48 protein-coding genes and 1 tRNA gene (2 of these 49 only partly in view) are annotated in these 57,671 nt (G+C 71.2%); 21 read left to right on the forward strand and 28 right to left on the reverse strand.

Annotated features, from left to right (window positions below):
- On the reverse strand, positions 1-305 hold the 5' portion of the coding sequence (locus DEJ01_RS05570) for a glycosyltransferase family 2 protein (protein WP_071405450.1). 739 nt of this gene lie to the left of the window's left edge; only the first 305 of its 1,044 coding nucleotides appear in the window; the start codon lies at positions 303-305; its stop codon lies beyond the left edge, outside the window.
- 182 nt (positions 306-487) lie between these two features.
- The gene (locus tag DEJ01_RS05575; RefSeq protein WP_258375650.1) at positions 488-2,458 is read right to left on the reverse strand and encodes a S1C family serine protease; all 1,971 of its coding nucleotides are present in this window, start codon (positions 2,456-2,458) and stop codon (positions 488-490) included.
- 191 nt (positions 2,459-2,649) lie between these two features.
- On the opposite strand from DEJ01_RS05575, the gene DEJ01_RS05580 reads away from it, so the two are divergent.
- Positions 2,650-3,858: an aminotransferase class I/II-fold pyridoxal phosphate-dependent enzyme gene (locus DEJ01_RS05580; RefSeq protein ID WP_111092433.1), complete on the forward strand. Its 1,209-nt coding sequence runs from the start codon at positions 2,650-2,652 to the stop codon at positions 3,856-3,858.
- Between the two features lie 32 nt (positions 3,859-3,890).
- Here DEJ01_RS05580 and DEJ01_RS05585 read toward each other — a convergent pair whose 3' ends face one another.
- From DEJ01_RS05585 to DEJ01_RS05600, 4 genes are all read right to left on the reverse strand, one after another.
- On the reverse strand, positions 3,891-4,730 hold the full coding sequence (locus DEJ01_RS05585; protein WP_111092434.1) for a carbon-nitrogen hydrolase family protein: 840 nt from the start codon (positions 4,728-4,730) through the stop codon (positions 3,891-3,893).
- A 175-nt stretch (positions 4,731-4,905) separates the two neighbouring features.
- Positions 4,906-4,982, reverse strand: a tRNA-Met gene (locus DEJ01_RS05590).
- A gap of 63 nt (positions 4,983-5,045) precedes the next feature.
- Complete coding sequence (locus tag DEJ01_RS05595; protein ID WP_181438365.1) at positions 5,046-8,045, reverse strand: UPF0182 family protein; 3,000 nt, start codon at positions 8,043-8,045, stop codon at positions 5,046-5,048.
- 165 nt (positions 8,046-8,210) lie between these two features.
- Entirely contained in the window at positions 8,211-9,320 is a 1,110-nt protein-coding gene (locus tag DEJ01_RS05600) for a PDZ domain-containing protein (protein WP_111092435.1), read from the reverse strand.
- A 152-nt stretch (positions 9,321-9,472) separates the two neighbouring features.
- On the opposite strand from DEJ01_RS05600, the gene DEJ01_RS05605 reads away from it, so the two are divergent.
- The gene (locus tag DEJ01_RS05605; RefSeq protein WP_111092436.1) at positions 9,473-10,891 is read left to right on the forward strand and encodes a zinc-dependent metalloprotease; all 1,419 of its coding nucleotides are present in this window, start codon (positions 9,473-9,475) and stop codon (positions 10,889-10,891) included.
- Positions 10,892-10,951: 60 nt separating this feature from the next.
- Positions 10,952-11,809, forward strand: coding sequence for a TOMM precursor leader peptide-binding protein (locus DEJ01_RS05610; RefSeq protein ID WP_111092437.1), 858 nt, complete (start codon positions 10,952-10,954; stop codon positions 11,807-11,809).
- On the opposite strand, the gene DEJ01_RS05615 is transcribed toward DEJ01_RS05610, so the two are convergent.
- Both DEJ01_RS05615 and nudC read right to left on the reverse strand, forming a co-directional pair.
- Positions 11,700-13,466: an ATP-dependent helicase gene (locus tag DEJ01_RS05615; protein ID WP_181438366.1), complete on the reverse strand. Its 1,767-nt coding sequence runs from the start codon at positions 13,464-13,466 to the stop codon at positions 11,700-11,702. The genes DEJ01_RS05610 and DEJ01_RS05615 overlap by 110 nt on opposite strands.
- Positions 13,463-14,398, reverse strand: a complete 936-nt coding sequence (gene nudC / locus DEJ01_RS05620) for an NAD(+) diphosphatase (protein WP_111092438.1) — start codon at positions 14,396-14,398, stop codon at positions 13,463-13,465. Before nudC ends, DEJ01_RS05615 begins: the two co-directional genes overlap by 4 nt.
- A gap of 116 nt (positions 14,399-14,514) precedes the next feature.
- Between nudC and DEJ01_RS05625 the strand changes: the two genes are divergently transcribed.
- On the forward strand, positions 14,515-15,513 hold the full coding sequence (locus tag DEJ01_RS05625; RefSeq protein ID WP_111092439.1) for a phosphotransferase: 999 nt from the start codon (positions 14,515-14,517) through the stop codon (positions 15,511-15,513).
- 222 nt (positions 15,514-15,735) lie between these two features.
- Here DEJ01_RS05625 and DEJ01_RS05630 read toward each other — a convergent pair whose 3' ends face one another.
- A complete protein-coding gene (locus DEJ01_RS05630; protein WP_258375651.1) occupies positions 15,736-19,017 on the reverse strand; it encodes an ATP-dependent DNA helicase in 3,282 nt (1,093 codons plus the stop codon).
- Positions 19,014-22,169 carry a UrvD/REP family ATP-dependent DNA helicase gene (locus DEJ01_RS05635; RefSeq protein ID WP_181438367.1) on the reverse strand — a complete coding sequence of 1,052 codons (3,156 nt, stop codon included), beginning with the start codon at positions 22,167-22,169 and terminating at the stop codon, positions 19,014-19,016. Before DEJ01_RS05635 ends, DEJ01_RS05630 begins: the two co-directional genes overlap by 4 nt.
- A gap of 127 nt (positions 22,170-22,296) precedes the next feature.
- Between DEJ01_RS05635 and DEJ01_RS05640 the strand changes: the two genes are divergently transcribed.
- Together DEJ01_RS05640 and DEJ01_RS05645 are read left to right on the forward strand one after the other, a co-directional pair.
- Positions 22,297-22,521, forward strand: coding sequence for a DUF3107 domain-containing protein (locus tag DEJ01_RS05640; protein ID WP_031259670.1), 225 nt, complete (start codon positions 22,297-22,299; stop codon positions 22,519-22,521).
- A 4-nt stretch (positions 22,522-22,525) separates the two neighbouring features.
- Complete coding sequence (locus tag DEJ01_RS05645; RefSeq protein ID WP_111033226.1) at positions 22,526-22,822, forward strand: hypothetical protein; 297 nt, start codon at positions 22,526-22,528, stop codon at positions 22,820-22,822.
- 11 nt (positions 22,823-22,833) lie between these two features.
- Here the strand turns inward: DEJ01_RS05645 and DEJ01_RS05650 are convergent, their stop codons facing one another.
- Entirely contained in the window at positions 22,834-23,550 is a 717-nt protein-coding gene (locus DEJ01_RS05650; RefSeq protein WP_258367069.1) for a ferritin-like domain-containing protein, read from the reverse strand.
- Positions 23,551-23,706: 156 nt separating this feature from the next.
- On the opposite strand from DEJ01_RS05650, the gene DEJ01_RS05655 reads away from it, so the two are divergent.
- Entirely contained in the window at positions 23,707-25,218 is a 1,512-nt protein-coding gene (locus tag DEJ01_RS05655; RefSeq protein ID WP_111092441.1) for a DEAD/DEAH box helicase, read from the forward strand.
- A gap of 177 nt (positions 25,219-25,395) precedes the next feature.
- Here the strand turns inward: DEJ01_RS05655 and DEJ01_RS05660 are convergent, their stop codons facing one another.
- Positions 25,396-26,268, reverse strand: a complete 873-nt coding sequence (locus DEJ01_RS05660) for a PHP domain-containing protein (protein ID WP_111088209.1) — start codon at positions 26,266-26,268, stop codon at positions 25,396-25,398.
- Between the two features lie 70 nt (positions 26,269-26,338).
- Between DEJ01_RS05660 and DEJ01_RS05665 the strand changes: the two genes are divergently transcribed.
- Positions 26,339-27,823 (forward strand): aminopeptidase P family protein, encoded by a 1,485-nt coding sequence (locus DEJ01_RS05665; protein ID WP_111029547.1) that lies wholly within the window; start codon positions 26,339-26,341, stop codon positions 27,821-27,823.
- 15 nt (positions 27,824-27,838) lie between these two features.
- Positions 27,839-28,309 (forward strand): GNAT family N-acetyltransferase, encoded by a 471-nt coding sequence (locus DEJ01_RS05670; RefSeq protein WP_071405472.1) that lies wholly within the window; start codon positions 27,839-27,841, stop codon positions 28,307-28,309.
- A gap of 389 nt (positions 28,310-28,698) precedes the next feature.
- Here DEJ01_RS05670 and DEJ01_RS05675 read toward each other — a convergent pair whose 3' ends face one another.
- Entirely contained in the window at positions 28,699-29,586 is an 888-nt protein-coding gene (locus DEJ01_RS05675) for a general stress protein (protein ID WP_111092442.1), read from the reverse strand.
- A 130-nt stretch (positions 29,587-29,716) separates the two neighbouring features.
- Here DEJ01_RS05675 and DEJ01_RS05680 point away from each other — a divergent pair, with 130 nt between their 5' ends.
- Genes DEJ01_RS05680 through DEJ01_RS05695 form a run of 4 tightly spaced genes read left to right on the forward strand, consistent with a single transcriptional unit; the run spans position 29,717 to position 33,598 of the window.
- Positions 29,717-31,036 (forward strand): magnesium transporter MgtE N-terminal domain-containing protein, encoded by a 1,320-nt coding sequence (locus DEJ01_RS05680; RefSeq protein WP_027464574.1) that lies wholly within the window; start codon positions 29,717-29,719, stop codon positions 31,034-31,036.
- 52 nt (positions 31,037-31,088) lie between these two features.
- Positions 31,089-31,586 (forward strand): DUF1003 domain-containing protein, encoded by a 498-nt coding sequence (locus DEJ01_RS05685; RefSeq protein ID WP_111092502.1) that lies wholly within the window; start codon positions 31,089-31,091, stop codon positions 31,584-31,586.
- Complete coding sequence (locus tag DEJ01_RS05690; RefSeq protein ID WP_111092443.1) at positions 31,579-32,739, forward strand: P-loop NTPase; 1,161 nt, start codon at positions 31,579-31,581, stop codon at positions 32,737-32,739. Before DEJ01_RS05685 ends, DEJ01_RS05690 begins: the two co-directional genes overlap by 8 nt.
- 10 nt (positions 32,740-32,749) lie before the next feature.
- Positions 32,750-33,598, forward strand: coding sequence for a bifunctional 2-polyprenyl-6-hydroxyphenol methylase/3-demethylubiquinol 3-O-methyltransferase UbiG (locus DEJ01_RS05695; protein WP_111092444.1), 849 nt, complete (start codon positions 32,750-32,752; stop codon positions 33,596-33,598).
- A gap of 82 nt (positions 33,599-33,680) precedes the next feature.
- Here DEJ01_RS05695 and DEJ01_RS05700 read toward each other — a convergent pair whose 3' ends face one another.
- On the reverse strand, positions 33,681-34,049 hold the full coding sequence (locus tag DEJ01_RS05700; protein WP_110894138.1) for a twin-arginine translocase TatA/TatE family subunit: 369 nt from the start codon (positions 34,047-34,049) through the stop codon (positions 33,681-33,683).
- A 64-nt stretch (positions 34,050-34,113) separates the two neighbouring features.
- Here DEJ01_RS05700 and DEJ01_RS05705 point away from each other — a divergent pair, with 64 nt between their 5' ends.
- Positions 34,114-34,746 (forward strand): O-methyltransferase, encoded by a 633-nt coding sequence (locus tag DEJ01_RS05705; protein WP_017887052.1) that lies wholly within the window; start codon positions 34,114-34,116, stop codon positions 34,744-34,746.
- A gap of 27 nt (positions 34,747-34,773) precedes the next feature.
- Here DEJ01_RS05705 and DEJ01_RS05710 read toward each other — a convergent pair whose 3' ends face one another.
- The 4 genes from DEJ01_RS05710 to dapE form a co-directional block, all read right to left on the reverse strand.
- Positions 34,774-35,502, reverse strand: coding sequence for an AAA family ATPase (locus DEJ01_RS05710; protein WP_071404158.1), 729 nt, complete (start codon positions 35,500-35,502; stop codon positions 34,774-34,776).
- A gap of 114 nt (positions 35,503-35,616) precedes the next feature.
- Positions 35,617-35,787 carry a DUF3117 domain-containing protein gene (locus DEJ01_RS05715; protein WP_017887054.1) on the reverse strand — a complete coding sequence of 57 codons (171 nt, stop codon included), beginning with the start codon at positions 35,785-35,787 and terminating at the stop codon, positions 35,617-35,619.
- A gap of 147 nt (positions 35,788-35,934) precedes the next feature.
- Complete coding sequence (locus DEJ01_RS05720) at positions 35,935-37,179, reverse strand: hypothetical protein (RefSeq protein ID WP_111092445.1); 1,245 nt, start codon at positions 37,177-37,179, stop codon at positions 35,935-35,937.
- Positions 37,164-38,246, reverse strand: coding sequence for a succinyl-diaminopimelate desuccinylase (gene dapE, locus DEJ01_RS05725; protein ID WP_071404160.1), 1,083 nt, complete (start codon positions 38,244-38,246; stop codon positions 37,164-37,166). The genes DEJ01_RS05720 and dapE overlap by 16 nt, the downstream gene beginning before the upstream one ends.
- A 152-nt stretch (positions 38,247-38,398) precedes the next feature.
- Between dapE and dapD the strand changes: the two genes are divergently transcribed.
- A complete protein-coding gene (dapD, locus tag DEJ01_RS05730) occupies positions 38,399-39,364 on the forward strand; it encodes a 2,3,4,5-tetrahydropyridine-2,6-dicarboxylate N-succinyltransferase (RefSeq protein ID WP_111092446.1) in 966 nt (321 codons plus the stop codon).
- Positions 39,365-40,176: 812 nt separating this feature from the next.
- Here the strand turns inward: dapD and DEJ01_RS05735 are convergent.
- The 7 genes from DEJ01_RS05735 to typA form a co-directional block, all read right to left on the reverse strand.
- Complete coding sequence (locus DEJ01_RS05735) at positions 40,177-41,475, reverse strand: citrate synthase (RefSeq protein WP_111092447.1); 1,299 nt, start codon at positions 41,473-41,475, stop codon at positions 40,177-40,179.
- Between the two features lie 164 nt (positions 41,476-41,639).
- On the reverse strand, positions 41,640-42,758 hold the full coding sequence (gene dapC, locus DEJ01_RS05740) for a succinyldiaminopimelate transaminase (protein ID WP_111092448.1): 1,119 nt from the start codon (positions 42,756-42,758) through the stop codon (positions 41,640-41,642).
- 12 nt (positions 42,759-42,770) lie between these two features.
- Positions 42,771-43,088: a ferredoxin gene (gene fdxA, locus DEJ01_RS05745; RefSeq protein WP_017887060.1), complete on the reverse strand. Its 318-nt coding sequence runs from the start codon at positions 43,086-43,088 to the stop codon at positions 42,771-42,773.
- Positions 43,089-43,123: 35 nt separating this feature from the next.
- Positions 43,124-44,308 carry a PIG-L family deacetylase gene (locus tag DEJ01_RS05750; protein WP_111092449.1) on the reverse strand — a complete coding sequence of 395 codons (1,185 nt, stop codon included), beginning with the start codon at positions 44,306-44,308 and terminating at the stop codon, positions 43,124-43,126.
- 19 nt (positions 44,309-44,327) lie between these two features.
- Positions 44,328-44,876 (reverse strand): hypothetical protein, encoded by a 549-nt coding sequence (locus DEJ01_RS05755; protein WP_071404165.1) that lies wholly within the window; start codon positions 44,874-44,876, stop codon positions 44,328-44,330.
- Between the two features lie 117 nt (positions 44,877-44,993).
- Positions 44,994-46,187 (reverse strand): amidohydrolase, encoded by a 1,194-nt coding sequence (locus DEJ01_RS05760; RefSeq protein ID WP_027464563.1) that lies wholly within the window; start codon positions 46,185-46,187, stop codon positions 44,994-44,996.
- Positions 46,188-46,287: 100 nt separating this feature from the next.
- Positions 46,288-48,210: a translational GTPase TypA gene (gene typA, locus DEJ01_RS05765; RefSeq protein ID WP_027464562.1), complete on the reverse strand. Its 1,923-nt coding sequence runs from the start codon at positions 48,208-48,210 to the stop codon at positions 46,288-46,290.
- 121 nt (positions 48,211-48,331) lie between these two features.
- Between typA and DEJ01_RS05770 the strand changes: the two genes are divergently transcribed.
- The 3 genes from DEJ01_RS05770 to DEJ01_RS05780 all read left to right on the forward strand — a co-directional run bounded on the left by DEJ01_RS05770 (position 48,332) and on the right by DEJ01_RS05780 (position 50,418).
- On the forward strand, positions 48,332-49,081 hold the full coding sequence (locus tag DEJ01_RS05770) for a CPBP family intramembrane glutamic endopeptidase (protein ID WP_111092450.1): 750 nt from the start codon (positions 48,332-48,334) through the stop codon (positions 49,079-49,081).
- 112 nt (positions 49,082-49,193) lie between these two features.
- Positions 49,194-49,673 carry a peroxiredoxin gene (locus tag DEJ01_RS05775; RefSeq protein ID WP_111029557.1) on the forward strand — a complete coding sequence of 160 codons (480 nt, stop codon included), beginning with the start codon at positions 49,194-49,196 and terminating at the stop codon, positions 49,671-49,673.
- A gap of 193 nt (positions 49,674-49,866) precedes the next feature.
- Positions 49,867-50,418, forward strand: a complete 552-nt coding sequence (locus tag DEJ01_RS05780; protein ID WP_111022611.1) for a PH domain-containing protein — start codon at positions 49,867-49,869, stop codon at positions 50,416-50,418.
- A gap of 114 nt (positions 50,419-50,532) precedes the next feature.
- Here the strand turns inward: DEJ01_RS05780 and DEJ01_RS05785 are convergent, their stop codons facing one another.
- A complete protein-coding gene (locus DEJ01_RS05785; RefSeq protein WP_111022610.1) occupies positions 50,533-50,997 on the reverse strand; it encodes a hypothetical protein in 465 nt (154 codons plus the stop codon).
- Between the two features lie 195 nt (positions 50,998-51,192).
- Complete coding sequence (locus DEJ01_RS05790) at positions 51,193-52,911, reverse strand: ABC transporter family substrate-binding protein (protein ID WP_111092451.1); 1,719 nt, start codon at positions 52,909-52,911, stop codon at positions 51,193-51,195.
- 255 nt (positions 52,912-53,166) lie between these two features.
- Between DEJ01_RS05790 and DEJ01_RS05795 the strand changes: the two genes are divergently transcribed.
- The 3 genes from DEJ01_RS05795 to DEJ01_RS05805 are packed head-to-tail and all read left to right on the forward strand — an operon-like array spanning position 53,167 to position 57,226.
- Positions 53,167-54,147, forward strand: a complete 981-nt coding sequence (locus tag DEJ01_RS05795) for an ABC transporter permease (protein WP_110864437.1) — start codon at positions 53,167-53,169, stop codon at positions 54,145-54,147.
- Positions 54,148-54,150: 3 nt separating this feature from the next.
- Positions 54,151-55,089: an ABC transporter permease gene (locus DEJ01_RS05800; protein ID WP_071404170.1), complete on the forward strand. Its 939-nt coding sequence runs from the start codon at positions 54,151-54,153 to the stop codon at positions 55,087-55,089.
- Positions 55,082-57,226 (forward strand): dipeptide ABC transporter ATP-binding protein, encoded by a 2,145-nt coding sequence (locus DEJ01_RS05805; RefSeq protein ID WP_111092452.1) that lies wholly within the window; start codon positions 55,082-55,084, stop codon positions 57,224-57,226. Before DEJ01_RS05800 ends, DEJ01_RS05805 begins: the two co-directional genes overlap by 8 nt.
- 104 nt (positions 57,227-57,330) lie before the next feature.
- On the opposite strand, the gene DEJ01_RS05810 is transcribed toward DEJ01_RS05805, so the two are convergent.
- On the reverse strand, positions 57,331-57,671 hold the 3' portion of the coding sequence (locus DEJ01_RS05810; protein ID WP_146247564.1) for a PH domain-containing protein. 163 nt of this gene lie beyond the right edge of the window; the window shows 341 of its 504 coding nt (coding positions 164-504); its start codon lies off the right edge, out of view — the gene reads right to left on this strand; the stop codon is at positions 57,331-57,333.

A 57,671-nucleotide genomic window follows, 5' to 3' on the forward strand; every position in this document is an offset into this window, starting at 1 on the left:
AGGACCGAGTGCGCGTCGACCCGGATGACGACGGGGTGCACGGACGCACGGATCGCGACGTTCAGCCCGGCGGGCGTCGACCCGACCGGGTTGTCGATCGCGCGGATCCGGGGGTCGGCAGCGCTCATCTCGGCGACGAGCTCGTTCGTGCCGTCGATCGACGGCCCGAGCGCGAGGATGACCTCGAACGGACCCGTGTAGTCCTGGTCGAGCAGGCTGCCGACGGCGGCCCGGACCTCGGTGACCTCGTTGAGCACGGGCATCACGTACGAGACGCCCGGCAGGGGCTGTCCGTCTGACTGCATGCGTACCTCGGGGTGCTGGCTGGCGGCACGGGACGCACCGGGGCGGTGCCGCCCCGCAGAGCGACCATGAGCCTATCAAGAGGCCGAACCGCCCACCTGCGTCGACGCGGGACGCGCCCCGTGACGGACTGGAGGCCCGGCGCACGTCGTTCCCCGGGCCTCCTGTCCGTCGTGTGGTGGCGTCAGCCCTTGCTGTCGAACGTCCCCAGCTTCACGTCGGCCTGGCGGGTCTGGCCGTCGCGGACGAAGCTGATCGTCGTCGAGGCGCCACCCGCGAAGAAGCGCACCTGCGCGGTCAGGTCGGTGGCGTCGGAGACCGACGCCGAACCGATCTTCGTGACGACGTCGCCCTTCTGCAGACCGGCCTTCGCCGCGGCACCGCCGTTGGACACCGACTTGATGAGGGCGCCGACCTGGGTGGCGCTGGCGTCCTCGGTGGCGTCGCCGACCGTTGCGCCGAGGAGACCGTGGGTCGCCGAGCCGTTGTCCTTGATCTCGTTCGCGACCCGCTTGACCAGGTTGGCCGGGATCGAGAAGCCGACGCCGATGCTGCCGGCGGCCGACTCCGACGACGACGAGCTGCCGGCCGAGGCGATCGCCACGTTGATGCCGATCAGTCGGCCCTTCGAGTCGAGCAGCGCACCGCCGGAGTTGCCCGGGTTGATCGATGCGTCGGTCTGGATGACCGGGAGCGAGACAGTGGTGTTCGCGGACGAGCTGCTGCCGTTGTCCCCGTTGCCCCAGAAGTCGAAGGGACCCGAGCCGCCGTTGCCGCCCTCGTTCGAGTCGCCGCCCTCACTGGGGGCGCTCGAGGTGACCTGGATGCTGCGGTTCAGCGTCGAGACGATGCCGTCGGTGACGGTGTTCGACAGGCCCAGGGGCGCGCCGATCGCGACCGCCGTGTCACCCACGTTGAGCTTGGACGAGTCCGCGAACTCCATCGGCTTGAGGTCGGTCGCGTCGATCTTGATGACCGCGAGGTCGACCGTCGGGTCGGTGCCGATGAGCTTGCCCGCGTAGATCTTGCCGTTCGAGGTCGTGACGGTGATCCGGCCGTTCGAGCTGTCGCCGTCGAGGGTCACCACGTGGGTGTTCGTGACGATGTAGCCGTCCTTGCTCATCACCACGCCGGAACCGGTGCCGGCCTCGTTGCTCGCGGACACGTTGATCGTGACGACGGACGGGGTCGCCTGTGCCGCGACGGCGGTGACCACGGTGGCGGAGTCGTAGTCGTTGACGGTCAGGTTGCCGCCCTGCGACGAACCGGAGGACACCACGCTGCCACCGTCGTTGGTCGCCGACGAGGCGAGCCATCCGGCGCCGCCACCCACGAGCCCAGCAACGACTACGCCGGCGATGATCGGCAGGAGCAGCTTGTTGCGGCCCGAGCGGTCCTTCGTCGTCGTGGTCGCGGCTGCGCCGGAGGCGTCGTCGCTGAAGTAGTGGCCGTTGCGCTGGTTCGCGCCGTCGACGTCGCCGAATCCGCTCGTGGCCGACTGCGGGGCCTGCGCGGACGCGTTCGCGTACTCGGAGGACGAGCTCGGAGCGGTCGAGGACGTCGGCTGGGCGTACTCGCCGTAGCGGGGGCGTTCGCCGCCCGGCTGGCCGTACTGGGACTGCCGGCCGTACGGGTTCTGGGGCTGCTGGCCGTACTGGGACTGCTGGCCGTACGGGTTCTGGGGCTGCTGGCCGTACTGGCTCTGCTGGCCGTACGGGTTCTGGGGCTGCTGGCCGTACTGGCTCTGCTGGCCGTACGGGTTCTGGGCCTGCGGCGTCTGCTGGCCGTACTGCGAGGGCTGGCCGTACGGGTTCTGGCTCTGCTGGGGCTGCTGGCCGTACGGCGACGTCTGCTGGCCGTAGCCGCCCTGCTGCGCACCCGAGGAGTCGCCGGAGACGGCGGGGTACGGCGCGGTGTAGCGGTCGGTCGGGTGGTCCGTCGACGACGGGATCACGTCCGTGTGGTCCGGGGTCGTCTCGTCGTTCTGGTTCTGGTTCTGGTTCGGGCGAGGGGTCTCGTCCGGCTGGTCGGAGTCGTTCGGCATCGACGTGTTCCCTCTCGTGGCCGCTGCTGCGGCGTCCTCACTGGCGGCAGGCGGAGCCGCATCGTCCGGACGGCGGTCGTCGCCCTGCCCGCTGGGCGTGGTGTCGGTCATGCTGGACGTGCTCCTTTCAAGCTCGTGCAGTCTGTCGCAAGCACCTGAGCGGTCCTTCTGGCGAGGCTGCGAGCCACCCCTGGCGATCTTATGCGTGCGCTGTACACGGTGGCCCGGTCTGCCGCGGGACGGACAGCTAGGTTGGGGTCCGTTCAGCGCGACACGTCGTCGCCCGCACGGGAGGGAACCACATGCGCCAGGCAGGACCGTGGCTGCGAGCCGCCGACGGAGCGATGCTGCTGGGACCGGACGGGGTCCCCGCACCGACGGTGTTCGCCGAGATGAGCGCCCTCGCCGCCAGCACCGGCGCGGTCAACCTGGGGCAGGGCTTCCCCGACGAGGACGGGCCGGCCGAGGTGCTCGAGGCCGCGGTGCAGGCGATCCGCGACGGCGTGAACCAGTACCCGCCGGGCCGGGGCACCCCCGACCTGCGGTCGGCGATCGCCGAGCACCAGCAGCGGTGGTACGGGCTCGAGGTGGACCCCGACCGCGAGGTCCTCGTCACCGCCGGCGCCACCGAGGGGCTGGCCGCCACGATCCTCGCGCTGGTCGAACCCGGTGACGAGGTGATCACATTCGAGCCGTTCTACGACGCCTACGGCGCGCTCATCCGGCTGGCCGGCGGGGTGCACGTCACAGTCCCGCTCACCGCGCCCGACTTCCTGCCCGACGAGCGCACGCTCCGCGCGGCCTTCACCGACCGCACCCGCGCCGTGCTCGTGAACACCCCGCACAACCCGACCGGCCGGGTCCTGCCCACCGAGGTGCTGCAGACGATCGTCGACCTGGCCACCGAGCGCGACGCGGTGATCATCACGGACGAGGTCTACGAACACCTGACGTTCGACGTCCCGCACACGCCCATCGCGACCCTGCCCGGCGCCGCCGAGCGGACGGTGTCGGTGTCGAGCGCGGGCAAGACCTTCAACACGACCGGGTGGAAGGTCGGCTGGCTCACCGCTCCCCCGGCACTCGTCGACGCGATCACGACGGTGAAGCAGTACCTGACCTTCGTGAACGGTGCGCCCTTCCAACCAGCCGTCGCCGTGGGACTCCGCCTGCCCGACGCGGTGTTCACCGGCATCGCCGCCGACCTGCGCGCGAAGCACGAACTGCTCGCCGACGGACTGACGGCGGCGGGCTTCGACGTGATGCGGCCCGACGGCGGGTACTTCGTGCTCGCCGACGCCGCGCCGCTCGGGTACGACGACGCCAGTGCGTTCTGCCTCGAACTGCCCGCGTTGGCCGGTGTCGCGGGCGTGCCGGTCTCGGCGTTCGTCCGCCCGGACCGGGTCTCCGGCTACCGGTCCCTGGTGCGCTTCGCGTTCTGCAAGCGCCGGAGTGTCCTGGAGGACGCCGCCGCACGCCTGGCGACCCTCGGAGCGCGCCCCGGCGCCTGAGACGCGACCGCGTCGGGGACGCGACCGACGCGTCAGGGCTGCCCCGGGCCTCCAGGCAGGGTGCGCAGTGCGACGTCGTAGCGCCGCAGCGACAGCGACGGGTTCACCCGTCGGACGGCGTCGGTGACGGTGGTGTCGATCGTGGCGGTGAGCGTGGTCGGCGAAGCGCCGGCCGAGGCGACCGCCACGCCCGACGGGTCGAGGACGACCGAGCCGCCGATCCCGATCGGCGGCGTCTGCCCGACCCCGACGACCCAGACGGTGTTCTCGATCGCGCGGGCGGTAAGGAGCGTGCGCCAGTGGTGCTCCTTGCCGGGGCCGCGCACCCACTCGGCGGGGAGGACGACGACGTCGGCCGCTCCGGCCTCGGGAGCGGCGAGTCGTCGCGTGACCTCGGGGAATCGCAGGTCGTAACAGGTCTCGAGCCCGACACGGACTCCGCCGAGGTCGAAGACCGGCAGCTGCTCCGGGTCGCCGGACTCGATGCGGTCCGACTCCCGCGAGCCGAAGGCGTCGTAGAGGTGGACCTTCCGGTACGTCGCCGCCAGGTCGCCCGACGGGAGCACCGCGACCAGGGTGTTCCGGAAGCGCTCCGGCGTGCCTGCCGACTCGGCGACCCCGACGATCAGGGCGATGCCCGTTTCGCGGGCGATGTCACGGAGGCCGGAGACGAACGGACCGTCCAGGGGCTGCGCGGCCGCCACGAACCGATCGTCGATGTCGGCGGTGAAGTACGAGGTGTACTCCGGCGTGATCAGGAGATCGGCGCCACGGGCCGCCGCGTCAACGGCGGCGGTGCGCACGGTGTCGAGGTTGGCGACGGGGTCGTCCACGGGGGCGAACTGCGCCGCCGCGATCGTGAGGGTGGCCATGGGGCGAGCGTACCCGGGGGTCTGCGGCGGGCGGGCCTGCGGCTGGGCGTCCTGCGCCGGGCGTCTCGCGTCTCGCGTCTCGCGTCTCGCGTCGGGGCGTCTCGCGTCTCGCGTCTCGCGGCGGGGACACGATGAAGGCCCCGGTCCTGTTGGACCGGGGCCTTCATGTGACGCTTGGTTGCGGGGGCAGGATTTGAACCTACGACCTCTGGGTTATGAGCCCAGCGAGCTACCGAACTGCTCCACCCCGCGGCACGTTTAGAAGCCTACACGGGGCCGTGGCGGGACACAAATCGAGTGCCCCGCCACGGTGTGTCAGTTGCCGTTCTCGGCTGCCGTGGCGGCCTCGATCGCGTCCTGGAGGCGCTGGTCGGCTTCCGCCGCAGCGACCAGGTCGTTGTCGGCGTAGGCCTCCTGGCGGTCCTGCAGGGCTGCCTTGGCGTCGGCCAGGGCCTCCTGCAGAGCGTCGTTGTCGGTCGAGCCGGAACCCGTCGAGCCGGTCGAGCCGGTCGATCCGGTCGATCCGGAGCCCGAGGAACCCGTGTCGGAACCGGACCCCGTGTCGGAGCCGGACCCGCTGTCGGAACCGGAACCGGAACCGGAACCGCTGCCGCTCGCGCCGGAGTCGCCGGCCGCCGCACCGGAGTCGCCGCCGAACAGCGAGTTCAGGGCTTCGTCGAGGGTGTCCTCGAACGCGATCTTGTCGCCGAAGGCCACGAGGACCTTCTGCAGCAACGGGTACGAACCACTCGAGGTCGACTGGACGTAGACGGGCTGCACGTAGAGGAACCCACCGCCGACCGGGAGCGTGAGCAGGTTGCCCTGCTTCACGGTCGAGTTGCCCCGCTTCAGGATGTTGAGCTCCTGCGACACGGTCGAGTCACCGTTGAAGAGGCTCTGCACCTGTCCGGGGCCCGGGATGTTGTCGGTCTTCGGCATCGTCAACAGCGTGAGTTTGCCGTAACCCGACGCCTTCTCGCCCTTGCCGGCACCACCCGCGTCGGAGTTCACCGCCAGGTAGCCGGTCAGCACGTTGCGGTTGTTCGCCCCGGCCGACTGCTGCGGGATGTAGGTCGTGTACAGCGAGTACGCCGTCCCCTGCCCCGGCACCTTCATCGTCAGGTAGTACGGGTCCTGCAGGTTCGCCCTGTTGGCGGTCGTCGTCGTCTGCGCGCCGAGTGCGTTCGTCGATGTCGCCGCCGTGTCGGCGTCACTGTCCGACGTCGCCGTGCTGGTCGGTTCCTGCGGGGTGTTCCACGCATCGTCGCCCGAGTAGAACGAGTTGGCGTTGGTGACGTGGTACGTCCCGAGGATCGAGCGCTGCACCTTGAACAGGTCCGTCGGGTACCGCACGTGGTCGAGGAGCTCGGCGCTCATGCTCGACACCGGCTTCATCGACGTCGGGAAGATCTTCTGCCACGTCTTCAGGACCGGGTCCTTCGTGTCCCACGTGTACAGCGTCACCTTGCCCGTGTAGGCGTCGACGGTGGCCTTCACCGAGTTCCGGATGTAGTTCACCTGGTCGGTGCGGTACGTCGAGGACTCGGCGCCGGCGATGCTGTCCGACAGGCTCTGGCTCTGCGAGTACGGGTACGCGTCGCTCGTGGTGTAGCCGTCCACCACCCACTGGATGCGGTGGTCGACGATCGCCGGGTAGGCGTCGCTGTCGACGGTCAGGTACGGCGCCGCCTTCTGCACGCGGGTGATCGGGTCGCGGTCGTAGAGGATCTGCGAGTCCTTGTTCACCGCATTCGAGAGCAGGATCTGCTCCGACTGGAACTTCGCGGCGTAGACGAGCCGGTTGAAGAAGTTGCCGAGGCTCGGACCGCCGTCGCCGGCGTAGGTGGTGGTCGCGTTGCCGCCGTTGTCGTCGTCGGAACCGGACGGGTAGTCGAGCTCCACGTCCTTCGTGCCCTTCGGCGCACCGACGATCGAGTAGGGCGGCGAGGTCTCACCGAAGTACACGCGCTGCTGGAAGTCACCCAGTGCACCGTTCGACGGGATGCCGGACTCGAGGAACACCGGCTTGCCGTCGCTCGCGCGCTGGTTGCCGTAGGCCGCGGTGACGCCGTAGCCGTGGGTGTAGACGAACGCCCGGTTGTACTGCGTGTTCGCGGCCGAGCTGAGCCCGGCGAGGTCGATGTCGCGGACCGCGATGACGGTGTCCTCGGTCTCGCCCTTGACGTCATAGCGGTCGACGTCCAGCTCCTTCGGGAACTGGTAGTACTGCCGGTACTGCTGCAGCTGGCTGAACGTGTCGGAGACGATCTTCGGGTCGATGAGACGGATGTTGGCCGTGGTCTGCGCGTCCTTCGCGAGCGCACCCGAGCTCGTCTCGGTCGTGGCGTCGTAGTTCTGTTCCTCGACGCCGGCGACACCGTAGGCGTCTCGCGTGGCCTTGATGTTCCGCTCGATGTAGGCGGACTCGAAGGTGCGCTCCGAGGGCTTCACCTGCAGACGCTGGACGACCCACGGGTAGATGCCGCCGACGACGATCGCGGCGACGAGCAGCAGGCCCGTGCCGACGATCGAGATGCGCCAGCGGCCGATGACCGCCGTGACGATGAAGAGCAGCGCGACGATCGCCGCGATGCCCGCCATGATCTCGCGGCCGGGGATGACCGCGTTGACGTCGGTGTACTGGGCACCGGTGATGAGCGAGTTCGACTTCGTCAGCGCCGCGTACTGGTCGAGCCAGAGGCTGACGGCCTGCAGCGCGATGTAGAGCGCCGCCGTGACCGCCAGCTGGATGCGCGCGGCACGGGAGATCCGGACCTCGCGACCACCGAAGCGGAGCGCACCGTAGAGGTAGCTCGCAGCGAGCGCGGCGAGGCCGGCGATGAGGACGACGGCCGACGAGTAGGCCACGATCGAGCGCCAGAACGGCAGCTCGAACACGTAGAACCCGATGTCCAGTCCGAACTGCGGGTCGGTCTTGCCGAACGGCGTGCGGTTGAAGTACTCGAGGACCATGCTCCAGCGGCCCGCGGTCGAGAGCCCGGCGAAGATGCCGAGGACCACGGGGATGCCGATCATCACGGCGCGCCGCAGCGGCTCGATGACCTGCTGGTAGCGGTCGAGCTGCGAGTTGAGCTTCGCGTAGACCGGCCGGAACCGGAACGCGAGCGCGATGCTCACGAAGACCGGGACCGCCATGCCGAGGAAGCCCGCCAGGAACATCAGGGTCCCGGCGATCCACCGGGTGGTGAGGACCTGCTGGAACCCGAGCTGCGCGAACCACGCGTAGTCGGTGTACAGGCTGGCGAAGATGAAGAAGGCGATCACCAGTGCGGCCAGCACGATGATCGTGACCACGATGGGGACCCGCGGCGAACGCCGCCCCGAGGTGGACGAGGTTGTCGTCACTTGATGTGCTCCAGACGTGTCGGACCGGCGGGCCCGGCTCGCGGCGGGCCGTCAGTGACACTGATCCTATGGGACCGGACCGAGCGTGAACCTGTACGGGGGCTCAGGACCGGGTCAGGACCCGCAGCGAGCGAGCTTCGCGGTGCTCCCGCCGTCGGCGATCGTCTGCAGGTCGGTGACGGCCTGGTCGAGCGTGGAGACGCTGTAGACGTCGAGCCCGTCCGGCACGTGCCCGACGACCTCGTCGCAGTTGGCCGCGGGGGCGAGGAACACCGTGGCGCCCGCGTCCGCGGCACCGTAGAGCTTCTGCCGGATCCCGCCGATGGGGCCGACCTCGCCGGCCGCCGTGATCGTGCCGGTGCCCGCGACGTGCTTGCCGCCGTTCAGCTTGCCCGGCGTGATCTCGTCGATGATCCCGAGCGCGAACATCATGCCGGCGGACGGACCGCCGACGTCCTGCAGGCGGATCGACACCTTGAAGGGGAACTCGTAGCGCACGGTGACGCCGACCCCGAGCAGCGCCGTGCCCTGCTCACTGCGGGGCGTCACCCGGACGTCCTTCGTCGCGCCGTCCCGTTCGACGGTGACGGTCGCGGGGCTCGAGGTGCCGTGCTGCGCGACGGCTTCGCGCAGGCTCACCGCGTCGGCGTTGGTCGTGAGCGACTTGCCGTCGAACGCTGTGATGACGTCGCCCTTCTCGATCGTGCCGTCGGCCGCTGAGCCCTCCTGCACGGCACTGACCTCGAGTTCCGTGGGCAGGTCGTTCCCCTGCTGGATGAGCGCGGCGGCGACGGCTGACTGCTGCGACGCCTGCATGTCGGCGGAGTCCTGCTCGTTCACCTGCTCGGTCGTGGTGCCGCTCGGGTAGATCGCCTCGACCGGGATCACCGCCTGCGACCTGGTGAAGATCGCGCGGATCACGCTGGTCCACGACGGGCGGTTCGTGGCGTCGCCCTGGATGCCGACGGTGAGCATGTCGAGGGCGCCGGCCGTCGGGTACGTCTCGTGGCCGGACACCTGGATGAGCTTGACGTCCTTCGCGTCCTTGCCCGTCCCCTGCTCCTGGGTGCCGATCGTGTTGTAGACCGGCCCGGGGACCTCGATGAGGTACGGACTGGGCAGCAGGCTCGCCAGCAGTCCCAGCACGACCGCGCCGACCAGGAACGCCCACCCGACCGTCCGGGCACGCGAGCGACGACGGGGCGCGGGGGCGAAGAGGGTCACGCGGGGTCCTTCCGAGGTGGGCACCCGCGCCTGGCGGCAGGGTGGTCGCCCACGTCTCGCGACAGGGCTGTTCGCCCTGGGCGCAGCGCTTCGGGCGTTCCCACGGGGGCATCCCAGGTGCGGCCCCGTGAGCAGCGATTAGCGTAGTCGGCATGCCTGATGAACCACAGCCGGGGCCGGACGACGACTTCCAGGAGATGCTGCGCAAGCTGCTCTCGGGCGAGGGGCAGATCGACCCGTCGCAGCTCGCCGGTGCCGCCGGTCTGCCGAACGATCCGGCCTCCGTGGCGAACCTGATGAGCCAGCTCCAGCGTGCCGCGCAGTCCGGCGGTGACGGCATCGACTTCTCGGCCACCGCCGAACGCGCCACCGCGATCGCTCGGGACGGCGGCCACCCCGTCGACCCGGCCACCTCGCAGGCGGCCGACCAGGCCTTCCAGGTCGCTGCACTGTGGCTCGACGAGGTCACGACCGTCGCCGAGCTGACCGCGACCCCGAGCCTCTACACGCGTGAGCAGTGGGCCAAGGCGACCGTCCCGGTGTGGACGCAGATCGCCGAGCCGGTGGCCTTCAGCATCGCCGATGCCCTGACCGAGGCGATCGACCAGCGTGCTCCCGAGCAGCTCAAGGCGATGCTCGGCGACGTCTCGAAGGCGATGCGCGGCATCGGCGGGGCACTGTTCGCGATCCAGCTCGGCCAGGTCGTCGGGCAGCTGTCGAAGGAGGTCGTCTCCGGCGGTGACGTCGGCGTGCCGCTCCTCGACGAGCAGGTCGCAGCGCTCCTGCCCCAGAACGTCGCCGAGTTCGCCGAGGGCCTCGACGTCTCCGAGGACGAGGTCCGCATCTACCTCGCGGTCCGCGAACTCGCCCACGCCCGGCTCTTCCGGTCGGCACGGTGGCTCCGCCTGCACATCATCTCGTCCATCACGGACTACGCGCGGGGCATCCACATCCCCTTCGACCGCGTCGAGGAACTCGCGGCCGACATCGACCCGACCAACCAGGAGCAGCTGCGCGACGCACTCGCCTCGGGTGCCCTCATCCCGCCGCGGACCGCCGAGCAGGACGCCGCGCTCGCCCGGCTCGAGACGATGCTCGCCCTGGTCGAGGGCTGGGTGGACACGGTCACCGCCGCGGCCACGGTCCGTCTCCCCAAGGCCGGAGCGATCGCCGAGATGGTGCGCCGTCGCCGTGCGGCCGGCGGCCCGGCCGAGTCGGCGTTCGCGACACTCGTCGGCCTCGAGCTGCGTCCGCGTCGTCTGCGTGAAGCCGCCGCGATGTGGCAGCGGGTGACCGACGAGCTCGGCGCCGAACAGCGTGACGCCCTCTGGTCGCACTTCGACCTGGTGCCGACCTCGGACGACGTCGACGCACCCGATGCCCTCGTCGCACGGCTGCGGAACCCGTCCCAGACCGACGAGGACGACGCGTTCGACAAGGCCCTCGAGGACCTGCTGAACGACTCGACCGGTGCGCGTCCGCACGAGGACGAGTCCGGCCGCGTGGCCGACGACACCGAGGGTGGAGCGGGCGACGAGCCCGGAAACGACACGGGCGACCAGCCCCGCTGAGTTCTCCACAGATCCCTCTTGTGACCCCACGCGAGCCGCACACTCCGGCACCGTGGGGTCATGGGCATCCGCATCGATCCGACGCTCGAGTTCGTCTGGCGTGACCCCGCCACGGTCCAGCTCGGGGTCGATCCTCCACGCGCCGTCGTCGCGGTGCCCACCACGGGGGAAGAACGGTTCCTCAACGGTCTGCGACGCGAGACCGGGCACGACGTGCTTTCCGGGCTCGCGGCCGCGTCGGGGTGTTCCCCGGAACGTGCTGCCGGGGTGCTCGGTGCCGCGTCGCCCGCGGTGGTCGAGGTCCTGCCCGAGCCGCTCGAACGCATCGAGGTGCACGGCGCCGGTGTCCTCGCCGACGCCGTGGCGACGTTCCTGTCCGGCGAGGGCGTGACGGTCAGCCGCACCACCGCGCCCGCCGGAGGCCCGATCGTGCTGCCCGAGCCCGAACCACGCCTGGCCGTGGTGGTGGCCGACCACGTCGTCGACCCGGCGCTCCGCGCCGCGTGGACCCGCCGGGGTGTGCCGCACCTGGCGGTCGTCGTCGGCGACGGACGCGTCCGTCTCGGTCCGTTCGTCGTGCCGGGAGCCGGGCCGTGCCTCCAGTGCGCTGAGTACGCGCGCGTCGACGACGACCCGGCCTGGCCGGCCATCGCCGCCCAGGTGTGGGGGCGGCACCCGACACCACTGTCACCGTGGCGGTCGGCGGCGGTGGCCGCCGCCACGACGCGGATGCTGCTGGAACGGCTCCCGCTCCGGACGCAACGAGCCGACCCCGACCAGCTCGTCTTCGAGCGCGACGACCTGTCGGTCAGCCGTTCGCCGGTCCGGCCCCATCCGCGGTGCGCGTGCCGAGCGCTGCCAGGAACCGACTCGGAGCCCGGGCTCCCCCACGCGTGGAGCCCTGTTGCGACCACGTGATCGTGACGGAACGGCGGGCTCGGGTCAGCCCGACGTAGAACAGGCGTCGTTCCTCGTCCACCTCGGTGTCGGTCGACGCGTGCGAGATCGGCAGGAGCCCCTCGGCGGCGCCGGCGATGACCACGTGCGGCCACTCCAGACCCTTCGACGAGTGCAGCGTCGCGAGCGTGACGGCGTCAACCTCGGGCTCGTGGTGCGTCGCCGCACGGTCGACCAGGTCCTGCGTGAACTGCTGCATCGTCGTGCCGGCGGGGGCGTCCTCGGCCAGGCCCATGATCGCCTGCAGCGCTTCCCACTGCTCGCGGACTGCGCCGGTGCCCTCCGGCGGCGTCTCCGTCCAGCCGCTCACCTGCAGCACCAGCCGGACCCGTCGGGTCAGCTCGTCGTCGGTCTGCCGGATCGCCTCGCCGCGCATGTGGTGGACGGCGAGCTTGACCTCCGGGCGGTTGAAGAACCGGGTGCCGCCCTGCACGCGGTAGGGGATGCCGTTCCGGCCGAGGGCGGACTCGAGCGCAGCGGACTGCGCCCCGACGCGGAAGAGCACGGCGCAGTCCCCGTAGGACGCTCCGGCCCCGACGAGCTCGGCGATGCGCCGGGCGATGGTCTGTGCCTCGTCGCCGTCGTGGACGCAGGCCAGCACGACCGGTTCCGGGCCCGGTTCCTGGCTCTGGGCCATCAGGTCGAGCGCGCCGGGCTGGCCGCGCATCAGCGTGTTGGCAGCGGACACGACCTCGCGGGTGGAGCGGTAGTTCCGCTCGAGGCGCAGGACCGACCCGCGCGGGAACTCCGAGCCGAACCCGAGCAGGTAGTCGCTCGAGGCGCCGGCGAACGAGTAGATGGTCTGACTGGCGTCGCCGACGACGCACAGGTCGTCACGGCCGCCCAGCCAGGCCCGCAGCAGGTCGTGCTGCACGGGCGAGACGTCCTGGTACTCGTCGACGACGAAGAACCGGTACTGCTGCCGTACGTACGACGCCACGCGGGGCTCGGACTCGACCATGCCGAGGGTCGCCAGCAGGACGTCCTCGAAGTCCAACTGCCGCCGGTCGTCCTTCAGTCGCTCGTACGCCTTCATCAGGTCGATGACCCGGCGCGGCGTGGTGTCGCGCGGCATCACCCGGTCGGCGGCGGCGGCCTCGTACTCGTCGAGCGAGAGCATCTGCACCTTGCGCCACTCGACCTCGGCGGCCAGGTCGCGGAGCACCGGGGTGTCGACGTTCATGCCGACCGTGTCCGCGGCGTGGGCGATCATCCGCCCCTTGGACTCGACGATCTTGGGGGCGTGCCCGCCGACGGTGTCCGGCCAGAAGTAGCTGAGCTGCGCCATCGCCGCGGCGTGGAAGGTGCGCGCCTGGACCGTCCCGGCCCCGAGCGCGCGCAGGCGCGACCGCAGTTCGCCTGCGGCACGGGTCGTGAAGGTCAGCGCGAGGACGTGGTTCGGCGCGTAGGTCCCGGTGGCGACGCCGTAGGCGATCCGGTGCGTGATCGCGCGGGTCTTGCCCGTCCCGGCGCCGGCGAGCACGGCGACCGGACCGAGCAGGGTGCGGGCGACCGTCCGCTGCTCGGCGTCGAGCGCGGCGAGCAGTTCGTCGGGCGACGGCGGCCGGGGCTCGACTGCCCCGGCACCCGTTGCACCGCGCGGACCGGTGACGCTCACGGCAGGTCCAGCGGCCCGCCGTACCACTCCTCGATGATGGCGCGGGCGATCGAGGTGCGTCCCGGCAGCAGCAGGGTGTCGCCGGCGCGCTCGCGGATCTCGTCGCGCGAGAACCACCGGACGTCCAGGATCTCCACGCCGTCGGGGCGGGCGGTCGTCGGGTCGCCGCCGGCTGCGCGGGCACGGAAGCCCACCATCAGCGACGCCGGGAACGGCCACGGCTGCGAGCCGAGGTACTCGGGCTCCTCGACACGGACGCCGGACTCCTCCCAGACCTCGCGGCGGACGGCGTCCTCGAGCGACTCCCCCGGCTCGACGAACCCGGCCAGCAGCGAGTACCGGTCGGCGTCCCACGCGGCGTTGGAACCGAGCAGGATCCGGTCGTCGGCGTCGACGACCCCGACGATGATCGCCGCGTCCGTGCGCGGGAAGAGGTCGTGCCCCTCGGGGTCGCGGCGGACCCATCCGCCGCTCACGACGGCGGTGGGCGACCCGGTGCGCGGCGAGAAGCCGTGCACGGCGTGCCAGTTGGCCATCGCGACGGCTTCGACCGCCAGGCCCTGGTCGCGCGGCGAGAGCTCGGTGCCGAACATCCGGAGGCTCTGCCAGGCGTCGTCGTCGGGTTCGATGGCGGTGGCCGTCGAGCTGTCGATCAGGGCGGCGACGAAGCGGGTACCCGCCGGGGCATCGGCGGCGTCCGACACCGCACGGCCGAGGTACAGGGTCACGGTGTCGACCGGGATCTCCGTCGCGGTCACGAAGCGCAGGGTGCCGTCGGCGTTCCGGAGCATCTCGGCACCACGCACCGGCAGGTACCGGGTGTGCTCGTCCTCGCGCAGGACCCGCTCGACGTCGTCGGTCGTGCGGAACTCGGCGTCGCGGTCGAGTTCGTTGCGGGAGAGCGGGAGCCGGGCGGCGAACTCGACGGTCACGGCGGGAGAGCTCCTCGGATCGGGTGCGGACGTGCAGGAGACGTGCGGTGGGCGTGCGGGCCGCCGAACAGCGTGGCGTGCAGCCGTGCACGCGTCACGCGCCTACCCTGAGGGGCATGGCGGGATCCCAGTTCACTCTAGCCGCGTTGGCGACGACGGCCGTTCCAGGTCTCCTCGTCACGGGCACGCGCACGCTCGGCTCAGCCGCGGCCGGCGACTACGAGTCGGCGCTCCTCCGCGACGCCGACGGCACCGAGATCGTCATCCGCCGCCCCCGGAACCAGCGCGCCGAGGCGCGGCAGTCGGCCGACCTCGTCGCCATCCGCGCGCTGAGCGCCGGCATCCGCACGCGCCTGCCGTTCGGCGTCGCCGAGTACCGCGGCCAGGCGCCGATCGGGTCGACGCGCGCCATCGTCACGACGCGGCTGGCCGGAGCTCACCCGACCCTCGCGTCGCTCGTCGAGCGCCCCGACCTCGCCACCAGCGTCGGCCGTGCCCTCGCCGCGATCCACCAGCTGCCGACGAGCTTCGTCTCCGACGCCGGCCTGCCGTCGCTCACGCCGTTCGAGGTGCTCCGGTCCGCCGTCTCGGTGATGGACCGCGCCGTGGCGACCAAGCTCGTCCCCGCCGCGCTCGTCGAACGCTGGGAGGGTGCCGCCCGCGACCAGCAGCTCTGGCAGTTCACGCCGACCGTCGTGCACGGTTCGCTCGGCACCGGCGCCCTGCTCGTCGACGGCGACGCGGTGACCGGGATCCTCGACTGGGGCGAGCTGCGGCTCGGCGACCCGGCGAAGGACCTCGCCTGGGTGCTCGCCGGCCGCCGCGACGCCTTTGACACCGTCCTCAGCGCCTACGAGGCGAACGGCGGCGGACGCGACCGCCAGCTCGCACAGCGTGCACGCGTGCACCACGAACTCGAGACGGCGCACTGGCTGCTGCACGGCGTCCAGGCGAAGAGCACCGAGGTCGTCGACGACGCCGTCGCGATGATGCACCGCCTGGTCGACGCGGTGCACGCCCCGAGTGCGGAACCACTGCAGTCCGTGTCACCCGAGACGATGGAGATCGGCGAGGTGGAGCAGCTGTTGTCCTCCACCGAACGCCGCCACGGCTGACGCTTCGTGAGCAGGAATGGTCGGGTCGCTGCGGCGCACCCGACCATTTCTGCTCACCAAGGTGCGGTAGGAGTCGTGGACGCGACCGCCTGGAGGCCCGGCGCGGGTCCGGCGGACCGGCACCGGGCCTCCAGGTCGGAGCGCGACACGGGCGGAGCGCGACACGGGCGCAGCGCGACACGGGCGCAGCGCGCGCGACGGGCGCAGCGCGCCCGCAGGACGTCAGCCGATGGCCTCGGACCACGCACGCTCGAGTCCGGCGCGGTCGAGCAGCTCGGTCGGACGGACCTCCAAGTCGTCGGCGACGAAGTAGAACACCGCGTCGACCTGGTCGAGCGGTCGCCCGGTGAACTCGGCGTAGGCGACGCGGTACAACGCGAGCTGCAGGGTGCGGCGGGCCAGGTCGTCCGCCCCCGACGGCGCCTTGCCCGTCTTCCAGTCGACCACCTCGGCGCGCCCGTCGATCTCGTACACAGCGTCGAGCTTGCAGACCACGCTGTGGCCGAGGAACGGGATGTGGATCTCGCGCTCGACCTCGATCGGCGTCAGCCCCGCCCACCGTGAGCCGGCGAACGTCGCCTGGAAGTCCGCGAGTCGACGGGCGTCGTCGTCGGTGACCACGGCGTCCGGCGACGAATCGGCGAGGTCGTCGGCATCGAGGTCGAGCTCGCCGTCCCACACGTCGAGCGTCTCGAGCGCGCCGCCGCTCCGTGCCCGCTGTTCCACCCACTGGTGGAACAGCGTGCCGAGCCGAGTGGCGCGGTACGGGCGCTCCGGCATCGGCCGGCGGAGCCGCTCGGCCACGGAGTCGGGTTCGGTCAGGTAGTCCTTGAAGCCCGACGCCGGGACCCGGTGCGGGACGGCGACCGCGTGCTTCGCGTTCCGGGTGGCGTGCCGTTCGGCGAGCAGCAGGTCGATGTCGGCGGCGAAGCGCCCCGCAGCACCGGGGTTCGCGTTCCGCACCCGCTCGGCGGCAGCCAGGACCCGCGGCGCACGCTGCCCGAACGGCACGTGCGGCCAGGTCTGGGTCGCGCCGCTCTCCCCCATCGGGTTCTCGTCGTGCACCGTCGTCTCCGGGATCGCCGCGCCGTCGATGACGCCGGCGTCCACCAGGTCGCGCAGGTATCGGCTCGGCTCGGTGGGTCGGACTCCGCCCGCCCAGAACGAGCCGGACACCAGCAGGTCGTGCTTGGCACGGGTCAGGGCGACGTAGGTCAGCCGGCGTTCCTCGTCCTCGTTGCGGGCCTTCACCTGTTCCTTGAAGGCGTCGATCGCCGTGGTGACGTCCTTCTGGGTCTCCTGCCCGCGCCATGCGAGTCGCGGCAGCTCGGCGGCGTCCCCACGGAACTCGTACGGCAGTCGGCCGAACCCGAGCCAGCCGGACGAGCCCTCCTGCGGACGCGCCGGCAGGCCGCCCTCGACCATCCGGGGCACTGCGACGGCGTCCCACTCGAGCCCCTTGGACCCGTGGATCGTCAGGATCTGCACGGTGCCGGCCTCGGGCTCCTCGGACCGCGGGCCCATGTCGTCCCGTCGGGCTGCGGCGTCGATCCACCCGAGGAACGAACCGAGGTCGGCGCGGTCGTCGGTCGACACGAAACCGGCGAGCTCGTCGATGAAGGCGTCGAGGTACGCGCCGCTGCCCTGTTCGTGCGCGGCGACCTCGATGTCGAGTCGCATCTCCTGCACGACGAGCGTCACGAAGTCGACCAGGTCGCTCCCCGCGCGTGAGCGGAGCATCGCGAGCTGCCCGCCGAGCGCACGCATCCGGCTGCGACCCGCGGGGGTGATGCCCTCGAGCGCGCCGTGCTCGTCGGGTGCGGTCGCGACGAAGTCGAGCGCGTCGACGATCGACCCGTGCTCCCCGGCAGCCACCGAGGCACGGAAGGCCGCGGTCAGGTCGTCGTCGAGGCGCTGCTGGGTGTGGTCGCGCTGGAACAGCCACCGGGCGAGCTGGTGCAGGGCGACGATGTCCGCCGCCCCGACCCGCCACCGTGCACCCGCGAGCAGCCGGATCAGGTCGTTGCCGGCCGCCGGGTCGTGCAGGACGCGCAGGCACGCCACCAGGTCGACGATCTCCGGACGCTGGAGCAGTCCGCCGGTGCCGAGCACGTGGTACGGCACCCCACGGGCACCGAGCGCCGCCGTGAACGCCGCGAGGTCCTTCCGAGCCCGCAGCAGCAGCGCCATCGAGCCCGCCGGGTTCTGCCTGCGGTGGTCCTGGAACCACGCCGCGACCTCGTCGGCCTCTTCCGGCAGGGTCTCGGGGAACACCACCCGCACGGTGCCGGCGTCCGCACCCGGCCGGGGCGAGAGCCGTTCGACGTCGACCTCGGACGCCTCGGACAGCGGTGACACGATCGCGTTCGCCCCCGCGAGAACGTCCACCGGGTTCCGCCAGCTGGTCGACAGCGCGAAGGTGACGGGTTCGGCCACGCCGGGTTCGTCGCCGCCGAAGTCGTGCGGGAACCGGGCGAGGTTCGCGGCACTCGCACCGCGGAACCCGTAGATCGACTGGTGCGGGTCGCCGACCGCCATCACCGAGTGCCCGCGGAACAGCCGGGCGAGGAACCGGGTCTGCACGACCGAGGTGTCCTGGTACTCGTCGAGGAGCACCACCCCGTACCGGCTCCGCAGGTCCGTGACGACGCGTGGGGCCGACTGGGCCGCGGCGAGCGCGAGGGCGATCTGGTCGGAGAACTCCACGAACCCGCGGTCGACCTTCTGTCGTCGGAACTCGGCGACCAGGTCGGCCAGGGGTTCGAGGGCGCCGATCGCGGCGACCGCGTCGGTGATCGCCTTGTACGGCTTGCCGCGGTTGCCGGGGAGTTCGAGCAGCTCCGAGAACTCGATCGCGAACCGGCGCAGGTCCTCCGGCTCGACGAGGTGCTCCGAGGTGGCACCGGCGAGCGCGACCACGGCTGCGGTCAGGGTGTCGACGTCGCGGTCGAGTCCGGCGAGCCGGTCGTCGCGGGCGGCCACCACCACCCGACGGGCGAGCTGCCAGGCCGACGGTTCGGTCAGTACCTGGGACTCGCCGTCACGCCCGACGAGCAGGGCGTTCTCGCGGAAGACCGCGTTGGCGAAGGCGTTGTACGTCGAGACCGTGGGTGCCTCGAAGGCGTCCCCGGGGGTGATCAAGCCCACGTCCTCGAGCGCACGGATGCGGTCGTTGATGCGGACGGAGAGCTCGCCGGCGGCCTTGCGGGTGAAGGTCAGTCCGAGGACCTCGTCGGGGCGGACGAGTCCGTTGGCCAGCAGCCAGACGACGCGCGAGGCCATCGTCTCGGTCTTCCCGCTGCCGGCACCGGCGACGACCAGCGCCGGCACGAGCGGTGACTCGATGACGGCGCGCTGCTGGGCGGTGGGACGGGGGCGGCCGAGGGCGTCGGCGATGGCGTCGGCGCCGTGCTGGATGACGGGCGGAGCAACAGCAGTCGTGTCGGCAGCAGTAGCCGTGCCGGTCGTGTCCGCCGTGTCGGTCGTGTCCGCCGTGTCGCTCACCAGGTCACCTCCGCCACCACGTGGATCCGGCACTCGACACCGGTCCGGGCCTTCTCGCAGTGGTCGTCCACGTTCGCCACGAACGTGCGTCCGGCCATGCCCCGCGCCACCCCGTGCAACCGCTCGCGGTAGGCCTCGCGCGCCTCGGCGTCGAACGCGTGCTGGGTCCGCTCGGAGTACGCCTGTCCGCCCCGGGGGTTCTGGACGAAGACCAGCCGGGCGTCGGTCATCGGCGACCCCGCCGGCACACCCTCGACCGCGCCGTCCTCGACCGCGAGTTGGTAGGCGCCGAGCTGCGGGTGTTCCGGCATGTCGTTCTTCTCGCTGGGCATCGAACGGCCGGTCTTCAGGTCGACGACGCTCACCCGCCCCTCGGGGTCGACCTCGATGCGGTCGATGCTCCCCCGGATCCGGGCGGGCCCGGTCACGAGCGCGAACGAGGTCTCGGCGCCGAGCAGTCGGCGGCCGGCGCTGGCGAAGGTGCGGAGGTAGTCGCTCAGCCCCTCGATCATCCGCCGGGTCCGGGCACGTTCGCGGTCGGCGACCCAGGGCGACTCGAACGTGAGCTCGTCCCACCGCGCCTCGACCCGCTCCCACAGCGACTCGACGTCGATCTCGGTGGCGTGCTCCATCGCTTCGTGCACGATCGTGCCGATGCCCATCGCCGGGCTCGGGGCACCGCCGCCGAAGGTCTGCGCGAACCAGTGCACCGGGCACTCCTCGAAGGTGCCGATCCGCGACGGCGACACGGATACTGCCGGGGCGACGGGCTCGCCGCCCTCGACCTCGGGCGCGGGCTCGGCGTCGAGGTCCACCAGGGGGTCGTCCGTGGTCGGCTCGGCGAGCCCGTACCACTCGTCCGGGTCCGCCCCGGGGACCTCGGCCTCGGCCAGGCGGGCCAGCGCGGACGCGGCCTCGTGGTCGCCGGAGCCCACCACGCGGCGGCGCAGCGACCCGGCGAGCCCACGCAGGGACAGCGGGTGGACGGTCGGCTGACGGTCCGGCGGCACCGGGACGAGCCGGACGAAGGGTGACGGCGACTCGTCGTCGTTCGCGACCGTGCCGATGACGACCTGGGTGGTGGCGCGCGAGACGGCCCGGGCGAACAGCCGGAGTTCGTCGGCGACCACGGCGGCACGGTCGTCGATGGGCGAACGCTCGACCCCGGCGGCAGCGCGGACCAGTCCGTCCGGGTCGAGCAGACTGCCGCGCACCCGGGTGTTGGGCCAGACGCCGTCCTGCAGACCGAGCACCACGACCACGTCGCACTCGAGCCCGATCGTCGCCGACGGCGTCAGAACCCGCACCCGGCCGGCGGTCCGGTCGGGTCCGATCGAGTCCTCCGGTAGGTCGGCGCCGAGTAGGTCGTCGACGAAGACCCGCGCGGGGGCGTCCGGCGTACGCTCGACGAAGCGCTTGGCGGCGGTGAAGAGGCCGACGACGGCGTCCAGGTGCCGATCGGCTTCCCCGGCGCCGACCCCACCGGCGGCGGACTGGGCGCCCCATGACTTCGCGAGACCGCTGCGTTCCCAGAGGCCCCAGAGGATCTCCTCGATGCTCGATCCCGCCTGGGCGTCGGCACGCGCCTGCACCAGGCTCCGGGCCAGCCGGGTCGCTCGTCGTGCGAACCCGGCGTCCACCGTCGCCAGGCGCTCCGGTGCGCCCAGGGCATCGACCAGCAGTTCGTCGGCGGTGCGGCTGCCGTCGCCCGCGAGTTCCTCGCGCCGCAGGGCGAGCCGGAGCCGACGCATCGCCAGGGTGTCGAGGCCGCCGAGGGGCCCCGTGGCGAACGCGGTGGCCAGGGCGGCGTCGAGCGGCAGGACGTCGAGCGCCACCGCGGCCGCGTCGAGCAGCGCCCGCGCCGCCGAGTCGTCGCGCGGACGGACGGGCGCGGCACCGGCGGTCGCCGGGACCTCGGCCACGGAGAGTGCCCGGACGAGTTCGGGGATGGCAGCACCGCTCCGGGTGACCACGGCCATCCGGTGCCACGGCACACCGTCGAGCAGGCGGTGTTCGCGCAGTCGACGGGCGATCGCCACGACGAGCGCGGAACGGCTGGCGGCTTCGAGGTGCACGACGGCGTCGGACCGCGCATCCTGGTCGCCCGCCGACGCGCTGCGCTGCCGACCGGCCGCCGCGGTGCCGATGCGACCCGTGACGCCGGTGATCAGGGCACGGATCGGGGCGGGGTGCCGGTGCACGGCGCCGAGGAACAGCTCGTCGACGCGGTCCACCCCGAGGCGCACGGCCAGTCGACCGAGCACGTCCGGTTCGGCGCCGCGGAACGCCGAGGCGGCGATGTCCGGATCCCCGAAGGCGACGACCTGCACGCCGGAGCGCGCGAGTGCCCCGAGCAGCGCGATCTCACCCTCCACCAGTTCCTGCGTGTCGTCGACCACGACCAGGCGCAGGGCGGCGATGCTCGCGGGGAGCTCGTGCCGCAGCACCGCGGCGGTGGCGTACGCCACGAGTTCGCCGGAGTCGAGTCCGGTCGGTCGGAACGCGGTGACCGATGCCCGGTAGTCGTCCACGAAGTCCCCGACGGCCCGCCACTCGGGCCGTCCGAGCTCGTCGCCGAGTTCCCGCATGTCGTCGGGCTCGACGCCGGCGGCCACCGCACGCATCATGACGTCGCGCAGGGCGGTACGGAACCCCGCTCGCTCCCGGACGACGGCGGTGATCGGGTCGGGCCAGGTCGGTCCGGCTCCGTCGAGTTCGTGGCCGGCGAGCAGGTCGGCGATGATCCGGTCCTGCTCCCCGCCGGTCAGCAGCGTCGGGGGTTCCTGTCCCTGCACCGACGCCGCGTGGGTGACGATCTGGAACGCCAGCGAGTTCACGGTGCGGGCGAGTGCACCCGGCACGACCCGGTCGACCGCCCGAGCGAGCCGGTCGCGCAGCGCCGTCGCGGCCGTCCGCGCCGAGGTCAGGGCGAGCACCGTCGCGTGGCCGTCGGGGGTGATCGCGTCGGGTCGGGTCAGCCGGTCGGCGACGAGCCGCGCGAGCGTGGTCGTCTTGCCGCTGCCCGGCGCACCGATCACCGCGGCGTGAAGACCGTCCGGCAACGCGAGCACCGCGGCCTGCGAGGGGTCGTCGACCAGTGCGCGCGCGAACCCGGTGTCCTCGGGAGCGGGCATCAGCGTGGTCTGCGGCACGCTCGTACGGTACCCAGGACCGCCGACAGCACCGCTGCTGACGCGCGGGGCACCGGTCGTCACGCCGTCGAGTGCGCCCGCGGCGAACGCCCGATGCCGCACGGGACCGCTCGGATACGCTGTGCTCGTGGACATCAAGATCGGCATCATCAACAGCCCCCGCGAGATCGCCTTCGAGACCGCCCAGACCGCGGACGAGGTCGAGAAGGCCGTGTCCGAGGCGCTCACCGCCAAGTCGACGCACCTGTCGCTGCAGGACGACAAGGGCCGTCGCTTCATCGTCCCCGTCTCGGCCCTGGCGTACGTCGAGGTCGGCGCGGAAGAGGCACGGCGCATCGGCTTCGTCGCCTGACGACGTGGAACTGCTCTTCGCCGTCCTCGGCGGCATCATCATCGGTGCGGTCGCGCACGTGATCCTGCCGTGGCGGTCGAACCGTGGCGTGCTCGTCGGCCCAGCGGTCGGCGGCATCGCCGCAGCAGTGCTCTGGGAAGCGCTGACCTGGGCCGGGTGGCGGTACGACGGCACCTGGATCTGGGTCGTGGCCCTCGTGGGGTCCGGCGTGGTCGTCCTCGTCGTCGAGTGGCTCCTCGGCACGCAGCGCGACAAGCGCGACGCCGAGTACTACGAGCAGCTCAAGACGCGCGGCGCCTGACGCTCGACCGCTCAGGCCGTCAGCCCGAGCGCATCCATCCGTCGGGTGTGCGCGGCGATGAGTTCGGTCCAGACCGGCTCGAGCCGCTCCTGGTCCTCTCGGGCGTGCGACGCCAGCGCCGACCGGGCGACGAGCAGGGTGTCGCCCACCAGACGGCGTCCCCACATCGCCAGACGCGAACCGATCTGCGGGTCGTCCTCGATGTGAGCCGTCAGCTCCTCGACGACCGCCGCTTCCTCGCGCGCGTCGAACACCGACCGCAGTCGCTGCCGCACGTCGAGCGGCAGCGAGCGAAGCAGGTTGCCGAACAGGTCGTTCAGGATGCCGGCCGTCACATAGCCGGTCAGCATCGACTCGTACCAGTCGGCGCCGCTCGTCCGTTCGAGGAACAGGTCGATCGCCTCGCGGTGCGGGGCCATCAGCGCCGCCGGGTCTCCGCCGCTGCGCTCGATCTCGGCCACGATCGTGCGGTGCCGCTCGAGCGCCGTGGTCGCGAGGACCCCGGTGACCAGACGGCCGGAGAGCGTCGGGGCCGAAGCACCGGCTCGTCCCATCGTCTCGTAGACGGAGAGCTGCAGGTACGCGGCCTGCCCGAGGTAGACGTCGAGCTCCGGGGTGACGTCGTCGAGCGCGAGCCGCTTGACCTGCGCGGCTCCGCGCGGGTTCCGCGACGCGAGCCATGCTGCAGCGAGCTGCGCCGCGCGCTTCCGGTTCCACCACGAGACCACCCGACCAGCATAGAGGGCGCGCCCCGTGGGACCCGCCGGTCGCCCCGCTCGGCGCCCGGACCGGACCGCCCGACTCCCCGAAGCACCCCGCCGCGCCCCGGACTACGCGCCCGTCGGTAGACTGGCCCGGACTTCCACCAGAACTAAGGTGATTCTTTGACTTTCTCAGACCTCAACATCGACCAGGACATCGTCGATGCACTGGCCGGCAAGGGCATCATCGAGCCCTTCCCGATCCAGGAACAGACCATCCCGCTCGGCCTGACCGGCCAGGACATCATCGGCCAGGCCAAGACGGGTACCGGCAAGACGCTCGGTTTCGGCCTGCCGCTGATCCAGCGACTCGGTGCCGACCCGGCGCACGGCGTGAAGGCGCTCGTCGTCGTCCCGACCCGTGAACTCGCGGTCCAGGTCACCGAGGACCTCGAGCTCGCGGCCTCGAACCGTCCGACCACGGTCGTCTCGATCTACGGCGGCAAGGCCTACGAGGGCCAGGTGGAGCAGCTCAAGGCCGGTGCCCAGATCGTCGTCGGCACGCCCGGGCGACTCATCGACCTGCAGCGGCAGCGGCTGCTCGACCTCTCCCACGTGCAGGAGGTCGTGCTCGACGAGGCCGACCGCATGCTCGACCTCGGGTTCCTGTCGGACATCGAGCGCATCTTCCAGGCCGTCCCCGAGGTGCGGCACACGATGCTGTTCTCGGCGACGATGCCCGCGCCGATCGTCGCCCTCGCCCGCCGGTTCATGAGCCGTCCGGTGCACATCCGGGCGACCGACCCGGACGAGGGCCTCATGCAGGCCAACATCAAGCACCTCATCTACCGTGCGCACTCCCTGGACAAGGACGAGGTCATCGCCCGCATCCTCCAGGCCGAGGGCCGCGGCAAGACCGTGATCTTCACCCGCACCAAGCGTGCCGCGGCGAAGCTCGTCGAGGAGCTGAAGGACCGCGGGTTCAACGCCGCAGCGGTGCACGGCGACCTCAACCAGGAGCAGCGCGAGCGCGCGATGGCGGCGTTCAAGGCCGGCAAGCGCGACGTGCTCATCGCCACCGACGTCGCCGCCCGCGGCATCGACGTGGACGACGTCACGCACGTGATCAACCACACGATCCCGGACGACCCGGACACGTACCTGCACCGCGCCGGCCGCACCGGCCGTGCGGGCAAGACCGGCATCGCGGTCACGTTCGTCGACTGGGACGACCTGCACAAGTGGACGCTGATCGACAAGGCGCTCGAGTTCGGCATCCCCGAGCCCGTCGAGACCTACTCGTCGTCGCCCCACCTGTTCGAGGAACTCGACATCCCCAAGGGCACCAAGGGCCGTCTGCCCGGCTCGTCGTCGCACGCCGCCTCGGCTGGCGCCCCCGTCGAGAAGCGCAGCAGCGACCGCCCGGCCTCGGGTTCGGGTTCGCGTGACGCGTCGCGTTCGCGGTCGCGCAGCCGCACCCGGTCAGGAGGCTCGGAGCAGTCCGCCCCGCAGGCTCCGGCCACCGAGTCGGTCGCCCCCACCACCGCGGCGGGCACCGAGGACGGCTCGGCCGTCGAAGGTGGTTCCACCGACGGCGCCGCGAAGCGTCGTCGCCGTCGCCGCCGTCGCGGAGCCGGCACCGGCGATGCCTCGGCGACCGCCTCGGCACCGCAGGGCACGTCGGACGGCGAGTAGCGCCTCCAGACCGAAGGGTCCGTCGCTGACGCGACGGGCCCTTCGTCGTCCCCGCCCGCCGGCTGCCCCGCGAGGGCGACAGATCGCCGCCAACTGTCAGCGGGGATCTGTCGCTTTCGCGGATGGGTCAAGCCGCGCCGACCGAGATCTGTCACTTCGGTGGGACGACGAGACGCGTCAGGACAGGCGCGAGCCGGGTCCGACCACGGGAGCGCTGCCCGTCGCCTCGGACACGATCGCGTCGAAGGAGACGCGTGCGGTGCGGTGCTCCCCCAGCCGGTTCGGCTTGCCGGTGCCGTGGTAGTCGCTCGAACCGGTGACGAACAGGCCGTAGCGCGTCGCCCAGTCGAGCAGGGTGCGCTTGCCGTGTGCCAGGTTCTCGCGGTGGTCGACCTCGAGCCCGCCGAGCCCGGCGTCGACCAGGTCGCGGAGCATCGGCTCGTCGATGACGATCCCGCGCGAGGACGCCGCCGGGTGCGCGATGACGGGCACGCCGCCGGCCTGCCGGATGAGTTCGACGCCGCGCAGGGGCGAGGGTGCCTCGTGGGGTTCGTAGTAGCCGGACGCCGGGTGCAGGATGCCGCGGAACGCCGCGGACCGGTCGGACTCGAGCCCGCGGGCGACCAGGGCGTCGGCGATGTGCGGACGGCCGATCGTGGCACCGGGGCTGGACTGGGCCAGGACGTCCGCCCAGGTGATCGGGTGGTCCTCGGCGATGCGGTCGACCATGCGGTGCGCGCGGGAGAGCCGGCCGTCGCGGATCCGGGTCGTCTCCTCGACCAGTCCGGGGTGCTCGGGGTCCACAAGGTAGCCGAGCACGTGCACGCTGCGGTAGCCGATCCGGGTGCTCAACTCGAGGCCCGGCAGCAGGGTCAGGGGCAGCTCACGCGCCGCGGCCGTGGCGTCCGCCCACCCCGCGGTCGTGTCGTGGTCGGTCAGCGCGACGGCGTCGAGTCCGGCGGCCGCGGCCGCTCGGACGAGCTCCGCGGGACGCTCGGTGCCGTCGGAGACACTGGAGTGCGCGTGCAGGTCGATGAACGGGTCTGGCACGTGGCCAATGCTATCCACAGGTGAGCGGCCGCACAGGCCGGGTGTCCCCGGGCGATGCGATGATGGACGCATGGCCGACACGACTCCCCGCGCGACGAGCAACCGATCCACGACCCCCGGGTCCTCGACCTTCAAGGACTTCATCGGGTCGCAGTGGGCAGAGCGCTCGGAAGCGCAGCCCGAGCCCCGCGAGCAGGCCGCGTTCGCCGCCGAGCGTCGCGCGCGCATCTCCGAGCTGCACCCGGGCCGCACGATCGTGGTGCCGGCCGGGCAGGCCAAGGTCCGCTCGAACGACTGCGACTACCCGTTCCGCCCGCACTCCACCTTCGCGCACCTGACCGGTTGGGGCACCGACACCGTGGTCGGCTCCGTGCTCGTGATGACGCCGAACGGCTCCGGCCACGACGCCACGCTGTACTTCCGTGCCACCGCGGGCCGCGACTCGGAAGAGTTCTACGCCAACCCCGAGATCGGGGAGTTCTGGGTCGGTCCGCGCCCCTCGCTCGACGCCGTCGCCGCCGACCTCGGGCTGGCCACGGCCGACCTCGGGGCGTTCACGGCCGTCGCCGACGCACTCGACGCGTCGGCGCTGCTCGTGCGTGAAGCCGACGACGACCTGACCCGTTCGCTCGACGCCCGCATCGGCGCGGCCATCGGTGGCGCGGACGAGACCGAGGGGTCGCCGGCCACCGACGACCTGCTCGCCCGCGACCTGTCCGAGCTGCGACTGGTCAAGGACGCGTACGAGGTCCGTGAGCTCCGCAAGGCCGTCGACGCCACGAAGCACGGGTTCGACGACGTCATCGGCGACTTCGACGCCGTGCTCGCGCACCCGCGCGGTGAGCGCATCGTCGAGGGCACGTTCAACCGCCGGGCGCGCGCCGACGGCAACACCGTGGGCTACGACACCATCGCCGCCTCGGGCCACCACGCCTGCATCCTGCACTGGACCCGCAACGACGGCGCCGTGCAGCCGGGGGACCTCATCCTCATCGACGCCGGGGTCGAGGTCGACTCGTTCTACACCGCCGACATCACCCGCACGCTGCCGGTGAGCGGCACGTTCTCCCCCGTGCAGCGGATGGTCTACGAAGCCGTGCTCGAGGCCGCCGACGCCGCGTTCGCGATCGTCAAGCCGGGCATCACGTTCCGCCAGGTGCACGCCACCGCGATGGAGGTCATCGCGCGCAAGACCGCCGAGTGGGGCTTCCTGCCGGTCTCGGCCGCCGAGTCGCTCGAGCCGGACAACCAGTTCCACCGCCGCTACATGGTGCACGGCACGAGCCACCACCTCGGGCTCGACGTGCACGACTGCGCGAAGGCCCGTCGTGAGATGTACCTCGACGGCACCGTGCAGGCCGGCATGGTCTTCACGATCGAGCCTGGGCTGTACTTCCAGCAGGACGACCTGACCGTGCCGGAGGAGTTCCGCGGCATCGGTGTCCGCATCGAGGACGACATCCTGGTGACCGAGGACGGCGCCGAGAACCTGTCCGTCGGCATCCCCCGGACCCCCTCGGAAGTGGAGGGGTGGATCGCCCGCTCGGGCCGCTAGCCTGATCGGGTGACCATGCCCGAGGCCTCCCCGAACACCATCTCGATCGAGGTCGAGCACTTCGACTCCCCCGACGCCCAGCGACTCCGTGCCGCCCAGCGCCTGGAGATCGACCGGGCGCACGGCGGCGACACCGAACCGGGTGAGAAGCCGACCGCCGAGTCGATCGCGGTGTTCTTCGTCGCACGGGACGAGTCCGGGACTCCCCTGGGGTGCGGGGGCCTGCGCATCGTCGACGACGGCATCGCCGAGATCAAGCGGATGTACGTCCGGCCGGAGTCCCGCGGGTCCGGCGCCGCGGCTGCGTTGCTGCGCCGGCTGGAAGAAGCGGCGCTCGACCTCGGGTCCCCGGCGCTCGTCCTCGAGACGGGCACGGAGCAGCAGCGCGCCGTCGGGTTCTACCAGCGCGAGGGGTTCCGGCGGATCGCGAACTTCGGGCCCTACGTCGGGGCGCCCCTGTCGGTCTGCTTCTCGAAGGTCCTCTAGCCGGCCCGAGCCTGCCCGGACCGCGCCGCGCGCAAGCCCGGCTCGCGCGCGCCCGAGCCCGCTCGGCTCTCGGTCACGACGTGCCGTCGGCCCGAGGCCGAGCGGTCACGAACCGTCGTCCGGGCCGGCGCCGAACGACGATCTCCGACCGCTCGACGCCGTGCGCGCGGGGTGTTGCGACCGCCCGGACCGCCCGACCGTCCGGACTCAGCCAGCGAGGTCGCACGAAGTGCCGCCCGCGGAGCTCGGGGACGACAGTTTGTGCGACCTCGGCGAACGCGAACGGCGTGTCGAGCGATCTCGCACGACCCGACCTCGCCCGACCCGACCTCGATCCGACCTCGCGCGACCGCAGGACGAAGGCCGGTCGCGCCGCGGCCGGAGCTCGGCTAGCGGCGGTCGCTGTCCCTGTCGCCCTCGCGCGACGCATCCGGCGAGGACGAGGACGAGGGCTCCGGCGGCGTGGCACCGGCGACCCGCTCGCCGTAGCGCGGCGGCTCCTCGGGTCGACGCTCCGGCACCGGCGGGGCCGCAGGGGCGGCAGCCGTCTCGGGGGTCTCCCCGTACCGGGGTCCGTCGTTCGTGCCGTAGCGCGGCGGGCCCGAAGGCGCACCCGTCTGCGTGCCGGGGGCCGACGTGCCGGGGTGTTGCGGGCCTCCCGGCTGCTGGTGCGGCGTAGCGTGCCCGCCGTACGGCGACTGCTGCTGCGGCGGGACCCCACCGGGGCCCGGACGCCACGGCTGCTGCTGCTGCTGCTGCTGGGGAGCGTCGTTCCAGTGCGTGGACGGGGTCGCCCCGTGCTCGCCGAGGATCCGCTGCGCCTGCCCGGTCAGCTGCGGGTTGACGACGATCTGGTAGTTCGTGGCGAGCACCTGGTGCACGCTCGTGAAGTCGCGCTGCCGCTTCGTGATCGCGAACGAGACGATGCCGTAGAGCATGCCGAACGCGGCACCGATGATCGCGGCGGCCAGGATCAGGCCGCCGGCGCTCGGTGAGAAGAGCGTGAGCACGATGCCGAAGAAGATGCCGAGCCACAGGCCGGACAGCGCGCCGGCGATGGCGGCACGGCCGTAGGTCATCTTGCCGGTGACCCGTTCGACCGTCTTCAGGTCGTTGCCGACGATCGAGAGCTGGTTGACGGGGAAGTCGGCCTCGGCCAGCTTCGCCACCACGCGCTGCGCGTCGGGGTAGCTGTCGTACGTTCCCAGGACGTCGCCCTTGGGCAGCGTCGGGAACGCCTGGGCGGTCCTGCCGGCGAAGGGGCTCTGATTGCTCACACAGCCATCATTCACCGCACACCTTGCAATCGCACGTGCACTCTCAGGGAAGCAGCCGATCGCAAGCCGTCGACCGGTGCCGTCGGCGGCGCGGGCGAACGCGCACACCCGAGCGACTACGCTTGGTCGGGTGAGCGCCACGAAGGTCTTCGTCGCCCGCCTCGCCGGGTGCTCCGTCTTCGACCCCGCGGGCGACCGCGTCGGCAGGGTCCGGGACGTCCTGGTCGTCTACCGCCGGGCCGATCCCCCGCACGTCGTCGGGCTCATCGTCGAGGTGCCCGGCAAGCGCCGCATCTTCGTGAGCATCGGCCGCATCACCTCCATCGGCGCCGGGCAGGTCATCACGACCGGTCTGGTCAACATGCGCCGCTTCGAGCAGCGCGGCGGCGAGGTCCGCGTCATCGCCGAGATGCTCGGCCGCAAGGTGCTCATCAAGAACCAGCGGATCCGCGCCACCATCGAGGACGTCGCGATCGAGGACCGCGGGCAGGGCGACTGGGAGGTCGCGCAGCTCTTCCTCCGCAAGCCGAAGACCACGCCGTCGCCGTTCGGCAAGGGTCCGACGACGTTTGCGACGTGGAACGAGGTCACCGAGGACGAGCTCCCCGGCGAGGCCCAGTCCGCCGAGCACGTCATCGCCGCCTACTCCGACCTGCTGCCCGCCGACCTCGCGTCGACGCTGCTCGACCTGCCCGCCGAGCGCCGGTTCGAGGTCGCCGAGGAACTCCCCGACGACCGCCTCGCCGACGTGCTCGAGGAGATGCCCGACCAGGAGCGCATCGAGATCCTCACCCGGCTGGTGGACGCCCGCGCCGCCGACGTCCTCGACCAGATGCAGCCGGACGACGCGGCCGACGTCCTCGCCCAGTTCTCCGACGAGCGGAGTGAGGCCCTCCTGCAGCTCATGGAGCCGGAGGAGGCGCAGGACGTCCGCATGCTCCTGGAGTACGAGCCGGACACCGCCGGTGGTCTGATGACCACCGAACCGGTGATCGTCTCGGCCGACGCCACCGTGGCCGAGGGCCTCGCGCTCGTCCGCCGCCACGAGCTCGCACCGGTGCTCGGCGCCGCCGTCTGCGTCACCCTGCCGCCGTACGAGCCGCCGACCGGTCGGTTCCTCGGACTCGTGCACTTCCAGCGGATGCTCCGCTACCCGCCGAACGAGCGGCTCGGCACGCTCATCGACCAGCAGACCGAACCGGTCCGGGTCGACGCGAGCGCAGCCGAGGTCACCCGCATCATGGCGACCTACAACCTGCTGTCCGTCCCCGTGGTCGACGACGCCCACCGTCTCGTCGGGGTGGTGACGATCGACGATGTCCTCGACCACGTCCTGCCGGACGACTGGCGAAGTCAGGGCGAGGGGGAACCCTCACCGCTTCCACGCCAACGCCCGCGCAGGACACCCGTGACGACGGGAAGGAGGACCACCCGTGGCCCGAACGGATGACAACCGTCGCGACCGTGACCGCCAAGAGGTCCGGCTCGACTCCCCCAAGGGCATGCGCACGCGTGTGCTCCCCAGCCGCCGCCGTGGTCGCGGGGACACCTTCGGTCGTGCGACCGAGGGCATCGCCCGCGGGATGGGCACGCCGTGGTTCCTCATCGGCCTCACGCTGTTCTGCGTGGTCTGGATGGGCTACAACACCCTGGCGCCGAAGCCGTGGCAGTTCGACTCGGCGGCCATCGGCTTCACGGCTCTGACGCTCGTGCTCTCGCTGCAGGCCTCGTACGCCGCCCCGCTGATCCTGCTCGCGCAGAACCGGCAGGACGACCGCGACCGCGTGCAGTTCGAGCAGGACCGCCAGCGTGCCGAACGCAACCTGGCCGACACCGAGTACCTGGCCCGCGAGGTCGTGGCCCTGCGCCTGGCGATGCGGGACATGGCGTCGAAGGACTTCATCCGCGCCGAGCTCCGCTCCCTGCTCGAGGAGCTCGACCGCCGCGACGCCGACGAGGCCGGGTACGCGGACGAACACGACAACTCCACCCGTGGCTGACGCCGGCCACACCGACGAACAGCTCGGCACGGCGGTCCTCGCCGCGCTCGACCGCGTCATCGACCCCGAGATCCGCCGCCCCGTCACGGAGCTCGACATGATCCGTGGTGTCGACGTGCAGCCAGGAGGCGCGGTGCGCGTCGACCTGCAGCTCACGATCGTGGGGTGCCCCGCCGCCGACACCATCGAGCGCGACGTCCGCGTCGCCGCCGGGTCCGTCCCGGGGGTCGTCGCAGTCGACGTCGACGTGTCCGTGATGGACCCGGCCACTCGTGCCGCGCTGACCCAGCGGCTGCGAGCCGGCCGCCCCAAGGGCATCCAGTTCACCGCGGACTCGCTCACGCGCGTCATCGCCGTCACGAGCGGCAAGGGTGGCGTCGGCAAGTCCACCGTCACCGTGAACCTCGCCGTCGCGCTCGCCCGCCGGGGCCTGCGGGTCGGGGTCGTCGACGTCGACGTGCACGGCTTCAGCGTCCCCGGCCTGATGGGTCTGACCGACGAGCACGGGGTCGCACCCCGTCCGACCCGGGTGGACAGCATGATCCTGCCGCCGGTGGCGCACGACGTGAAGGTCGTCTCGATCGGCATGTTCGTCGACGACGTCTCGACCGCGGTGTCGTGGCGTGGCCCGATGCTGCACCGCACCGTGAACCAGTTCCTGACGGACGTGTTCTTCGGCGACCTCGACGTCCTGCTGCTCGACCTGCCGCCGGGCACCGGCGACGTCGCGATCTCGGTGGGGCAGCTGCTGCCGCACGCAGAGGTCCTGGTCGTCACGACCCCGCAGGCCGCCGCGGCCGACGTCGCCGAGCGCAGCGGGATCGTCGCCCGGCAGACCGGGCAGCGGGTCATCGGGGTGGTCGAGAACATGGCGGGGCTCGTGCAGCCCGACGGCTCGGTGCTGCACCTGTTCGGCGAGGGTGGTGGCGCCGAGACCGCCGCACGGCTGTCCCGCGGGCAGGACGCCCCCGTCCCGGTGCTCGGCAGCGTGCCGCTGTCCGTGCCGCTGCGCGAGGGCGGCGACGCAGGCGTCCCCGTGGTGCTCGGCGCCCCGGAGGACCCGTCCGCCGTGGCCCTGACGGCGATCGCCGACCGGATCACCACGATGGGACGCGGACTCGCCGGCCGGAAGCTCGGGTTGTCGCTGTCCTAGGCTCGAGGTCATGAGCACCGATCACGTCGATGTCGACTGGAACCACGCACGCGCCACCAACCGCGCGAACTGGGACGACCGGGTGCCGATCCACGAGGGTGCCTACGCGATCGACGCCCTCGCCGACCCCGGCCATCGCTCGGACGTCGTCCGTGAGGACCTGCCGGCCCTGACGCCCTGGTTGCCGAACGGCTCGCTCGCGGGCCTCGACGTCTGTCATCTGCAGTGCCACATCGGCACCGACACGGTGTCGCTCGCCCGCGAGGGTGCCCGACTGACCGGTGTCGACTTCTCCCCCGCCGCCCTCGCCTCGGCCGCCGGACTCGCATCGCGCCTCGGGCTCGACGTCACCTGGGTCGAGACCGACGTCCTCGATGCCCGGGCCGCCGTCACCGGCGACTTCGACGTCGTGTACACGAGCATCGGCACGATCTGCTGGCTCCCCGACCTCGACCGCTGGGCTGCGCAGGTCGCCGGCCTGCTGCGCCCCGGCGGGGTGTTCTTCATCCGCGACGGACACCCGGCGCTGTACGCCCTCGACGAGGACGCCGACGAGCTCGTCACCCGGTACCGGTACTTCCCGGACGGCACCGCGCAGCAGTGGGACGACGCCGGCACCTACGCCGGCGACGGCACGGTGGCGAACGCCCGCACCTTCGAGTGGCCGCACCCGCTGTCCGAGATCGTGAACGCCCTGCTCGGTGCCGGGCTGCGGCTCCGACGGCTCGACGAGGGCCGGACCCTGCCGTGGCGCTTCAGCTCCCGCATGGTCGAGACCGACACCGGCTCGTGGGCCTGGCCGGAACACGACCGCGACCGGATGCCGACGACCTACACGATCGTCGCCACCCGCGACTGACGACGCGACCCCCAGACGGACTGGAGGCCCGGTGCCAGCTGGCACCGGGCCTCCAGTCCGTCAGGTGGGGACGTGACGGGCGTCAGGTCGCCTCGGCGTCGAAGGGTGCCGGTTCACCGGCGGCCAGGGGCACGACGGGAGCCGTCGCGCGAACCTTGGAGGCCGTCACCTGCGCGGTCTGCACGGCGGCCGCACTGGAACCGGAGTCGAGCAGGGCGTCTCGGATGATGCGGCGCGGGTCGTACTGGCGCGGGTCGAGTTTCTGCCACTCGATGTCGTCGAACTCGGGGCCCATCTCGTCGCGCATCCGCTCCTTCGCGGTGTCGGCGAACCGACGGACGGCCTTGACGAACTCGGCCAGCTTCTGGGCGTACATCGGCAGGCGCTGCGGCCCGAGCAAGAGGACGCCGATGACCCCGATGATCAGGATCTTGTCGAGCGGGATGTCCACGCGAGCGAGCCTAACGCGTGCTGCTGCGTTGCACCTCTAGAGTTGTCTCCCGAACGGAGTGTGCGTGTCAGAGAAAGAGTCGAACTGGAAGTTCGCCGAGGACATCGTCTCGGAGACCGAGGCGATCGCCCGTGCTCGTGAGCACTCCCTGGAACTCGGGGTCGAAGCGATCTCGCCCGCGATCGGTGCGCAGATCGGGGTCATCGCGGCAGCCTCGCGAGCCACGAGCATCATCGAGATCGGCACCGGCCTCGGGGTCTCCGGCCTGTACCTGCTCGCCGGCGCCCCGAACGCGACCCTGACGACGATCGACGTCGAGGTCGACCACCAGCAGTTCGCCCGCGACGCCTACATCAGCGCCGGCACCGCCCCCGCACGGATCCGGCTCATCCCCGGCCGGGCGAACCAGGTGCTCCCCCGCATGAACGAGGCCTCGTACGACGTCGTGCTCGTCGACGCCGACCCCGAGCACGTCATCGAGTACGTCGAGCACGGTCTGCGGCTCGCCCGCCTGGGTGGCACCGTCCTGGTGCCGCACGCCCTCTGGCGCGGACGCGTGGCCGACCCGGTGAAGCGCGACCGCGCCACCACGGACTTCCGCCTGCTCCTGACCGAGGTGTCGACCTCGGGTGCGGTGCGCAGCGCGCTGTCGCCCGCCGGTGACGGGCTGCTGCAGTTGACGAAGGTCACCAACTAGCGCTCGACCCGCCGGCGCTCGCGCAGGTCAGTCCAGGTGCCGCAGGTACCGCTCGGGCGACTCGAGGAACGCACGCTCGTTCCGCACCAGGTCGAGGTCGCGCCACTCGGTGCGCCGCAGGCCCCACTCGCCGACCTCGTGGATCGTCGCGCCCGGGAACGCGGCGAGCACGGGCGAGTGGGTCGAGAGCACGACCTGGCCGACGCCGCTCTCGACGATCGAGCGCAACAGTGCGATCAGGGTGAGGCAGCCCGAGAACGACAGGGCGGACTCCGGCTCGTCGAGGATCCAGAGGCCGGGCCAACGCGCCCGGTCGATGACGAAGTCCAGGAATGCCTCGCCGTGGCTGCGCTCGTGGAACACCGGCTCGGGGCGACTGCGGTTCGGGTGCTCCTCGAGGTAGGTGAAGAAGCCGTGCATCGTCTCAGCACGCAGGAAGAAACCACCGCGGGGCGCACCGAAGTCACGTCGCAGGGCGATGTGCTGCCACAGGTCCGACTCGGACGGACGGGTCGAGTGGTGTGCCCCGGTCGAGCCGCCTTCCGGGGACATCCCGAACGCGAGCGCGATGGCCTCGATCAGGGTCGACTTGCCGACACCGTTGTCCCCGACGAACACCGTCACCGGGTCCAGGTCGAGGCCCTCGTCGAGCAGCTGCCGGATCGGCGGGAGCGTGGCCGGCCACTCGTCGCGCGGCATCGGGTCCGGGTCGCGGTACTCCTCGACGCGTCGGATGGGCAGGTGGGTCCTCGGCACGGCCCCATCCTGCCGGAGCCGACCGACACCGCGTGTGGACGCCCGCTACCGGCGGGCAGACGGAAAGCCCGGAGCGTACACGCTCCGGGCCTTCCGTTCTGGTGCTTCGACGTACTAGGCCGAGACGACCTCAGCGAGTGCGTCGTGGAGTTCCTTGGCCTCGGCATCGTTGACCGAGACGACCAGGCGGCCTCCACCTTCGAGCGGAACCCGCACGATGATGAGTCGACCCTCCTTAACAGCCTCCATCGGCCCGTCACCGGTCCTCGGCTTCATGGCTGCCATCAGATGTCCCCTTTCGTGCAGTAAATGCAGCCCCATTATCCCGTATGGAGGGGGCAACTGCGAAACCGCCCAGGTTGGGGGTGTCGGATGTGCCATCCGGATGCTCCGCAGAGCGCGGATCCACGGGCCTCCGGCGCCCCCCATCGATCACGGCGGGGTCCAGTCGTAGCCGTCGATCCACCACGTGTAGTACAGCCAGACCCACTGGAGCCCGACGAACGCGACGACGACGGCCACGCGGTACACCCGCGACCGCGGCAGCGCCACGATCCCGAGCAGCGGTGCGATCGGCACGAGGATGCGCCAGGTGCTCGACTGCGGGAAGAACACCGCGAGCAGGTACACGAGGTACGCCACGCCCCAGAGTCGGAGCTCGATGCCGATCCGGCGTGCGGCGGGCATGCACACGAACGCCGCGAACCCGACGAGCACGACGACGAGCAGCACCGTGCCGGCCGGCTGCCCGAACCACCACCCGAACCCCTGCACCCACGGCGCGAACGGCACGAGTTCCTTCCACCCGATGTACGACGACCGCCAGGCGAGCTCGGTGTCCGTGTAGGCCTTCGGCACGCCGGTGACCGCCCACGCGATGGCCGGCCAGGCAAGACCGACCAGACCCGACACCGTGGCGACCACCGCGGGTGGGACGAGCCGGCGGAGTGTCAGCGGTTCCGACGAGCGCACCCACGCCGGACGGATCGCCCACGCGGCCACGAAGAGCACCACCAGGAACGCGAAGGCGAGCCCCGTCGGTCGGGTCATGCCGAGCAGGAGCACGACGGGCAGCATCGCCCACCACCGTCGATCCACCATGAGCAGCAGCGCGACGAGCAGCAGGAACAGGCCCATCGACTCCGCGTAGGCCACCTGGAACATCGCCGACACCGGTGCGACACAGAACAGCACCGTGGCGAACGTCGCCCGTGCGGGGTCGAGGAACCGGCCCATGAGTCGGCGGAACACCAGCGCGGCCCCGAGTCCGGCGAGCAACGACACCGAGACCGCGACGAACTCGAACGACGCTCCGGTGAGCAGCGTGAGCGCGCGCACCAGGAACGGGTAGGCGGGCATGAACGCCCACGCGTTCTCGGTCACGTGCCCGGCGGCGTCGACGGGCAGCGTCGACGGGTACCCGCCCGTGGCGATCACGCGGTACCAGGCGCCGTCCCAGATCGACGCGAACGACAGGTAGCCCGGGCTCTGCACGGTGAACGAGTTCGCCGCCTGCACGCGGGCGAAGGCGAGCATCATCGCGCCCGTGACGAGCCGCGCCAGCACGTAGACGACCGAGATGCGCACCCACCACGGGACGACCCGGTACCGGGCCCGCCAGCGGTTCCGAGCAGGGGTCCTCCGGGTGACCCCCGCCGTCGTCAGGCCGTCAGCCACCGACGCAGCCCGGCCTCGACCGCGGTGATCTGCGCGACCGGGACCTGCTCGTCGTCGTGGTGGGCGAAGACCGGCTCGCCGGGGCCGTAGTTGACCGCGGGGACCCCGAGCGCCGAGAAGCGCGCGACGTCGGTCCAGCCGTACTTCGGACGGGGCTCCGGTCCACCGACGGCCGCGACGAAGTCCTGCGCGAGCGGGGCGTCGAGTCCGGGGCGGGCACCGGCGGCGAGGTCGACGATCGTGACCTCGTACCCGTCGAACAGCTCGCGGATGTGGGCCACGGCTTCGTCGGCCGAGCGCGAGGGTGCGAACCGGTAGTTCACGTGCACCATCGCCTCGTCGGGGATGATGTTGCCCGCGATGCCGCCGCTGATGCCGACCGCGTTCAGGCCTTCGCGGTACTCGAGCCCGTCGACCGTGACGGTACGGGGCTCGTACGCGGCCAGGGTGGCCAGGATCGGGGCCGTCTTGTGGATCGCGTTGTCGCCGATCCAGCTCCGTGCGCTGTGCGATCGCTTGCCGAACGTGCGGATCTCGGCGCGGAGGTTGCCGTTGCAGCCACCCTCGATCTGCGCCCCGGACGGCTCGCCCAGGATCGCGAAGTCGGCGGTGAGGAGTTCGGGTCGCGTCCGGGCCAGGCGGCCGAGGCCGTTCAGGGCGTCGCTGACCTCCTCGTGGTCGTACCAGACCCACGTGACGTCGACCGAGGGGTCGACCAGGTCGTACGCCAGCTTGAGCTGCACCGCGCAGCCGGCCTTCATGTCGACGGTGCCGCGGCCCCAGAGGATCTCGGTGCCGTCCTCGGTGGTCCGGAACTCGGTCGGCAGGTTGTCGTTGAGCGGCACCGTGTCGATGTGACCGGCGATGACGACCCGGCGGTCGCGGCCCAGGTTCGTCCGCGCCACGATCGCGTCGCCGTCGCGGATCACCTCGAGGTGCGGCAGCGGTGCGAGCACGGCCTCGATCGCGTCGGCGAGGGCCTGCTCGTTGCCGGACACCGACTCGATGTCGCAGATGGCACGGGTGATGTCGATGGACGAGGCGGTGAGGTCGAGGTGCTCCGGCATGCGGGCAGCCTACCGGCCGCCCCTCGCACCGCCCCGGCAGTCCGGACGGTCGGGAACCCGACCGCCCCGGCAGTCGGGACGGACGGCGACCCCGCCGCCCAGGCCGTCCGGCCGGACGGTGCCCGCCGACGGTCGCTCGGTACCCTGGAGCCGTGACCGACACGACTGCCTTCGACCGCCCGACCCACGCCTGGGGCCACGGCCTCGCGACGATCGCCGCCGACGGCACGACGCTCGACACCTGGTACCCGGAGACGCACCTCGGCGCGCTGCCCGCCGACGCCGTGTTCCCCGCCGAGCTGCAGGCGCACGTCGGTGACGACCCCCGCCGCGAGGTCCGGATCGAGGCCGTCACCACCGAGATCACGATCGACGCCGCTCCGACGGACACCCCGGACGCGTACCTCCGCCTGCACCTGCTGAGCCACCTGCACGTCCGCCCGAACGAGGTCTCCCTCGACGGCGTCTTCGGCCACCTGCCGATCGTCGCGTGGACGAACGCCGGCCCGGTGCACCCCGATTCCCTGACGCGCCTGCGCCCGTCCCTGCAGCGCGCCGGCATCGCCGTGCACGCCATCGACAAGTTCCCGCGCCTGCTCGACTACGTCGTGCCGGACCGCGTCCGCATCGGTGACGCCAACCGCGTCCGCCTCGGCGCACACCTGGCGCCGGGCACCACAGTCATGCACGAGGGCTTCGTCAACTTCAACGCCGGCACCCTCGGTGACGCCATGATCGAGGGCCGCGTCTCGCAGGGCGTCGTCGTCGGCAACGGCACCGACATCGGCGGCGGCGCCTCGATCATGGGCACGCTGTCCGGCGGCGGCACGCACCGTGTCTCGCTCGGCGAACGCGCGCTGCTCGGCGCGAACGCGGGCCTCGGCATCTCGCTCGGCGACGACTCCGTCATCGAGGCCGGTCTCTACGTCACGGCCGGCACGAAGGTGGTGCTGGTCGGCGCGGCACCGAACCCCGACGGCACTCCGAAGACCGTCAAGGCCGCGGAGCTCTCCGGCACCCCGAACATCCTGTTCCGCCGCAACAGCATCAGCGGCGCCGTCGAGGCACTGCAGCGCAAGGGCGAGGGCATCCAGCTGAACACCGCGCTGCACGCGTAGCGCTCGGCCAGCGGTCACGACGCGCCGCCTGCGCGCGCCGAGGGCGCACGAACTGTCGCTCCGGCACCCGCCGGACGACAGTTCGCGATCACTCGGCGGAGGTGAGCGGCGCGTCCCACGATCGCGCACCCACCGACGCACCCGCCTGGAGGCCCGGTGCCGGTCCACGAGACCGGCACCGGGCCTCCAGGCGGTCGCGTCCAGAGCCGCAACCCGCCCCGCGAGTGGTCACAACACACCGTCCGCGTACGCCGAGGGCGCACGAACCGTCGTTTCGACACCCGCCGGACGACAGTTCTCGACCACTCGGCAATGGTGAGCGGCGCGCCCCGCCGCCCCGCGCCCGACACGCCCGCACGGGAGGCCCGGTGCCGGTCCACGAGACCGCCACCGGGCCTCCAGGCCGTCGCGTCCAGAGCCCCGCGAGTGGTCACAACACACCGTCCGCGGGCGCCGAGGGCGCACGAACTGTCGCTCCGGCACCCGCCGGACGACCGTTCGCGACCACTCGACGGGAGGTGAGCGGCGCGCCCCGCCGCCCCGCGCCCGACACGCCCGCACGGGAGGCCCGGTGCCGGTCCACGAGACCGCCACCGGGCCTCCAGGCGGTCGTGTCCAGAGCCCCGCGAGTGGTCACAACACACCGTCCGCGGGCGCCGAGGGCGCACGAACCGTCGTTTCGACACCCGCCGGACGACCGTTCGCGACCACTCGACGGAGGTGAGCGGCACGTCCCGCCGGACGGCGCCACGCGGCGCACACGCACGAGCGCCCCGCGCCACGGAACCGTGGGGCGGGGCGCTCGGAGTCGATCAGCGCTCGGGGACGTCGCGCTCGGGCGCGCCCACGTAGAGCTGCTGGGGGCGACCGATCTTGTTGAGCGGGTCGTTGTTCAGCTCGCGCCACTGGGCGATCCAGCCCGGCAGGCGACCGATGGCGAACAGGACGGTGAACATCCGCGGCGGGAAGCCCATCGCCTTGTAGATGATGCCGGTGTAGAAGTCGACGTTCGGGTAGAGCTTGCGGCTGACGAAGTACTCGTCCTCGAGTGCGATCTGCTCGAGTTCCATCGCGATGTCGAGCAGGTCGTCCTGCACGCCGAGGGACTCGAGGACCTCGTGCGCGGACTCCTTGACGAGCTTCGCGCGCGGGTCGTAGTTCTTGTAGACGCGGTGCCCGAAGCCCATGAGCTTGACGCCCTGCTCCTTGTTCTTCACCCGCTCCACGAAGCGCGTCACGGGCTCGCCCGAGTCCTTGATCTGCTGGAGCATCTCGAGGACAGCCTCGTTCGCACCGCCGTGCAGCGGGCCGTACAGGGCGTTGATGCCGGCCGAGATCGAGGCGAACATGTTCGCCTTCGTCGAGCCGACCATGCGCACCGTCGAGGTCGAGGCGTTCTGCTCGTGGTCCTCGTGCAGGATGAGGAGCCGCTCGAGCGCCTTCGAGAGCACCGGGTTCGGCTTGTAGGTCTCGGCCATGGTGCCGAAGTTCAGCCGCAGGAAGTTGTCGACGAACGACAGCGAGTTGTCCGGGTACAGGAACGCCTGCCCGATGGCCTTCTTGTGGGCGTAGGCCGCGATCACCGGGAGCTTCGCGAGGAGCCGGACGGTCTGCAGCTCGACCTTCTCGGGGTCGTCCACGTCCATGTCGTCCTCGTAGTACGTGGACAGGGCGCTCACGGCGCTCGAGAGCACGGACATCGGGTGCGCCGAGTGCGGCAGGGCGTCGAACAGGCGGCGGAGGTCCTCGTGCAGCAGGGTGTGCCGACGGATGCGGGCGTCGAACTGCTCGAGCTCGGTGGGGGTCGGCATCTCGCCGTAGATCAGGAGCCAAGCGACCTCGAGGAAGGTGCAGTTGCCGGCGATCTGGTCGATCGGGTACCCGCGGTAGCGCAGGATGCCCTGGTCGCCGTCGATGTAGGTGATCGCGCTCTTCGTCGCACCGGTGTTCACGAACCCGTAGTCGAGCGTGTTCATCCCGGTCTGCTTCTTGAAGGTCGAGATGTCGATCGCGGACGCGCCGTCGACGCTCTGCAGGATCGGGAACTCCGCCGTGCCACCCGGGAACGTCAGCGTCGCGGTCGCGCCCTGCTGTTCGGCGGCGGGACTCACGGGGACGGGCGTGGTGGGCGGTGTGGCCGTCTTCTGAGCGTCATTGGCAGTGTCAGTCACGAGGACAGCCTAATCGCGGCACCTGTCGGTCGTGCACACATCCCAGGTGACGATTTGGTGGTTCCCAGGGATTGCGGGCACCACCGGAACGACTCGTGTCCGTGCTACGCGGTGCCGAGGCGACGGCTGCTCGCCAGTCGCTGCGACGCTGCGGCGATGCGTTCGTCGGTCGCCGTCAGGGCCACGCGGACGTGCTCTCCCCCTGCTGCGCCGTAGAACGTGCCCGGTGCGACGAGGATCCCGCGGTCGGCGAGCCAGGCCACGGTGTCGAGTGCGGGTTCGCCGCGGGTGGCCCAGAGGTAGAGCCCTGCCTCGCTGTGGTCGATTCGGAACCCGGCATCCTCGAGTGCTCGCCGGAGCATGTTCCGTCGCGCTCGGTAGCGGCCCTTCTGCTGCTGCACGTGGGTCTCGTCCTGGAGCGCGACGACCATGGCCTGCTGCACGGGCAGCGGCGGCATGAGCCCCGCGTGCTTCCGGACGGCCAGGACGTCGGCCAGGATCGCGGCGTCACCGGCGACGAAGGCCGCACGGTAGCCGGCGAGGTTCGACTGCTTCGACAGCGAGTACACGCTGAGCACGCCGTCGAGCGAGTCACCGACCACACGGGGGTCCAGGATCGTGGGCGTCGGGGTGGTGGCGTACTCCGGGTCCCACCCGAGCTCGGCGTAGCACTCGTCGCCGACGATGACGGCTCCGAGCTCGCGGGCGCGCACCACGGCGGCGCGGAGCTCGTCGATCGTCAGCACGCGGCCGTCGGGGTTGCCCGGGGAGTTCAGCCACACGAGCTTCGTGCTGGACGGCCACTCCGCCGGGTCGTCCGACGCGAGGGCCTCGGCGCGGACCAGTGCGGCGCCGAGCTCGTACGTCGGGTACGCGGCGGCCGGGAACACCACCGTGTCACCGGGGCCGATGCCGAGCCAGAGCGCGAGGCCCGCGATGAACTCCTTCGAGCCGATCGTCGGCAGCGCGTTCGCCTCGGTCAGGGCGACGCCGTGCCGACGGCCGTACCAGTCCGCGATGGCCTGCCGCAGCGCCGGGGTGCCAGCGACCTGCGGGTAGGCGTGCGCATCGGTCGCGGTGGCCAGGGCGGTGCGGACGACCTCGGGCGTGGGGTCGACGGGCGATCCGACGCTGAGGTCGACGATGCCGCCCTCGTACGCCGCGGCGCGCTGCTTGAACGGGACGAGCTGGTCCCAGGGGAAGTCGGGGAGGTCGAGCGCCACGAGGGGGTCCGGTCAGCCGCGGACGGGCTCGGCCGCGACGACGGGGTGGTCCTTGTGGATCACGCCGACCTTCGCAGCGCCGCCGGGCGACCCGACCTCGTCGAAGAACTCGACGTTGGCCTTGTAGTAGTCGGCCCACTGGTCGGGCAGGTCGTCCTCGTAGTAGATGGCCTCGACGGGGCAGACCGGCTCACACGCACCGCAGTCGACGCACTCGTCGGGGTGGATGTAGAGCGAGCGGTCACCCTCGTAGATGCAGTCGACCGGGCATTCGTCGATGCAGGCACGGTCCTTGACGTCGACACAGGGCTGGGCGATCACGTAGGTCACGGTTCGGGTGCTCCCTTCGACGAGCGGGTTCGAGTCTACTCGCGGCCCGGGGCCGTCCGGGACCGCAGCCCCGACAGGTCCGGCCACGCGAGGACCAGGGCGGCGATGACCGCGGGGGCGAAGGTCCAGACGTACCCGGCCGCGTTGGCGAGGACGAGCGGCGAGCTCTCCCCGCCGACCGACACGAGCACCTGCGTCGCGACGAGGATCCCGATGCCGATCGCGGCGACCATCGCCCGCGAGCGGTAGACGAGCCGCACGCCCACGGTCAGGCCGAGCACGATGAGGGTGGTGACGACGAGTCCGACCGGGAACGCGCCGAGCGTCTGCTGGTGCGTGACCGTCCCGAGCCCGCCCGCGAGCAGCCCGAACAGCAGCGAGACGACGACCGCCGCGGCCTTGCCCTGGCCGGACATCTCGGCGTAGGTCTGCGGGGCCGCCGTCTGCGGGGCCGCGTCGTGCCGGAACGCCTCGACCGCCGGGGCGTGCTGCCGGACGCCGTGCGGCATCACCCACGACAGAGCGCTCGGGTCGGCGGGGTCCACGGGGTCGACGGCGACCTGGGAGCGGTACTGCTCGACGGCCGCCCGCACCTTGGCCCGGACCGGCAGGACGTCGACCGTGACGTCGGCCTGACCGCTGGCGGGGTCGACGATCATCGAGAACGGGACTTCTTCGGCACGGGCCGCGTACTGCGCCGCGTGGTGCATCCGTACGTGGTCGGGGTGCCCGTAGCCGCCGTCGTCGGCGTAGCTGATCACGGCGTCGGCACCGGTGGAGCGGATCGCGGCGCGGACGTCGTCGACGACCTCGCCCAGGTCTTCCGCCGTCAGCGAGTCGGCCGGGGCGTCGTCCGCGGCGGTGGCCCGCCCGTCCGGGCCCCACTGCATGCCGGAGTCGACGTAGCGGCGCTCCGGCAGGTCGGTCGGCCGGGCACCGCGCCCGCCGAGCCACAGGTGCTGCGGACCGCCAAGGGCGGCGAGGGCCGCAGCGATCTCGGTCTCCCGGTGCCGTGCCACCCGAGCGGGGTCCCCGGCCAGCGGGGCCAACTGCTCCGTGAGCATCTCACCGCGCTCGCCCCGGGTCGCGGTGAGCACGGTCACCTCGGCGCCGCGCTCGAGCAGGGTCGCGATGGTCCCGCCCGACGAGAGCGTCTCGTCGTCGGGGTGGGCGTGCACGATCAGGACGCGCTCGGGGCGCGTGGCGGGGGCCTTCGACATCGTCCCCAAGGGTACGGGACTAGCGGGGCGTGACGATGTAGGTCGCCGTGACGCCGCCGCTGTCCTTGGTCTCCGAGAAGGTCAGGACGACGCGGTAGGCGTCGCTCCGGAACATGCCGAACGCGCTCGACGAGTCCGCACGCTTGGCCGACTCGGTGTACCCGGCGTCGGTGAGCTGCTGCACGGCGGCCTGGAAGTCGTCGACGGAGGCCGCCCGGACCTGCGCGACCCACCCCGAGCCGTTCGGTCCGGCTCCCCCACCGAGCACGGTGCCGTCGACGAGCGGGACGTCGGCCGACGGGAACCCGTCCGGCACCTTTCCGTCGGAGGTCACATCGGCACCCTTGAGCGCCGTGTCGAGCGCGCCGTCGATGCCACCGGCGACCGAGGACATGCCGTCCTGGATCGCCTTGCCGTCGATGCCCGCGACCCCGTCGGCGACGTTCGACGCGACGGAGGACCCGAGGTCGGTGGCCTGCTGCACGGCCTGGGTCGAGCAGCCGGTGAGTCCGGCCAGGGCGATGCCGGCAGCGACGGCGGCGATCAGCGGGGTACGGAGGGAACGCATGGCGCGACCGTAACGGACGAGCCGGGAGGCCCGGCGCGAGTTGGCTGTGAACGTGCCGTCCCCGGGGCGGTCACGTGCGCGGCGGGGCCGCCCCGGGCCTCCTTCCCGAAGAACGTGTCAGGCGACGTAGGCGCGCGTCGCCGCGACCAGGGCATCGACACCGACCGGGATCGCGGTCTCGGCCTGCGGCGCGTAGAACGGCGAGTGGTTGCTCGGGATCTCCTCGCCGCGGCGGAAGCGCTCCGGGTCGGTGATGCCCGTGAACCAGTACACGAGCGGCGCTCCGGCGGCGGTGGCGAGCTGGCCGACGTCCTCCGACGCCATGGCGAGCCCGATCTCCAGGTCGCGGGCTCCCGGCACCTCGGCGCGGATGGCCTCGAGCACGGTGGCGGCGGCCTCGGCGTCGTTCACGGTGACCTCGGCGCCCGGTGCGCGCACGATCGTCGGCTCGGACAGGCCACCGGCCGTGCTCTCGGCCCGGACGATGCGCTCGATCGAGGCGATGATGCGCTGGCGGGTCTCCTCGTTGCGGGCCCGTGTCGAGATCTCGATGACGGCCTCGTCGGGGATGATGTTCGCCCGCGTGCCGGCGTGGAAGCTGCCGACGGTGACGACCCCCGCGTCGCTCGGCGAGACCTCGCGGGCGACGACGGTCTGCAGCCGCACGACGGCCGAGGCCGCGGTGACGACCGGGTCGAGCGAGGCCTGCGGTGCCGAACCGTGCGCCCCACGACCGTTGAAGGTCACCGTCAGCCGGTCGCTCGACGCCATCACGGGGCCGGTGCCCACCGCGACGATGCCGACCGGTGCGGGTGCGGAGTGCTGCCCGAGCACGACGTCCGGCTTCGGGAACCGCTCGACCAGGCCGTCCTCGACCATCGCGCGGGCGCCGGAGATGACCTCTTCAGCGGGCTGGAAGACGGCGACGACCGTGCCGCGCCAGTCCCCCGTGGTGGCGACCAGGCGCTCCAGTGTGCCGAGCAGCCACGTGACGTGGATGTCGTGGCCGCAGGCGTGCATGGTGGGGACCTCGCGGCCCTCGTCGTCGGTGCCGACGTGCTCGCTGGCGTAGGACAGGCCGGTGCGTTCCTGCACGGGCAGGCCGTCCATGTCGGCGCGGAGCCAGACCACGGGTCCCTCGCCGTTCGACACGACACCGACGACGCCGGTGCCGCCGACGCCCGTCGTCACCTCGATCCCACCGATCTCGGCGAGCTTCGCAGTGATGACACCGGCGGTGCGGTGCTCCTGGAAGCCGAGCTCCGGGTGGGCGTGCAGGTCCTGGTAGATCGAGAGCAGGTCGAGAGTCACGCTGACCACGGTACAACCGCGAACGGCCCGGCCACCTGTTGCAGGTGACCGGGCCGTCGGACGGAGGACGGGCCTCCGCGCGTGTTGCTCGTGCTGGTGCTTACGCGTCCTGGCGCTTGAGACGCGCGTAGGAGCGCTGGCGAGCCGACGCGTCCAGCTCGACCTTGCGGATGCGCACGGCGGCGGGGGTGACCTCGACGCACTCGTCCTCACGGGCGAACTCGAGGCACTCCTCCAACGAGAGCTGACGCGACGGCGTCATCGACTCGAACGTGTCGGCGTTGGCCGACCGCATGTTGGTGAGCTTCTTCTCCTTGGTGATGTTCACGTCCATGTCGTCGGCGCGCGAGTTCTCGCCGATGACCATGCCCTCGTAGACCTCTTCGGTCGGGTTGACGAAGAACGACATCCGCTCCTGGAGGTTCGTGATGGCGAACGGCGTCACCACACCGGAGCGGTCGGAGACGATCGAGCCGTTGATGCGGGTCTGGATCGCGCCGGCCCACTCGTCGTAGCCGTGGAAGATCGCGTTGGCGATGCCGGTGCCGCGGGTCTCCGTGAGGAACGACGTGCGGAAGCCGATCAGGCCGCGCGACGGGACGATGAACTCCATGCGCACCCAGCCGGTGCCGTGGTTCGTCATGTTCTCCATGCGGCCCTTGCGAGCGGCCATGAGCTGCGTGATCGCGCCGAGGTACTCCTCCGGCGTGTCGATCGTCATGTGCTCGTACGGCTCCTGCAGCTTGCCGTTCTCGTCACGCTTCGTGACCACCTGCGGCTTGCCGACGGTGAGCTCGAAGCCCTCGCGACGCATCTGCTCGACCAGGATGGCGAGTGCGAGCTCACCACGGCCCTGGACCTCCCACGCGTCGGGGCGGCCGATGTCGAGGACCTTGAGCGAGACGTTGCCGACGAGCTCGCGGTCGAGGCGCTCCTTGACCATGCGGGCAGTCAGCTTGTGGCCCTTGACCTTGCCGACGAGCGGGCTGGTGTTCGTGCCGATCGTCATCGAGATCGCCGGGTCGTCGACCGTGATGGTCGGCAGCGGGCGGACGTCCTCGGGGTCGGTCAGGGTCTCGCCGATGGTGATCGTGTCGAAGCCGGCGACGGCGACGATGTCACCGGGGCCCGCCGACTCGGCCGGGTAGCGGTCGAGCGCCTTCGTGATGAGGAGCTCGGTGATGCGGGCGTTGACGACGGTGCCGTCGTGCTTGACCCACGCGACCGTCTGGCCCTTCTTCATGGTGCCGTGGAAGATGCGCAGGAGCGCGAGGCGACCGAGGAACGGGGAGGCGTCGAGGTTCGTGACGTGCGCCTGCAGCGGGTGCTCGTCGTCGTACTTCGGGGCCGGGACGTGCTGGAGGATCGCTTCGAACAGCGGCTCGAGGTCGTCGTTGTCGGGCAGCTCGCCGTCGTTCGGCTTGTTGCGCGACGCGGCGCCGTTGCGACCCGAGGCGTAGACCACAGGGACGTCGAGGATCGCGTCGAGGTCGAGGTCGTCGACCTCGTCCGACAGGTCGGAGGCGAGGCCGAGGAGCAGGTCCTGGGACTCGGAGACGACCTCGTCGATGCGGGAGTCGGGCCGGTCCGTCTTGTTGACGAGCAGGATCACCGGGAGCTTCGCGGCGAGCGCCTTGCGCAGCACGAAGCGGGTCTGGGGCAGGGGACCTTCGGAGGCGTCGACGAGCAGCACGACACCGTCGACCATGGAGAGGCCGCGCTCGACCTCACCACCGAAGTCGGCGTGACCGGGCGTGTCGATCACGTTGATGGTGATGGGGCCGTCCGCGCCGAACTCGGTCGCGTGCTTGCCGTTGTAGAGCACCGACGTGTTCTTCGCGAGGATCGTGATGCCCTTCTCGCGCTCGAGGTCGTTCGAGTCCATCATGCGGTCTTCGCCCTCGAAGTGGGCGTCGAACGAGTTGGTCTGCGTGAGCATCGCGTCGACGAGGGTGGTCTTGCCGTGGTCGACGTGTGCCACGATGGCGACGTTGCGCAGGTCGGACCGGGTGGCGAGCGCCATACAGGACATCCTTCAATTTCTGGGAGAGTGTCGGGCCAGTGTTTTCACAGCACCGCACCCGTGGGCAGAACGCCCGACACGCCAGTCTACCGGTAGTTCGCAAGCGACAGGAGTACAGCGCATGAGCCGTCGGCGAACGTGGGTCGAGATCACCATCGTCCTGCTGCTCTCGCTCGGCGCCAGCGCCCTCTACTCGATCCTGCAGATCATCGACGACCTGTCCCAGACGACCCCGCTCGGCGAGCAGTCGACGGCGCTGAACACCTCGTCGACGACGGTGCAGTACGTCGACCTCGCCCGGCAGCTCCTCGGCATCGCGGTGGACCTGGCCCCGGTCGCGCTCGTCTGCTACCTCCTGTGGAGCACGTCGCGACCGCACCTCAGCCGGCTCGGGATCGACCGGTTCCGGGCGAAGCCGGACCTGGGCGGCCCGGCACTCATCGCCCTGTGCATCGGGATCCCGGGGCTCGCGCTGTACTTCGCGGGGCGGGCGCTCGGCATCACGGTCGCGGTCGACCCCGCCGCGCTGAACTCGTACTGGTGGACGGTCCCGGTCCTGCTGCTGTCCGCGATCCGCTCGGGCCTGCAGGAAGAGGTGATCGTGATCGGGTACCTCTACGCCCGACTCGGCGACCTGGGCTGGGGTCGCTGGCAGATGATCCTGTCGACCGCCCTGCTGCGCGGCAGCTACCACCTGTACCAGGGGTTCGGGGCGTTCATCGGCAACGCGGTGATGGGCATCGTGTTCGGCTGGATCTACACGAGGTGGGGCCGGCTCCTGCCGCTCGTCATCACGCACGCCCTGCTCGACGCGGTGGTCTTCGTCGGGTACCCCTGGGTAGCGCACGCGTTCCCGCAGTTGTTCTCGTAGGCGGCGGCGCGTCGACGCTCCGCTGGCCGCTCAGCGCGTCGCGGGCGCATCCACAGCCCCCGCTCAGCGCGCCGAGGGGCAACCCCCGCCGGGCCGCCCTACCGTGAGACCCATGAGCATCCCCGCGATCGGCGAGTCCGCCCCGTCGTTCACCCTGCCGGGGATGGTCGTGCGCGGCGGCGTCCGCTCCGACGACGAGTACGACCTGTCCGCCGAGATCGGTCGGACCGTCGTGCTGGCCTTCTACCCGGGCGACGCGACCGCGGTCTGCACGGCCCAGCTCTGCAGCTACCAGGCCGAACTCGACGAGTTCACCGACCTCGGCGCGACGGTGTGGGGCATCAGCCCGCAGGCACTCGACTCGCACGAGGGGTTCGCCCGCGGGTCCTCGCTCGCGTTCCCGCTGCTCAGCGACACCGCGGGCTCGGTGATCCGCGCCTACGGGGTGCAGGCCCCGGGCATCGGCCTGCGTCGGTCGGTCTTCGTGATCGGCCCCGACGGCGTGGTCCGGTGGCGGCACATCGGTCTGGTCGGCCTGCGGTTCCCGAAGGCCGAGACGATCCGCGAACAGATCGAACTGCTCGTTTCGTAGTCCTCGGCGTGGGATTCCCCTGAATGCGTCGCGATGGGGTATTGACACCCCAACTGGGGGCGACGACCATTGACGGCACGAGGGTCCGTCCAGGATCTGCCTCCCCGGGGAATCGGGTCGTCCGGAGATACGCGCCGGTGTGTCACACCCGCTCCCCGGGCGTCTTCGGGGAGGCATCTCGTACCCTCGTCCGGTGCCCACCACCATCGTCGCCCCCGGCCTGCGCGCCCTCGCCGTCGTCCTCTGGGTCGTGGCCGTCGTGCTCGTCCCACTGGCGCTGCTCGGCGGCGGCGCCCCCTGGCTCGTGCCGATCCCGAGCATCGCCGTCGCGTTCGTCGCCTGGGCAGCGCTGTGGCGTCCCCGGATCGAGCTGACGCCGGAGCACCTGCGCATCGTGGACGTCCGGCGGACCAGCACCTACACCTGGTCCCGCATCAGCGAGGTGCGCACGAAGTACGGCATCGAGGTGGTCACCAGCGAGGGCGTCCGCCGCGTCTGGATCGCGACCCGCCCGACGGCGCGTCTCGCCGCGCACACCGGTGACCAGCCGGGAGGCCCGGATCGCCTGGACGTCGACGCTGCGGCCGCGCGGATGCTGGCCCACGTGCCCGCCCCGGCCGAGCAGGACGGCCCGCCCCCGTCGACCGTGACGGCTGCGCCGATCACGCACCGCACCCACGGCTGGACGATCCTGGCGATGGTCGTCCTCGGGGTCGCGGCGTCGCTGGCGGCGGCACGGTTCTAGCGGTCGCGCAGTCGTCGCGGCCGTGCCGCCCGGACATCGCCCCGACGCAGAACGACACCCCCGACGTCGTGCGACGTCGGGGGTGTCGTTGGGACTTTCCGGCCACAGCTGTGCTCAGCGGTAGAAGCCGACGGTCTCCTCGCGGTTCGGCGTGATGCGGTTCACGACCCGAACGATCTCACCGTTGGATCCCTTCTTGTACACCTTGTTGGGCTTGTACGTGTAGCAAGTGCCAGAAGTGATCACCTTGTAGACGCCCGAATCCCAGAACGTTCCGCTGGCCCCAGTCGAGTTCCGCGTGTACGGCGACAGCGTCGCCTGCCCGCCACCGGTGCGGCTGAAGCACACACGGAAGCTCACCAACCGTGCGCTGGTCGACTTCACCTCACTGAAGGTTGCAGTGGTCCGGTAGACGTTGGTCTTGCCGCTGTCGTCCTTGAAGGTGTTCGACCCACCGACGACCGTGCTCCCGCCGATGTGCACGATGACGACCTCGGCAGCGCTCGCCGACGTAGCGGTGAACCCCAAGAACGCGAGCGTCATCGCTGCGACGCCCATCATCATCTTCTTCTTTCGCATGAATTTGCCCCTTGTCTCGCGAAGGGCGATAGCCCCTACCGCCCTCGGCAAGGGTTGCAGGACACAACATCACGCGTCAAATGAAGGTCCTGGCAGTTGAGCAGCCGACAGGCCCGGCAAGGAACGACACCCCCGACGTCGTGCGACGTCGAGGGTGTCGTTCGTGAACGGTGTCGTTCGTGAACGCGGTGCCGACTACTTCGTGTAGCCGACGTCCTGCCACTTGACCGAGGACTGCTGGAACTGCGCCGGACCGTAGTTCACCAGGTCCTTGCGCACACCCCAGGCGTACGGCTCGGCGAACAGCGGGATGGTGCCGGCGACCGCGACGATCTTCTTGTCGATGGCCTGCGCGTCCTTGATGCGGGCATCCGGGTCGAGCTCGCCGTTCGCCTTGTCCCACGCGGCACCGAGCGAGTCGTCCGTCACGCCGGTGTAGTTCTGGCCGGCGTCGGCGGGGTAGTAGATCGACTTCAGCGACGAGATCGGGAACGGGGTGCCCTGCCACGCGAAGTACGTGGCGTCGAAGTCACGGGTCGTCGTGGTGATGTACTTCGTGAAGAAGTCGTCGGTGGGCACGGTGTCGATGGTCACCTTGAAGCCGGCGAGCTTGGTCTGCTGCTGCACGAGCTGCGCGACGTTCGCCGAGTTCGGGTTGTCCGACGGGATCACGAAGCGGACGTCGAGTTCCTTGCCGCCCTTGGTCGCGTAGCCGTCCGAGCCGATCTTCCAGCCGGCGTCCTCGAGCTTCGACTTCGCCTTGTCGGTGCTGTAGCCGTAGACGCTCGACGCGTCGTCCTCGTAGCCCTGCTGTCCGGGCAGGTAGACGAGGTTGTTGAGCACGTCGCCCGGGCTCTTCACCGGCGACAGGATCGCCTGGGCCACGACCTTGCGGTTGATGGCCTGTGCGAACGCCTGGCGCACGTCCTGGTCCTTGAAGACGTCCGAGGTGCCGTTCAGCGTGATCTGACGCTGCGTGGTGCCGAGCGAGCGCTCGATCTTCGAGTCGGACCGCGAGTTCGCCGTCTTGAGGTTGTCGGCGCTGCCGTTCAGGTTGAACGCGTCGAGCTCCTTGTTGCCGTACGCCTGGGCGACGCCGTCACGCGAGACCGTCTTGAAGACGATCGTGTCGAGCTTGCCCGGGTCACCCCACCACTTCGAGTTCTTCTCGAAGGTCACGACGCCACCGTTGGTGTCGAAGGACTTCAGGATGTACGGACCACCGGAGACGTAGGTCTTGCCGTCGGCGGCGTACGGCGCCTTGGCCCAGGCCTTGTTGAAGTGGTCCGGGGTGTCGACGGCCCAGTACGGGTAGATGGCGGTCAAGACGCTCGCCCAGTCGGCGTTGGTCTTCGAGAACGTCATGATGACGTCACGCTCGTCGGAGCCCTGCTTGACCGAGTCCACGTCCTCCCACACGTTGGTGGACAGCGGCGCGAAGGCCTTGTCGGAGCCGTTCAGCGCCTTCCAGTTCGCGATGACGTCCTTCGCGCTGATCGGGGTGCCGTCCGACCACACGGCCTTCGGGTTGATCTTGATCTCGACGGTCTGGGGCGAGTCCTTGGTCAGCTCGACGGACGTCGCGTAGTCCTTGTTCGCCTCCCACTCGCCGTTCTCCTTGAACTGGATGAAGCTCGGCAGGTAGGTCTGCGAGATCGTCGTGTCGTCGACGGTCCCCGAGTCCAGGTTGAGCAGCTGCCAGTTCGCCGGAGCGGTGTCGATCGGCAGGGTGATCGACCCGCCGTCCTTGACGTCGGCGCGGTCCGCGACGGTCCAGCCGGTCGACTTCAGCGACGACTCGGCGACCGCGGAGTTGTCGCCGCCCGCTTCTCCGCCGCCGGAGCAGCCTGCCAGCACGACGGCAGCTGCCGCAGCGGTGGCCAGGACGGCGATGCCCTTGATCCTCTTTCGCATGGCGAGGATTCCCTTTCGTTGTGGTTCGCGCAGATCGCGCTGGACCGCGGCGGCCCCCGCCGTCGCGCCTGTTGGTTGAGAACCCTAGCCACATCCGAAGGCGGCACAAGGGTCTGTGCGATGAATCGAAACACGCTCGTAACGAATGTTGCATAGCGTCACTTCCGTTGTCCCACCCAGTCGCTCGAACGGCTAGCCTGTCGCCACCGACAACGCCGTCCGGTCGGACGGCCGCACCCAGAGGTCACGAACCACATGCTCGCCTTCATCGCAAAGCGGATCGTCAACTACATCGTCCTGACGATCGTGGCGACCACGCTCGGGTACATCCTCGCCAGCACGACGCTCAACCCGGCAGCCCGGTTCCTGGGGCGCAACCCGGCCGTGCCGCCGGGCACCATCCAGGCGTCGCTCCGCAAGCTCGGCGCCGATCCGGACACCCCGCTCCTCGTCCGCACCTGGGACTGGTGGGTCGGGCTGGTGACGCACGGCTCGCTGGGCATGAGCACCCGCGGCACCGAGGTGACGGCCGACATCATCGCCCGCTCCGGGACGAGCCTGCGGCTGCTCGTGATCGGCACACTGCTCGGCGCGATCCTCGGGGTGCTCCTCGGCGTCTGGAACGCGGTCCGGCAGTACCGCACCTCCGACCAGGTGTCGACGTACCTGTCGTTCGCGGTGCTCGCCACCCCGACCTTCGTCATCGCGGTCGTGCTGATGATCCTCGCGACCACGCTCAACCAGGGCGTGGGGACGCAGGTGATCCGGTTCACCGGCGAGTACACGCCGGGGGTGACCGGGTTCTTCCCGGTGCTCGGCGACCGGCTCGTGCACCTGTTGTTACCGACGATCTCGCTGACCATCGGCGCCGTCGCCACCTACTCGCGCTACCAGCGCTCGGCGATGCTCGACGTGCTGTCGAACGACTTCATCCGGACCGCACGGTCGAAGGGCCGCACCCGCGGCTCGGCGATCATGCGCCACGGTGTGCGGGTCGCCCTCATCCCGATGTCGACCTTCTTCGCGTACTCGTTCGGACTCATCCTGACCGGCGCGAGCATCACCGAGCTGGTCTTCAGCTGGCACGGCATGGGCGAGTACTTCGTCCAGAGCATCAGCAACAACGACATCAACGCGGCGTCGGGCACGATCCTCTTCACGGCGATCCTCGTGCTCATCGCAGGGACCCTCGCGGACCTGCTGTACGCCGCGCTCGACCCGCGAGTGAGGGTGTGACCCGTGTCTGTTCTCGACCCCACGACCACGACCACCGCCGGTGACCCCGGCGACGGCAACGCCGGGACGCCGGCGCACGTCATCGAGGTGAAGGGCGGCCGCACCCCGCTCTGGCGCAAGGTGTTCGGCACCTGGCGCGCACGCATCGGTGGCAGCGCCCTGCTCCTCATCATCCTCTGGGCGTTCCTCGGCCCGTACCTGTACCACTGGAACGCCGTCGACTCCGACGGGCTGGCGTTCGGCATGCCGCCGAGCGCTGCGCACTGGTTCGGCACGAACGACATCGGCCAGGACATCTACGCGCAGACCCTGGTCGGCCTGCAGAAGTCGCTGCTCATCGGCCTGATCGCCGGACCGGCAGCGACCCTGATCGCCGGCATCGTCGGCGCGATCGCCGGGTACTTCGGCGGCCTCACCGACCGGCTGCTCGTGTGGGTCATCGACCTGCTGCTCGTGATCCCGTCGTTCTACGCGCTCGTACTGCTGAGCCCGGTGTTCAAGAACCTGACGTGGGTGGCCCTCATCGTCGGGCTCGCGGTGTTCAGCTGGATGGTGATGGCCCGGGTGATCCGCGGGCAGACGATGTCGCTCCGCGAACGCGACTACGTCAAGGCCGCCCGGTTCATGGGTGTCCCGGCGTTCACGATCATCCGGCGGCACATCCTGCCGAACGTCGCGTCGCTGCTCATCATCGACGCCACGCTCGGCGTCGGAGCCGCGATCCTGGCGGAGAGCTCGCTGAGCTTCTTCGGCTTCGGCATCCAGATCCCCGACGTCTCGCTCGGCACCCTGCTCGCCGCCGGCAGCCAGTCCGCCGTCACCCGCCCGTGGCTGTTCGTCCTGCCCGCCGCGACGCTCGTCGCGACCGTGCTCTCGACCAGCCTGCTCGGCGACGCCCTGCGCGACGCCATCGACCCCACCTCCGGAGCCAACCGTGACTGAGCCGCTGCTCACCGTGTCCGACCTGTCGGTCACGTTCAACCCGAAGACCAAGCCCGTCTACGCGGTCCGGGGTGTCGACTACTCGGTGGCCCCCGGTGAGTTCCTCGGCATCGTGGGCGAGTCGGGTTCCGGCAAGTCGGTGTCCTCGATGGCCGTGATGGGCCTGCTGCCGTCGTCCGCCCAGGTGCAGGGCAGCATCCGGTTCGACGGGCAGGAGCTCGTCGGCAGGAACGATCGCGAGATGTCGGCGCTGCGCGGCCGGGACATCGCGATGGTGTTCCAGGACCCGCTGTCCGCATTGACGCCGGTGTACACGATCGGCCAGCAGATCGTCGAGGGCCTGCGCCTGCACGACCGATCCCTCACCCAGCACGCCGCACGCACCCGCGCCGAGGAACTCCTGCGCATCGTCGGCATCCCGAACCCGGCGCGACGACTCGACGCGTTCCCGCACGAGTTCTCCGGCGGCATGCGCCAGCGCGCGATGATCGCCATCGCCATCGCGAACGACCCGAAGCTGATCATCGCGGACGAGCCCACCACCGCGCTCGACGTGACGATCCAGGCGCAGATCCTCGACGTGCTGCAGACCGCGAAGGACATGACCGGTGCGGCCGTCGTGCTCATCACCCATGACCTCGGCGTCGTCGCCGGCAACGCCGACCGCGTCGCCGTGATGTACGCCGGCCGGATCGTCGAGACGGCGCCGGTGCTCCCCCTGTTCCGTGAACCGGTGATGCCGTACACGATCGGGCTGCTCCGCTCGATGCCGAACATGACGTCCGCCCGCACCGAGCGGCTCGTCCCGCTCGACGGCCGCCCGCCCCTGCTCACGCAGAAGCCGACCGGCTGCCCGTTCGCCGACCGCTGCCCCGCCGTCATCGACGCGTGCCGCGACGGCGAACCCGCCCTCGTCGCACCGACGGTGCCGCAGAGCGCCGACAACCCGGTCCTGACCGGTGCCGTCCAGACGATCGGCAACGGCACCCTGCTCGACGACCACACCGCCGCGTGCATCCGTCGCGACGAGATCGCCGCGGGCACCCTGGAGCGCTCGGAGATCTTCCCCCGCCCCGAGGACGTCCCCGAGGCAGCGGTCGACCACGGCGACGAGGTCGTGCTCGAGCTGCAGGACGTCGTCAAGACGTTCCCGCTCACCAAGGGCGCGCTCTTCCGCCGGCAGATCGGCGAGGTGCACGCGGTGGACGGCATCTCCCTGACGCTCAAGCGCGGCCAGGTGCTCGGTCTGGTCGGCGAGTCCGGCTGCGGCAAGACGACCACCATCATGGAGATCCTCGAGCTCGCCGGGGCCCAGCACGGCACCATCCGGGTGAACGGCGTCGACACCGCCTCGCTGTCCAAGAAGGACCGTCTGGCACTGCGACGCGACATCCAGGTCGTGTTCCAGGACCCGATGGCGTCGATCGACCCGCGCCTCGACATCGGCTCGGTGATCGGCGAGCCCCTCACCGTGCACGGCGTCGCGAAGGACGAGATCCGCCGGCGGGTGCGCGAGGTCCTCGAGCTGGTCGGGCTCGAGCCGAGCTACATCGACCGGTACCCGCACGAGTTCTCCGGCGGCCAGCGGCAGCGCATCGGCATCGCCCGAGCGCTCATCGTCGAGCCGAAGATCCTGGTGCTCGACGAGCCGGTCTCCGCGCTCGACGTCTCGGTGCAGGCCGGTGTGATCAACCTGCTCGAGGACCTCAAGCACCGCCTCGGGCTGTCCTACCTGTTCGTGGCGCACGACCTGTCCGTCGTCCGGCACATCGCCGACGACGTCGCGGTCATGTACCTCGGCCGCATCGTCGAGTACGGCGACGGCGACGCGGTCTTCTCGGACCCGCAGCACCCGTACACCCGGGCCCTGCTGTCGGCCGTACCCGTGCCGGACCCCATGGCCGAGGCCGCCCGCGGGCGCATCCTGCTCGACGGCGACCTGCCCTCCCCCACGGAGCGCATCGACGGGTGCCGGTTCCGCACACGATGCCCGCTCTACCAGCTCCTCGACGAGGGCCGCCAGGAGCAGTGCCGCACGATCGACCCGGGTCTCGAGCCCGTGCACGGCCGCGGTGTCGCCTGCATCCAGACCGACCAGGAGCACCTGCTCACCGAGCGGGTCGGCGCGGTCGTCTGACGACGCCGGTCACGCCGTGGACGTGACCAGCAGACGGACGGGAGGCCCGGTACCAGCTGGTACCGGGCCTCCCGTCCGTCGTGTGGTCGCGATCGTGAGCCGCGTCAGGCTCCCAGCCACAGGCTGAGCAGCGAAGCGGCGAGCAGCGCCAGCGCCGCTGCGCCGACCGCCAGGGCCGGCATGTCCCAGCCGCGCACGGGGTCGCCGGCGCCGGTGCCGTCGCGGTGCTCGGACCAGCGGTCGAGCAGCACCGTCATCTCGTCGGGCTGTCGCAGGACGGCCCGCTCACCGCGCCGGGCCGGTTTCGGCCGCGGCAGCGACGGCCCGCCCCAGCACTGGACCTTCCGGCCGGCGACCGTCTCGATCACGATCTGCCAGCGGAGCCGGACGTCGGCGACGGCCTGCCACGACACCACGGTTCGGCGGAGCGGGTTGACCACGGTGA

The organism is Curtobacterium sp. MCLR17_040 (assembly GCF_003234735.1).
GTDB lineage: Bacteria > Actinomycetota > Actinomycetes > Actinomycetales > Microbacteriaceae > Curtobacterium > Curtobacterium flaccumfaciens.

Coding starts and splice junctions, on each gene's coding strand:
- DEJ01_RS05770 (WP_111092450.1), top strand. CDS start 48,332: ATGAGCCGTCGGCGAACGTGGGTCGAGATCACCATCGTCCTGCTGCTC.
- DEJ01_RS05755 (WP_071404165.1), bottom strand. CDS start 44,876: ATGCGTTCCCTCCGTACCCCGCTGATCGCCGCCGTCGCTGCCGGCATC.
- typA (WP_027464562.1), bottom strand. CDS start 48,210: ATGGCGCTCGCCACCCGGTCCGACCTGCGCAACGTCGCCATCGTGGCA.
- DEJ01_RS05605 (WP_111092436.1), top strand. CDS start 9,473: ATGCCTGATGAACCACAGCCGGGGCCGGACGACGACTTCCAGGAGATG.
- DEJ01_RS05750 (WP_111092449.1), bottom strand. CDS start 44,308: ATGTCGAAGGCCCCCGCCACGCGCCCCGAGCGCGTCCTGATCGTGCAC.
- DEJ01_RS05790 (WP_111092451.1), bottom strand. CDS start 52,911: ATGCGAAAGAGGATCAAGGGCATCGCCGTCCTGGCCACCGCTGCGGCA.
- DEJ01_RS05625 (WP_111092439.1), top strand. CDS start 14,515: ATGGCGGGATCCCAGTTCACTCTAGCCGCGTTGGCGACGACGGCCGTT.
- DEJ01_RS05785 (WP_111022610.1), bottom strand. CDS start 50,997: ATGCGAAAGAAGAAGATGATGATGGGCGTCGCAGCGATGACGCTCGCG.
- DEJ01_RS05575 (WP_258375650.1), bottom strand. CDS start 2,458: ATGACCGACACCACGCCCAGCGGGCAGGGCGACGACCGCCGTCCGGAC.
- DEJ01_RS05775 (WP_111029557.1), top strand. CDS start 49,194: ATGAGCATCCCCGCGATCGGCGAGTCCGCCCCGTCGTTCACCCTGCCG.
- DEJ01_RS05580 (WP_111092433.1), top strand. CDS start 2,650: ATGCGCCAGGCAGGACCGTGGCTGCGAGCCGCCGACGGAGCGATGCTG.
- DEJ01_RS05665 (WP_111029547.1), top strand. CDS start 26,339: ATGGCCGACACGACTCCCCGCGCGACGAGCAACCGATCCACGACCCCC.
- DEJ01_RS05585 (WP_111092434.1), bottom strand. CDS start 4,730: ATGGCCACCCTCACGATCGCGGCGGCGCAGTTCGCCCCCGTGGACGAC.
- DEJ01_RS05795 (WP_110864437.1), top strand. CDS start 53,167: ATGCTCGCCTTCATCGCAAAGCGGATCGTCAACTACATCGTCCTGACG.
- DEJ01_RS05695 (WP_111092444.1), top strand. CDS start 32,750: ATGAGCACCGATCACGTCGATGTCGACTGGAACCACGCACGCGCCACC.
- DEJ01_RS05685 (WP_111092502.1), top strand. CDS start 31,089: ATGCGCACGCGTGTGCTCCCCAGCCGCCGCCGTGGTCGCGGGGACACC.
- DEJ01_RS05715 (WP_017887054.1), bottom strand. CDS start 35,787: ATGGCAGCCATGAAGCCGAGGACCGGTGACGGGCCGATGGAGGCTGTT.
- DEJ01_RS05670 (WP_071405472.1), top strand. CDS start 27,839: ATGCCCGAGGCCTCCCCGAACACCATCTCGATCGAGGTCGAGCACTTC.
- dapE (WP_071404160.1), bottom strand. CDS start 38,246: ATGCCGGAGCACCTCGACCTCACCGCCTCGTCCATCGACATCACCCGT.
- DEJ01_RS05610 (WP_111092437.1), top strand. CDS start 10,952: ATGGGCATCCGCATCGATCCGACGCTCGAGTTCGTCTGGCGTGACCCC.